The sequence below is a fragment of the Janthinobacterium sp. UMAB-60 genome (assembly GCF_900095235.1).
Classification (GTDB): Bacteria; Pseudomonadota; Gammaproteobacteria; order Burkholderiales; family Burkholderiaceae_D; genus Janthinobacterium.
In genome coordinates, this window is sequence record NZ_LT607483.1 from 197,932 (window position 1) to 255,602 (window position 57,671).

The window sequence follows — 57,671 nt, forward strand, 5'->3', positions numbered from 1 at the left end:
CAAGAAGCTGCCATTGAAATCCATCGTCGACGAAGCGCTGGCGCTGGGCGGCTGCGAGTGCGTGAAAAACGTTATCGTCTACAAACGCACGGGCAGCGACTTGCCGATGGTGGCCGGCCGCGACACCTGGCTGCACGACCTGGTCGAAGGCCAGAGCGCGCAATGCGAACCGGAATGGGTCGATGCCGAGCATCCACTGTTTATCTTGTACACCTCCGGTTCGACGGGCACGCCGAAGGGCGTGCAGCATTCGAGCGGCGGCTACCTGCTGTGGGCCGCGCTGACGATGAAGTGGAGTTTCGACATCAAGCCGGACGACGTGTTCTGGTGCACGGCCGACATCGGTTGGGTGACGGGTCACAGCTACATCGCGTATGGCCCGATGGCCGTGGGCGCTACGCAAGTGGTGTTCGAAGGCATCCCGACCTACCCGAACGCGGGCCGCTTCTGGGAAACCATCAAGAAGCACAACGTCAGCATCTTCTACACGGCGCCGACGGCCATCCGTTCGCTGATCAAGGCAGCCGACGTGGACCCGAAAGTCCATCCAAGCAACTACGACCTGACCAGCCTGCGCCTGCTGGGTACGGTTGGCGAGCCGATCAATCCGGAAGCGTGGATGTGGTACTACAAGCACATCGGCGGCGAGAAATGCCCGATTGTCGATACCTTCTGGCAAACGGAAACGGGTGGCCACATGATCACCCCGTTGCCAGGCGCCACGCCGATGGTGCCCGGTTCCTGCACCTTGCCATTACCGGGCATCATGGCCGCCATCGTCGACGAAGCGGGCCACGACGTGCCGAACGGCCAGGGCGGCATCCTGGTGGTGAAGCGTCCATGGCCATCGATGATCCGCACGATCTGGAACAATCCCGAGCGATTCAAGTCCAGCTATTTCCCGGAAGAACTGGGAGGCAAGATGTACCTGGCAGGCGACGGCGCCATCCGCAACAAGGAAACGGGCTACTTCACCATCACGGGCCGCATCGATGACGTCTTGAACGTGTCGGGCCACCGCATGGGCACGATGGAAATCGAATCGGCCCTGGTAGCCAACCCGCTGGTGGCCGAGGCGGCCGTGGTGGGCCGTCCGGACGACACGACAGGCGAATCGATCTGCGCCTTCGTGGTGCTCAAGCAAGCGCGTCCGACGGGCGAGGAAGCGAAACGACTGGCGCTGGAGCTGCGCAACTGGGTCGGCAAGGAAATCGGCCCGATCGCGAAACCGAAGGAAATTCGTTTCGGCGACAACCTGCCGAAAACCCGCTCCGGCAAAATCATGCGCCGCCTGCTGCGCGTGCTGGCCAAGGGCGAGACGATCACGCAAGACGTCTCGACCCTGGAAAACCCGGCGATTCTGGATCAGTTGAAAGAAACGTCGTAAGAAGGTCGGTCCCTGCGGGATCGGCCTGCGCCCCACTGGCGCGCAGGCCCCCTCAGGGTCCGACCCCAGTCCTTACCTGGTTACTGTATGGCGCTACTTTTACCCCAGGGTAAATAACTTTGGCAGTCCGTAGAATCTTTGCTATAATCTGCGGCTTCGCGACAAGCGATATGCAATACACAATGTGAGCAAGCAAGACGCGCGCATTGCCTTTAGGAGAGATGGCTGAGCGGCTGAAGGCGCACGCCTGGAAAGCGTGTATAGGGTAATACTCTATCGGGGGTTCGAATCCCCCTCTCTCCGCCACGGATAGTAATTAAGTAAGATCAGGACGTCTCAGGAAGTCCCTCAAAAACCGCTTAGAGCCTTGATTCTAAGCGGTTTTTTCGTTTCTGGACGTTGCACAGCGTCCCAGGATATCAACCTCAAGTAGGCGCAAGTTTGGGGGCACCTCGCACTCAGCCATTGCCGCTTGCCCCAAAAATTCAAAAAAACGACTATATTGATCTTTACAGCATGCCGCACAGGAGGTTTACCGTGCCAAAGATCATTGCTCCGCTGACAGATTTACTCATCCGCAACGCCAAGCCACGCGAGCGGCCATACAAAATGTTCGATGGTGACGGCATGTACCTCGTCGTCGCGCCTACCGGCTCCCGCATCTGGCGGTTCAAGTTCCGGCAGGCCAACGGCAAAGAGAATACGCTGACGTTCGGCCCTTACCCGGAAATCACCTTGCAGGATGCACGAGAAAAGCGCCTGGCGACACGCCGCCTGCTGCTGCAAGGAATCGACCCCGCCAAGCATCGCGACGACGCCAAACGCTTGGCAAAGGATAAGGCGTCCAACACGTTCGAAAAAATCGCGCGGGAGTGGCATGGCAACAAAGTGCCGACCTGGAGCGAACGCACAGCCAAGAACACCATCCAGCGCTTGCAAGCGGACATCTTTCCAGCCATCGGCCGCATGCCGATCGATGAGATAAAGCACCGCGATCTGATTGCCGCGCTGCGCAAGATCGAGGAGCGTGGCGCAAGCGAAGTCGCCCATCGCTTGAAAGCGGTATGTGCGTCAATTTTCAGCTACGCGATTCAGTGCGGATTCACAGAGCGCAATCTGGTCACCGATATGAAGGATGTGTTGAAGACCGTCCGCGCCGGACACTTCGCCGCCATCAACGCCGACGAGCTACCGCAGTTTCTGGCCATTCTGGACCGCAACGAAGCGCGCATGTTCGCGCCGACGCGCATTGCGCTGCGGCTGATGCTGCTGTGCTTTGTGCGTACCAGCGAGTTGATCGAAACGCCCTGGAGTGAAATCCACCTGGAGCGCGGCGAGTGGATCATTCCATGGCAGCGCATGAAGCGCGGCAAGCTGACCGTCAATCCGGATATGACCAACCATCACGTCTGCCTGTCGCGCCAGGCGCTGGAGCTGTTGCACGAACTGCACACGATTACGGGCCGCAGCAAGTACCTGTTCCCGAATCAGCGCGACCATGAAAAGCCGATCAGCAATAACACGATACTGGTGGCGCTTGGACGCATGGGATACAAGGGCAAGATGACCGGCCATGGCTTCCGGGCGCTGGCCATGAGCACCATCAAGGAGCGCCTGGGCTACCGGCATGAAGTCGTGGACCGGCAACTCGCACATGCACCAAAGGATAAGGTGGCCAGCGCCTATGACCGGGCGCAGTTCTTGGCAGAACGGCACAAGATGATGCAGGATTGGGCCGACTACATCGATGCTGTCAGCGGCAAGGGAGCGCCGCCGCAGGCGCCCAGATTAACGCTGGTCAGCGGTGAATTCAGCCGGGATGGCGGAACAGGAGGGCACCATGTCTAAGTATGTACTGCGTCTCACGGATGCGCTTATCAAGTAGCCTTCCCCCGAGGATAAATTACATAAACTAGCTATCGGAGAATCCCGGGTGCAACGCTGCCGGTTAATGCCAGTGGGACCAGCCCAGTCCGTGCCGGTCCCAACTCTACGTACTACCAAAAGCGCACTTGATGAAACGAACCGCTTGCAAACGTCGTTAACCGGCATAAAATGAAGCTCTCTTATGTGGGAATCGCTCCCACGAGGGCATGCTTCGAGCATGTCCCTATGCTTAGCGGCATAGGCGTTGCGGTCGTTACCCGCCACCATGATACATAGCAGTTTCTGCTAGATTTATCGCCGGGCCATGCAGAAGCATGCACATCTCGGCCCGATAAAGCGCTGCCTTCAGCGCCTACATATCCCACAATCCGCAAGACGGATTGCCTGGATGATTGCGCCCGGTGGGCGCTTCTTCAAACAGGAGCAAGACTCCTGCCCCGATTGGTTCGCATGCCCGCGAGGTAGCGCACCCTATGAAGCACAGCATGGCTTTGCCGCAAGCCGCACCGTCAGCAGAAATGCCAGCGATGCGATGCCATCGCGGGTGCCGCCAGCGCATGTGCTTCAGAGTCGCCAGTATCGTCACCGCGAGTGCGATGCTGGCATGTATGCCGTCACATGCCATGGCTACGTGCGCGCGTCGTTACTGGCGGCGTGCTGCCAGTGACGACGCGCCGCCGACGGCATAGGCCCAGGCGGCAAGTACAGAGCGTCCGCGTGACGGTGCTCAGTGACGAGGCCAGGTGCCTCTCCATCGCAGGCTAGCCTTGCGATTTCCTTCGCCCGCTACGGGCTGATTAGTTGAAGTTGATCCGTGCACGATGTGCACTCCATGGACCCTGGGTGATTGGTCCCCGCTGCGGCAGCTTCCTCCGAGAGCGCGCAGCGGTGCCACACGCGCATGCGGCGCGGGCAGGCAGTAACAGCAACCGCATACACGGGAGTGGTGTCCCGAGGCCCTTGATTCAACCTATTCTGCTGAGGCAGTGAGGGTGGCCAGAAACACTTACCAGACAGGATTACACCACGCAGCATCGATGTGGAAACCAAAGATCGAAGGGATGACTTTGCCATGCGCGACCTGAACTACCAGCTCAAGCAACTGTGTCACCGCAACCGGGACGGCAGCTTTGCGACGCAGGCCGACCGCGAGCGCTTATTGAACCTGTGCGCCAACGACCTGGCGGAACGAGGCTTCCAGCATATGAGCATGGACAGTCTGAAACCGAAGCATGTGGCGGCGCTGCTCGACAAGTGGAAACAGGATTCTTCGCCGACCCGCATAGCCCATGGCAGCGCGGTACAAACGAAAATACGAATGGCCTACTGCGGCAGTACTTCCCAAAGGGTACAGATTTGTCTCGGTGGAGCGCTCAAGAGATTCAAGCCGTTGCTAATGCGCTGAATTCCAGGCCCCGGAAAACGCTTGGTTGGAAGTCGCCGGCAGAAGTACTGGACGAGTATCTAAAATCTGCTCAATAATCTGGTGTTGCGAGGACCGGTTGAATCCGCCCAATACGCCAGTCGAAAATTCCGTCAGCGCTTGTGGCGCTACCGGATACGGCAGAGTATGAGCCGTCGGGGAAATTGTTGGGATAACTCACCTATGGAACGGCTGTTCCGCAGCTTCAAAACGGAATGGCTGCCGTCAACCGGTTACATGACGGCACGAGAGGCACAACGGGACATCAGCTATTACCTGATGCACCGGTACAACTGGATACGACCGCATCAGTTCAACCAGGGACTGGCGCCGGCTGTCGCCGAAGAAAAACTTAACGTAGTGTCCGGGATGGGTTGACCACTACAATATAAGGAGGTACGCGAATTGCGTACACAAGCACTCGAAAAAGTGGCTGACGTTTGGTTCGGCATCTGTGGCTGCATTGATGAGCTAATTGAAAGAATTTTGGGATTTAATCCGCTTTCTAATAAAGGAAGGGCGGTGGTTTTGATCATCAAATCTTTGTCCGTCGCCGTTGTTTTTGCGGGCGCGATAGCGCCGTCACATGCGCAAAATACGGACGCCCTTTGGGACAAGGTCGTCGTGCAACTGGATGCCGCGCACCGCTGGGTCGCCGGCGATTTTGATTTGTCCAGCGATGTCGATACCGGAAGCGAAGTGAAGCATATATCAACGACCATGCGTTTGAGCGCCTGGAAGGAGGGGCAGCCTTTGTATGAACAAGTCAAGGCACAGCCGCCTGATAGCGGCAACGGCCCGCGCAAGGACTTTAAGTTTTTGAATGCCTTGACGTCGCTTGCCGATGCGCTAAAGGACGGTGATGCGCCACATCGCATCAACGGCCAGTCGCTGACAGGCGTTCCCTGCGTACTGTTCGAAACTCACTTCGATAAGGCGCTGCAAACCGGCGCCGTCAAGCTGTGGGTAGATCCGCAGTCAGGTGCGCCGCGCCAGATGGTTGTTACCGTGCATATGCCTCTGATGCTCGACGCCACGATTACCACACGCTATGTAGCGGGCCCCGAGGGCTCTGTGATGCCGGCTAACGTCGAATACGCACTTGAGGTGCTGGTGCCGTTTAAAAAATCCAAGGTACACATGGAGCAGATCACTACTTCTTGGGTGGCCCGGCCCCTCGTTGTCTCTAAGGATTGATCACCATGCTTGCATATTGTGGCGTTTGCCGATGAGTTCGCGCCTTAGGTTGAGTTCTACCTGTAGCGACCTGCATTCAAAAACGATGAGACCTGCATTCAGGGGGTGTACGCCGGAACCCCATGAAGGGCAAAAACTCGTATACTGACACAGGGGGGGGGGGCCCTCTCGCAAGCCAGCTTGTTTCCGATGTAGTCCATGCTGTATGCCGCATCAGGGCTGCTCCAGTAGTAGTCGCTCATATATTAACCCTCAACCGATTATCGTAAGCTACATAGTCGGGTCTGAACAAATCCTAACCGTTTGATTTTGCTGGGGAAAGGCCAAAAAACAGTAGCTGGGATTTGCAAGCTTTCGCTAAAATGGTGGCAATTCCTTGCAAATTTCAGAGGCCTGAATGGGACCGAAGCCAGCTGGATCACAAAGCGCAGACATGTTCCGCCAACGGCTGGACGAACTGGTCAACCTGAAGCATCCACTGGCACAGCTGGCCACCCATATCGACTGGAGCGTCTTCGAGCGCGAATGGGCCGGTCATTTCCCTTCCTCGCGCGGCCGTCCCGCCACCGCTACCCGGCTCATCGCGGGCCTGCTGTACTTGCAGCACACGTTCGCCTTGTCCGATGAGGACGTGGTGTGGGGCTGGGTAGAGAATCCATATTGGCAGTTGTTCTGCGGCGAGACCTGGTTCCAGCACCGGCCGCCGATCGATCCCAGTTCGTTGACGCGCTGGCGCAAGCGCATCGGCGAGACGGGCCTGGAATGGATGCTGACGCAAACGATCAAGGCTGCCGAGTCGGCCCGGGTGGTCAAGCCGCAGAGCTTCCAGAAAGTGATCGTCGACAGCACCGTGCAGGAAAAAGCCATCGCCCATCCGACCGATAGCAAATTGCTGGAGCGGGCAAGGCAGCACTTGGTCAAGCTGGCCGCCGAGGCGGGGCTGGCGCTGCGCCAGAACTACAACCGCGAGGCGCCAAGACTGGCCGTGCAGGTGGGCCGCTATGCGCACGCCAAACAATACAAGCGCATGCGCGCCAGCCTGAAGAAGCTCAAGACCGTGGTCGGCCGTGTCTGGCGCGACGTGGAGCGCCAGCGCGACAAGATACCTGGCGCCTTGCGGGACAAGGCGTCCGACCTGCTGGCCAAAGCCAAGCGCCTGCTGGCGCAGAAGCAGCGCGACAAAAACAAACTCTACAGCCTGCACGCTCCCGAAGCCGAGTGCATCGCCAAGGGCAAGGCGCGGCAACCTTATGAATTCGGCGTGAAGGTTAAAGTGGATCCATCAGTCAAGACACTTTGCCGACTAATTTAAGCTGCACCCGTTTCCGCTGCTTCAGCCGATCGGCGCTGACCCGTATTGCTCTTTTCCTGTGACTTCTTATCGTCATCACCGAACCGGTCGACGATCAGCGCACCGCCGCCGATCCCGTCGCGGTAGACTTGGTCGGGCGTCTGGTAGCCCAGCGACTGGTGCGGTCGCTCAGCGTTATAGAACGCGAAATACTGCGCCAGGCCCACCATCAATTCCGCCATGTTGGCGTACCCCTTCAGGTACACATCCTCGTACTTCACGTTGCGCCACAGGCGCTCGACAAAGATGTTATCCAGTGCTCGTCCGCGCCCGTCCATGCTGATGGCGACGCCTTCGCGCTTGAGCACGTCAGTGAAGGCCGCGCTGGTGAATTGGGCGGATTCAACCGGTCCTCGCAACACCAGATTATTGAGCAGATTTTAGATACTCGTCCAGTACTTCTGCCGGCGACTTCCAACCAAGCGTTTTCCGGGGCCTGGAATTCAGCGCATTAGCAACGGCTTGAATCTCTTGAGCGCTCCACCGAGACAAATCTGTACCCTTTGGGAAGTACTGCCGCAGTAGGCCATTCGTATTTTCGTTTGTACCGCGCTGCCATGGGCTATGCGGGTCGGCGAAGAATCCACTATAGGTGTCGATCGCCACCACGCACAAGGAGGGCTTGGTGGTGACTAAGTTCGATAGCGGGGCTATGAGGATGCGATTGGCCTGCAGTGATAGACCACAGCAATCCAACTGGTCTTGAAATTGCGCTTCTGCAGGTGGCTTCAACGAGCATGTCACATGTGCATTATTGCTTGTGCATATGGTCGCATTGCAATACCGCCTGCACTGGTCGCCCATTTTTAAGAAAGCGGCTATCAACTGGAAGTATGCGAATCATCAGCAAGGCAATCACGCGGCCCTGCATATGGGGCAGGCGCTGGATGGGATCATTGAAATGGATCAGTGGTCGGGCAAGCGCCCGGGCGCCGTGACTTCGCGCACCGTGCGTTCCAAAGGCCAGTACAAGAATGGCTTGCATATCGACCCCAGCAACAATGCCGATGCTTTTTTCGTCATCGAATAGGGGAGTGTCCATGCAAGCTAAACGTTTGTTGACCGGCGCCGCCTGCTGCCTATTCCCTCTGTTCGCGCAGGCTGCGATGCCCGCCACCCATGCTTGCCCGGAAAGCGTGCCAGCAACATCAATCAAACTGGATGCCGTGCCGGCCGGCTGGACGCCGTATATCGACAGTCCGCTCTACCTGAGCGCCGCGGCGCCTATCGATGGCGCACCGCAGCGCAGGGGACAGCTCGTACCCAGCGGGGAGCGCAAGAAGAAAGGGCAAACGACGCTCAGCTACCGTCTGGAAGGCCGCTATCCAGACGGCAAGTGGCTGCAATGCGGCTACGGCGTGCATGGCGAAGTCACACTGTCGAGGAGGATGGACGACAGTGTCAGCGTTTGCGAATTTACCTACAGAAAAGGCAGCAAGGCCGGGCAGAACGAGATCGATATCGATTGCCGGTAAGTGAGTTGGTATCAGCACTATTGCTGGCGGGATCGCAGGCCGCAAAGCCCGATGCGCCTGCGGCTGTGCATGTCGGCTTACGCGTTCGCTAAGCCGACCTACGAAATTGCCACTTGCCAGCAGCGCAGACGCAAAAAAACCCGCCGAAGCGGGCTTTCTCACTCTACAGCCAAACCAAAAACTTAGAACTGGTTCATGGTGTTGTCTTTACCAGCCGCTTTCAATGCCGCTTCGCCGCTGAAGTAATCCTTGTGATCGTCGCCGATGTCCGAGCCGGACATGTTTTGATGTTTCACGCAGGCGATGCCCTGGCGGATTTCTTTGCGCTGTACGCCGGCAACGTAGCCCAGCATACCTTGGTCGCCGAAGTATTCCTTGGCCAGGTTGTCGGTCGACAAGGCTGCCGTGTGGTAAGTAGGCAGGGTGATCAGATGATGGAAGATGCCGGCTTCGCGGGCCGAGTCGGCCTGGAAGGTGCGGATTTTCTCGTCGGCCGTGATCGCCAATTCCGTCTGGTCGTATTCCACGCTCATCAGCTGGGAGCGTTCGTAGGCGGACACGTCCTTGCCGTCGGCCTTCATGATGTCATACACCTGCTGGCGGAAGTTCAGGGTCCAGTTGAACGATGGGCTGTTGTTGTACACCAGCTTGGCGTTCGGGATGACCTTGCGGATTTCGCTGACCATGCCGCCGATTTGCGCAATATGCGGTTTTTCCGTTTCGATCCACAGCAGGTCGGCGCCGTTTTGCAGCGAGGTGATGCAATCGAGCACGCAACGCTCTTCGCCGGAACCGGCGCGGAACTGGAACAGGTTGCTCGGCAGGCGTTTTGGACGCAGCAGCTTGCCTTCGCGCTTGAGGATGACGTCGCCATTGCCCAGTGCGTCGGCCGAGACTTCTTCGCAGTCGAGGAAGGCATTGTATTGGTCGCCCAGGTCGCCTGGTTCATTGGTGACGGCGATCTGCTTGGTCAGGCCGGCGCCCAGCGAATCGGTGCGGGCAACGATGATACCGTCGTCCACGCCCAGTTCCAAAAAGGCGTAGCGGATGGCGCGGATCTTGGCCAGGAAGTCTTCATGTGGCACCGTGACTTTACCGTCCTGGTGGCCGCATTGTTTCTCGTCGGATACCTGGTTTTCGATCTGGATGCAGCAGGCGCCCGCTTCGATGAACTGTTTCGCCAGCAGGTAGGTGGCTTCCGCATTGCCGAAACCGGCGTCGATGTCGGCGATGATGGGCACGACGTGGGTGATGTGGCCGTCGATCTTGGCCTGGATCGCTTGCTTCTCAGCACCTTGGGCCGCGTCCAGCTGGCGGAACAGGCCGCCCAGTTCGCGGGCATCGGCCTGGCGCAGGAAGGTGTAGAGTTCGCGGATCAGGCTGGTGACGGCGGTTTTTTCATGCATCGACTGGTCTGGCAGCGGGCCGAACTCGGAGCGCAGGGCGGCAACCATCCAGCCCGACAGGTAGAGGTAGCGGCGGTCGGTGCTGTTGAAGTGCTTCTTGATCGAGATCATCTTCTGTTGACCGATGAAACCGTGCCAGCAGCCGAGCGACTGGGTGTACTTGGATGGGTCCGCATCGTAGGCAGCCATGTCGTTGCGCATGATCTTGGCCGTGTAGCGGGCGATGTCCAGGCCGGTCTTGAATTTGTTCTGGGCGCGCATGCGGGCGGCGGACTCGGGATTGATGGCGTTCCAGGCGCTGCCTTGTTGCTCTTTCAAACCAGCAACAGCTTTGATGTCGTCTTGATATTGGGACATGTGAATCTCCTAAAAAGAAAAGCTATGTTTGAGAAAATCGCCGAGTGCGCCACAACGTCTTGTCGAAGCAAACTGCATGACTAAATAGTAGGCCGATTCGCGCCAATGTTCAAGTCTTATATAAGACATATAACTTAAATTAAGTCTTTGTTTTTCAATGGCTTAATTATGATTTTTCGGTATGTGAAATGAATTTTCAAAAAGTGAGAGCATCAATGGCTGAGTTTGCTGTTTGAAATTTCGCGATGTGAAACGCCTTTTCAGAATTTGGTGCAGCGCGACAAATCGTGGCGAAAAAAAACCGCCCGAAGGCGGCTTGGGGCGCAGGCGGCGCGTTTAGCGTCCCACGGTCTGCCGCTGGTCCTTGATGAACAGGGCCGTCAGCATGCCCACCAGGCACACGCCGATCACATAATAGGCGGGGCCCAGCACGTTGTTCTTCAGCATCAGGGTCACGACCACGGGCGTCAGGCCGCCGAAAATCGCGTACGACAAGTTGTAGGAAAACGACAGTCCCGAGAAGCGCACCTGGGCCGGGAACGCTTGCACCAGCACGTAGGGCACGGCGCCGACGACGCCGACGAACAGGCCCGTCATGGCGTACAGGGGCAGCAGCAGGTCGGGACGGCTGCCGACGGTGGTGTAGAAAATATACGTGGAAATGGCCAGCAGCACGGAACCGACGAAGATCACGCGCTTGCCGCCCAGGCGGTCGGCCAGCATGCCGGCGATGATGCAGCCGAAGGCCAGGCACAGGGTCGCCACGGTATTGGCCACCAGGGTGGTGCGCGGCGCGATGTGGTGGATCTTTTGCAGCAGGGCAGGCGTCATCAAAATCACGACGACGATGCCGGCCGACAGCATCCAGGTCAGCAGCATCGACACGGCGACGGCGCCGCGGTGGCTGCGCAGTACGGATTTCAAAGGCATTTCCGTGGACAGCGCCTTGCGTTGCTGCATTTCCGCAAAGACGGGGGTTTCATGCAGCCAGCGGCGCAGATACATGGCGCCAAAGCCGAAGAGGCCGCCCAGCAAGAACGGATAGCGCCAGGCGCCATCGGTGATTTCTGCCGGCGTGTAGACGGTGTTCAAGCCCGTCGCGACGAGCGAACCCAACAAAATACCGACAGTCAGGCCGGCCGTCAGCACGCCGCAGGCAAAGCCCGTGAAACGGCTCGGTACGTGTTCGGATACAAACACCCAGGCGCCCGGCACTTCGCCGCCCACGGCCGCGCCCTGGAAGACGCGCATCAAGAGCAGCAGCAGCGGGGCGGCCAGGCCGATGGTGGCGTAGGTCGGCAGCAAGCCGATCAGCAGGGTCGGCACGGCCATCATCAGGATGGACAGGGTGAACATGCGCTTGCGGCCGAGCAAGTCGCCAAAGTGGGCCATGACGATGCCGCCCAGCGGACGCACGACGTAGCCGGCGGCGAAGATGCCGAAGGTTTGCAGCAAACGCAGCCATTCCGGCATTTCCGGCGGGAAGAACAGTTGGCCGATGGCGTTGGCAAAGAAGACGAAGATGATGAAATCGTAGAATTCCAGCGCGCCGCCGAGGGCGGCCAGCGACAGGGTCTTGTAGTCTTGTTTGGTGAGGGGACGGCTTGCGGCGTTGATTGCGGCGGTGTTGGAAGTAGGCATGTGTCTCGTTCTTGTGTGTTATCGGAGATTGCCAGACCTAGCATACGCATTTCCGCCGCGTGAGTAAATGCGGCGCGTATGGGGAACAGCCTCAGCTGTGCTTAATACAACGCCGCTATCATCAGCGTTGACTTCATTGGAAAGGACACACAATGCACATCATGATCGTGGGCGCCAGCCGGGGCTTGGGACGCGCGCTGGTGGACGGTTTGCTCGCTGACGGCCATACCGTCATCGGCGTATCGCGCCAGCAACCCGCCGACTTGCCTGCCGGCCAGGGCACACAGCTGCAATGGATCGCGGCGGACCTGGCCGCACCCGCCGAGGCCGTCGAATGCATCGCGTGTGTCGCGCCCGCCGTGCTGGACGCGGTGATCTACAACCTGGGCGTGTGGGAAGAAAAAGCCTTCAGCGATGACTACGCTTTTCTTGGCGATGCGGACGAGGCCATCGTCGACATGGTCAATACCAACATCACGGCGACGATATTGCTGCTCAAGCGCCTGGTGCCGCGCTTGCTGGCCAGCAGCAAGCCGCAGCTGATACTCACGGGGTCCACTTCTGGCCTGCGCCAGAGCGGCCGCCCGGAAGTGACGTTCAGCGCCTCGAAATTCGCCCTGAACGGCATCGCCGACGCCTTGCGCGAAGGTTTCCGCGCGCAGGGACTGGCTGTAACGGCGCTGCAACTGGGCTACCTGAATACCTACGATTGCTTGTCCGTGCCGCTGGCGGACGCCGCCGCGCGGGGCGAGGGTGAGCTGATTCCCGTGCATGACGTCGTTGCCGTCGTGCGCATGCTGCTGAATCTGTCGAATGCCTCGTTCGTGCGCGAACTGGTGCTGCCGGCGCTGCGCGACGAGCGTTTCTGACTGTTATGCACCTTCGCCGTAGACCTCGGACCAGCCGAGACGCTCTTCCAGCCACTCGTCCACCTCCGAGCTATCCATGTGCAGCAGGGCAGCGCCCAGCCGCAGCTTGCCCTTGGCAAGGGCCAGCACGGCAAACACGGATTCCAGCATGACGGGATCGAGCTGGCCCTGCAAGTCGCGCGCGGCGATGGCGGGCAGTTGCGCCCAGGCGGCCTGGTAGCTGTCGGCCAGCCAGTCTGGCAGCGGCGGATTGTGCTTGCGGTGGCGCTCGATTTCAATCAGGGCGATGAGCGCATAGAAATCTTCCTCGCGTGATGGCGCGCCGCCCAGCATGGCGACGAGCTGGGGCACGGCCGCATACGAGGCGACGCCCACGTCGCCCTGGTGATGCAGCTCTTCCCACAGTTCATGCCAGACGTCTTCGCCCGCCTGCATGGCCTTGAGCGCTGCGGCCACGTCGTAGGGCATGCGGTAGCCGCCTTCCAGGGTGGGCCAGATGGGGTCGTCGAGTGATAACAGCATGGGTTTCCTTCTTCAAACATATAAGTCATTATGCCTGGCGAGCATACGCCAACATATTAGTGCTGGAAGCGCCGCTGGGCTTCGTCGGGTGGTGTGAGGTTGTCGCCATCCTGGATGATGTTGCCCACAATTAGTAATTCGGCTTTCCAGAGTTCAAAGGCGGTTGGCATGGCTGTGGCTGGCGAGAGTGGCGGCGACCCTGATTATGCCCCGACCATTGGTGTTTCAGCGTGCCGGTTGAACATGCTACAGTCCGCCTTTGCCGCCAGCCCGGTGCGGCTTTGCCTGGATCAATGCGCTATGCCCACCTGGACTTCCCCGCCACAACTCGTCGCCCTGGCCGCCTTTTATGCGCAGGCGCAAGCCCATCCGGAAACGCTCAGTGATGCTGTCTTCCTGGACAACGTGAAAAACGCCCACTGGCCCACCAACTGCTGGAGTTACGCGCAAGCGTCGTTCGCCATCATCGCGCCTGCCTGCCTGCTGCGTCCGCATCTGACCGCCGAGCTAATCGCATGCCCCATCGACGCCATGATCGCGGGCGGCCTGGAAGATGCGGGGCAAGTGATCGCGATCGGCCTGGACTGCGCCAGGCGCGACGCGCCGTATGTGGCGCCCAGCGAAGAGGGCAAGCGCTGGCTGACACAGGTGTGGCCGGGACTGGGGGAGGTGGTCGAGACCGTGTTTCAGGCCAGGCTGCAGGCGGCGCTGGCCGATGATGAGGACTAAGCAAGCCTGTGCTTGACCTGGAAAGCTGGTTTACGTTAGGGTATACGTAACTACTTACATATATTCATTCAACATGTCTTCCAACCTGCAAACCTACGGCTCGCTGATGCTGGCCAGCCGCCTGCGCCGTCTTTCCGATCAACTGTATGCCGGCGTCGATACCAGCTATCTGGCGGCCGGCGTCGAGCTGACGTCGCGTTGTTTCCCCTTGTTATTGCTACTGCGTGACAATGGCCCCACGGCAATCACGGCCCTGGCCGCGCAGATCGGGCAGACGCATCCGGTGGTGGTGCAGCTGGGGCGCAAGCTGCTCGATGCCGGCGTGGTGACGGAGCTGCCGGACGCCAAGGATGAGCGGCGGCGCCTGCTGGCGCTGTCCGACGCGGGGCACGCCTTGCTGCGCAGCATGGCGTCCCTGTGGGATGATGTGCGCGCGGCCGTCGATACGGTGTTCGAACACGGCACGCCGCAGCTGATGGCGAGCCTGGACCGGGCTGAAGCGCGCTTGCAGTCGCAAGGTTTCGGCGAGACGATCGCCGCCTGCCGGCGCCAGCGCGAACGGGCCGCCGTGGAGATTATCGCGTACGACGTCCAGTACGCGGCCGATTTCAAGCGCCTGAATATCGCCTGGCTGGAGCGCTACTTCTATGTCGAGGCGCTCGACGACAAGGTGCTGTCCGATCCGCAACGCTCGATACTCGACGCTGGCGGACAAATTTTTCTGGCGCGCCTGGACGGCAAGATCGTCGGCACGTGCGCGCTGATCCGTGCCGGCGAGGCCAGCATCGAGTTGTCGAAGATGGCCGTCACGCCGGAATGCCAGGGCTTGGGCATCGCGCGCCGCCTGATCGAGCGGGCCTTCGACGCCTTCGAGGCCAGCGGCGCGCAGCTGCTGTTCCTGGAGTCGAACAGCAAGCTGGCGCCCGCCATCCGCCTGTACGAAAGCAGCGGCTTTACCCACGTGGCGCGGCCCGCCGGCGACGCCCATTACCAGCGCGCCGACGTCTACATGGAGTGGCAGGGCAGGTAGCACACGCGAGGGCGCCACGCGGCGCTCCCCATCGGCCTTCTCCCGCGTTACAATACGCGCACCCCATAACGGAACTCAGGTTCCACTATTCGAGACGCCGACGCCGCATGCCTTCCTTCCCGATGCCCTTCCCGCAGATGATCGTTCCACCGGAGCCCACCCAGGCGCGCAGCAAGCAGGCGTTCGAGCGCCTGCTGCTGGTGGGCGAACAGTTGCTGGCGGAAAACCGTTTCGATGAAATCGGCGTGGCCGATCTGGCCAGACTGGCGGAAACATCTGTCGGCACCTTTTACCGTTTATTAGGCGACAAGGACACCTTGAGCCGCTTGCTGCTGCAGCGCTTTTTTTCCGACATGGTGGAAAAGGTCGAGACCCTGACGGAGCTGCGCCAGTGGGAAACACGCAGCCTGGAAGACTTCATCCGCGCCATGGTGGCCATGTTCGTGGCCGTGAATGGCGGGCGCAGCGGCGTGTTGCGGGCCCTGATCACGCGCGCGTCGCAGGATGCGCAATTTCGCGACAGGGTGCACCAGATCAATCATTTGATCTCGCAACGCACGGTGGCCGTGCTGGCCAGCAAGTCGGCCAGCATCCGTCACCCGAACCCCACGCAGGCGATGATGGTGGTGCCACCCGTGCTGCTGGGCATCCTGAACCAGCATACCCTGACGGGTTCGCTGTCCTTTTTATCGGCCGCGGCACTGGAAGATGAACTGGTGCGTGTTGCTTTAAATTATCTGACCTAAGATATTTAGCGATTTAACTTGAAATCGGAATTCGGATTCCGTATTATGTTTTCCAACAGCAGGAAAACATATTCCTGCACCTGAACACAAAGCATGTTCAACAGCAAGGAGACAGAATGCGGCGTCACACGACATCCGATGTTCCATTGCATTACCTCGACCTGGGCAAGGGGCAGGGCGATCCCGTGTTTTTGTTGCACGGCCTCGGTTCCTGCGCCGCAGACTGGCGCCCGCAGATCGACGCCCTCGGCGCAAGCTACCGTTTGATCGTGCCCGACCTGCGCGGCCATGGCGCCAGTCCCGCGCCAAACGGCGACTGGCAGATCGGCGACTTCGCCAACGACCTTTTCAACCTGATGGACCAGCTCGACGTGCCGCGCGCGCACATCGTCGGCTTTTCCCTGGGCGGCATGGTGGGCCTGGAAATGGCCAACCGCGCGCCGGGCCGGGCGGCCAGTTTGTGCCTGATCAATTCCCAACCGTTTCAGGGCAGCAAACCGGCGTCTTTGCTGTTTGCCTACTGGCTGCGGCGCACGGTGATTGCCACCCTGGGCTTGAAAGCCATGGGCAAGATCATCGGCAAGAAGCTGTTTCCCGATCCGTCCCAGCAAGCGCTGGTCGAGCGCTTCGCCACGCAAATGGCGGGCATGGACAAGCGCGCCTACCTGGCCGCGCTGGACGCCATTTTCCACTGGGATATCGACATTCATTTCCAGGCCCTGGCCATGCCCGTCTTCATCATGGCGGCCGACCAGGATTACACGCCCGTCGCCAGCAAGCGGGCCTTTGCCGCACAGTTTCAGCAGTGCGAGATCGAGATTATCGCGAACTCGCGCCACGCCACGCCCCTGGACCAGGCGCAGCGTGTGAATACCTTGTTGCAGTCCTTCCTCGCCACACATTCAAAATAAACAGGCCACTCGCCGCACGGGCAGGGGGCCGGGAAACAGTCATCGCAGGACAGGTGCACGCTTTTTGCGCGCGGGTACCGTTACGTCTTGCGATCCTGGAATCCGGCCGTCTACCCTGGTGGCAAGCAAGCCTGACATTGGAGACGCTATGAAACTTGCTTTGAAATTGATGCCCGCCGCCCTCGCCGTTGCCGGTGCCTTTGCCACCCAGGCCCAGGCGCAGGAAGCCACTCCCGCTGCTGCCAGCACGGCCCAGGAAGCCAGCGATGCGAAAGAACGCATGGAAACCGTGACGGTCTCTGCCCGCCGCCGCGAAGAGCGGCTGCAGGACGTGCCGCTGGCCGTCACGGCGTTTTCCGCCAAGGCTCTGGAACGGGCGAATATCCAGAACCTGGCCGACTTGCAGGAGCGCGTGCCGAACCTGACCGTGTACGCCTCGCGCGGCACGAACACCACACTGACGGCCTTCATTCGCGGCGTGGGCCAGGCCGACCCCGTCTGGGGCGTGGACCCGGGCGTGGGCATTTATTTTGACGATGTCTACATGGCCCGTCCGCAAGGCGCGCTGCTCGATGTGTTCGACGTGCAGCGCATCGAAGTGCTGCGCGGCCCGCAAGGCACCCTGTACGGCAAGAACACCATCGGCGGCGCCATCAAGTACATTTCACGCCCTCTGGCGAAGGAAAACGGCGCCTCGGCGGAAGTGGGCCTCGGCAATTACAACCAGCGCAACTTCAAGGCCGCCTTCAATGTGGCCAACGAGAACGGCACCTGGCGCGCGCGCCTGGCCGCCGCCAAGCTGGACCGCGACGGTTTCGGCCGCAACACGTTCAATGGCGAACAGGTAAGCGACCAGGACAGCACGGCCGCGCGCCTGTCCGTCGGTTACTTTCCGCAGGACATACCGCTCACTGTCGTGCTGAGCCTGGACGCCACGGACGATAAATCGGGCGTGCGCGGCTTTCAGCGCATGGGCGTGAGTGCCTTCGATCCGCTCAAGCGTCCCGCCAGCACCAGCGCCTACGATATCCAGAGCGGCATGCCGGGCAACAACTTTACGCATAACCGGGGCGGCTCGCTGGTGGCCAATTACACCTTGTCGAACGAGTGGTCCGTGAAAGTGATCGGCGCCAAGCGGCGCAGCACGTCCGAGCAAACCATCGACTTCGACGGCTTGCCGCAGCCGATTGCCGACGTCTTCGGCGATTCGCGCGACGAACAGAAAAGCCTGGAATTGCAGGCCTCGTACAGCGGCGACTATGGCGCCGGGGTGATCGGCCTGTACCGCTTCGAAGGCACGGCCGGCGGCGGCATCTACAACAACTTCCTGGGACGCCAGTTCACGGCCGCCGTCAGCACGGTAGAGACGGACAGCACGGCGCTGTACACGGACTGGACCTGGCCGCTGGGCAAGGTGTGGAGCATCAACGCGGGCTTGCGCCACACGCGCGAGGAAAAGCGCGCCATCGTGCTCAACCGTGCTTTTGCCGATGTGGGCTTCACGCGGCCCATCCAGACGGCGGCCGACTTCGACAAGTCCTTATCGGTCAGCAATACCTCGCCGAAAATTTCCGTGCGCTATGAAGCGTCGAAGACGACGAATTTCTACAGCAATCTGTCGCGCGGCTTCAAGTCGGGCGGCTACAACGTGCGCGCCAACAACCTGGTGGTGCCCGATTCCGCGCGTCCCTACAAGGATGAAAAACTCGACGCGCTGGAAGTGGGCATGAAGTACGCGGCGCCCGACGACACGTTTGACGTCAACGTGGCCCTGTTCTACAACCGCTACAAGGATATTCAATTGTCCGTCTTCACCAGCTATGTGCAGCCGGGCGGCGTGCCGGGCTTCTATGGCGACTTCACGAATGCGGGCAAGGCGACGGTGAAAGGCGCGGAATTTGAATTCTCGTGGCGGCCGAACCGCCAGTGGGAAGTCAACGGTTTCCTCGCCTTGCTCGATGCCAACTATGACGAGTTCATGAGTGGCGGCAAGAACATTGCGGATACGCAAAAGTTCAGCAATACGCCAGCCCGGCAAGTGGGCTTGAACGTGACGCGCACGGACCGCGACGTCTTCGGCGGCGCCCTGCGCAGCATGGTCGGCTACGGCTATCGCAGCAAGGTCTACCCGACCACGGACTTGAGCGCAACCCTGGCGCAGGGCGGCTACAGCATCTGGACGGCCGGCGTCGTGTGGGAAGCGCCAAAGAACTGGACCTTCAGCTTGCACGGCAGCAACCTGGGCAATAAACGCTACCGCACGGATGGCTACAACATTCCCGCCGTCTTCATCCTCGACGGTTTCTATGGCCCGCCGCGCCAGATCATCGCCAAGGCTGGCTACAAATTTTAAGGGGTGGTAGAAGTGCCGGCTTGACGGGTGTCAAGCCGGGTCGTTGTCGCTGTTTTCGTCGTGAATAACAATCAGGAGACTGGCATGGCACATCTGCATCAGCAACTGCGTCATTTATTTTCTGCATTCATCGCCGCCTGCGGCTTGCTGGCTGCGCTGCCGGCGGCCGCTGGCCAGTGGGACTTCGGCCTGTACGCGAGCCTGTGGGGCACGCGCGAATACCAGGTCTGGCTACCGAGCAATTACAACGCCAACACGCCGCTGCCCGTCGTGCTGATGCTGCACGGCTGCGGTTCCGAACCGAACAGCATTGCCGCCGTCAGCCGCTACAACCAGCTGGCCGACAGCGAAAATTTCATCGTCGTCTATCCGCGCCAGAACGCCACGGCCAACCCCATGCGCTGCTGGAATTTCATGTTGCCGCTGAACCAGGAACGGGGCACGGGCGAACCAGCCGTGCTGATGGGCATCTTGAACAAGGTCAAGAGCAAGTATGCGGTGCAGGACAGCCGCGTGTATGTGACGGGCATCTCGGCGGGCGGCGCCATGGCTTCCATCATGGCCGCCTGTTATTCGGACGTGTTCGCCGCCGTGATGGTGCATTCGGGCGGCATGTACAAGGGCGCCATCGGCATGCTCACGGCTGCCGATTCGCTGTTCAACGGCAGCTCGTTCGACCCGAAAGTGCGCGGCAAGGATGCCTGGCGCTGTTCCGGTTCGCCGCGCCGGCTGATGCCGACGATGGTGTTCCACGGCACTTCCGACATCGTCGTCAACCCCGTCAACGGCGAGCAAACCATCGAGCAATTCCTGCAGACCAGCGATGTCGGCGACGATGGCCTCGACAATGACAGCGTGCGCTACCGTGCCGACAGCATCGTGCGCCAGACCGTGCCATACGGCCGCAGCTATTCCATCGATACGTATCTGCACAACGGCGCCGTCATCGCGCAAAAGTACACGGTCGAGGGCATGAACCACGCGTGGAGCGGGGGGCCTCCCGGCTGGCCCTTCAGCGATGAGCTGGGACCGGACGCCACCGTGATCAGCTGGAATTTCTTCAAGCATTACCAGCGTTGATGGGGGAGGAACTTGCAGCCTGGATAGTGGGGCGCAGCGATGGCGCTCCATTGTGCCGCTCAAGGCCCGCCCTGCTGGCCAAGAGGAAAAGGTTGATGCAAGTATTGGGAACCTTGGCGGATTCTTACTAAATATCAAGTATTTCCTTGCCATCCCATGGCATTGTCGGTTCTCCAGCTTGATTAGATGCAAGTGTGAATGAGGAGAGCGCCATGGACGGTGATGCATCGATGTTGGGTGGCGAACGTCCCTTGCGCCTGCGCCTGGGCGTATCCCCAAAGGTGCCCGCTGGTGCGCTGATACCGCAGCGCATCGTCGGCAACGAGGCCATCTGTGGCGGGATTGAATACCGTGTGCTGTGCGTCTCGACGCATGCGGATTTGCCGCTGAGCAGTTTCATCGCCTTGCCGGCTGCAATCGACATCGTCACCGACCAGGGGCAGCTGCGCAGCATCTGCGGCCTAGTCACGCAAGCGAGCGCCGGCGACAGTGATGGCGCGCTGGCCAGTTACCAACTGGTGCTGACGGACGCCTTCGCCATCATGGAAAAACGCTGCAATACGCGCGTCTTCCGCCGCCTCACGGATATTGAGATCGTCAAGACCCTGCTCGATGAATGGATACGCAGCAATACGGTGATGGCGCATGCCTTCCAGTATGTGTTTGCCGATTTCTTCGAAGCGCAGACGTATCCGCAGCGCGAATTTGTCATGCAGCACAATGAGTCCGATGCGGCCTTCGTTCGGCGCCTGCTCAAGCGCAGCGGCGTCGCCTGGTTTTTTCGTGCCGAGGGCAATACGAATGCACATGCCGAGCCGGCGCATATCCGAAAGTACCGTACGTGGTGGGCGAGGAAGTGGCGCTCCTGCATTGCGAACGCACCGTCTGCAAGAAGGTGAAAGTACGCCGCAACCTGCCGGGCAATATCATCGTCATCCATGGCGTCAACGATGTGGGTGTCAGCTACAAGGCGGTGGAGCACGGTTTGTGCGAGGGCCTGACGCAAAGGCTGGGGCGCGGCTTTACGCCCGCGTCGTATCGCATGCCCGTGGCGGCGGACAAGGACAAGCTGGAAGACGACCCAGATGCCGTCTTTTTCAAGCGCACCATCACCAAGGATACCAACAGTCCGGTGATTCCATTTTACTGGGGCTACCGCGAAGTGGGAGAGAAATGCCGCACCATCAACGGCCAATTCGTCGACCGCTACGGCAACCGTCTCGACAAGGACCTGTCGAAGGAAGGCGGTCCCTTCGGCAACGCCACCAGCAGCCTGCCCGACATGTGGCGTCCAGGCATGTATGCGCCTGCGGATCCCATGGGCGATGCCTTGCGTCCGCTGAAAACGGCGCCTGGCCGCATGTACATGGTGCTGGCGGCCCAGCGCCTGGCAGCACTGATTTCCATGATCCGCGATTACGACGCGAATGATACGGTCAGCATCGTTGCGCACAGTCAGGGCTGCCTGCTGTCGCTGCTGGCGCAAGCCATGCTGATGGAGAAGGGGTTGGTGCCGGCCGATAATTTGATACTCACGCATCCGCCGTACAGCCTGGTGGACAGCCTGCCTCTGTTGATGCGAGGTGCTGCCTGGTTCGATGGCGGCGAGGATGCGGCGATGAAGCCCTATTACCATTTGCTCAGTGGTGCGCAGACCATGGGAGCGCGCCTGCAGACATTGGTGAATATCGTGGCTGGGGTGACGAAGGGTAATGGCCAGGCCTGCCAGCCGCCGTTTGCCGAACTGAAAAAGGATGAGCATCGCGGCATGGTCGGCAGCCGCTGGCAGAGTGCCGACGACCGCGACAACCGCCGCAAGGTTTATCTGTATTTCTGCCCTGAAGACATGACGGTGGCACTCGATAACATCCAGGGCATAGGGTGGGATGGCGTGCCCGATCATGCATCGGGAAGTGAATTGGTGGAAGAGGAAGAGACATCCAGTCTGGATGGGTACAGTGTCTCATCCGGGCACACCAAGATAGTGGAACATAAAAAGGTGCGGAGCGCGCTGGCGGAACTGGGTGGCAGATTTTATCAGCGGGTATTCAGCAACAAGACCCGGCTGGATCCGGCCACGGGAAAGACCACGGTGTCGTTGGTAGGCAAGCCGCCACCGTTTGACTTTCCGTTGCGCCTGTTGACGGAAACGGAGCAATCGCACGTGGAGGTTTCTCTGCGAAAACACCGCGCACAACATCAAGCGGTGGCCTGGCCTGTCAATACCCGGTTGAGCAAGATAGAGCAGCGCAATGGCATACGCACCATCACGGGCGAAGCATTGAAACAGCCGGTTGCCGCCGACTTGCGTGGCACGTCGCAAATCGATCCGGCGAATATCCCGGCAACGTCCATGATGAGAAATCGTCCTGTTGCCGATCAGGGACCTGCGGAAGATGTCGATCCTTGCGATGCATCAGTGGCACTTACCAGCGGAAGCGGCCTGCATGCAACCGCCGAGGATCGCCCGGATCCGGCCGGCTATCGCCGCTTTCCAGAGCGCGATGAAGCCATACGCGGGGCCGAATTGGCCTTGATGACGACTGCCTATAACAAGGAAAAGAAACTCGATGGCAAAGGGCCGCTCGATCAACGCAAGGTCATTGCCGCCACCCGCTACACGGAAGGGAATGTCTTGGCAACCATCCAGGAAAGTCCGAATGAGGCCCGCTTGCGCTGGCAACGCGAAGTCAGTGCCAAGTCCTTCCACAGTTCGATTATCGGAAGCGCCAAAAATCACAGCCAGGTAACTGCATATGACGTGGCGATTGGCAGCGGCAAGGCTAGTTCGGACCCGCAGTTTTATGCGTATTTATGTGCGGTGGCGGATTGGCGGGTGAAGATATCGTACGAAAGCGGAAAACGACGGCCAGGAATCCTTTTGTGGTCGGAGTTCCTTGATAATTTTCGTATGTATTTTGATGCGGAAAATAGTTGGAGAAAAAATGTAATCAAAGGGAACATATCTTATTACAACTCAGGTGTTTTACCCGCTGATCTACCGTTGCTGACAGGATCTTTGTGGAAAATCGTCATATCAGAGACCAAAAGCGGAAAAAGGACTTCTGACGTCAAGAAGTCGAAGACTTGAATGACTGTAGATTGCTATAGTTTTCTGCTCGCTCTGTGATTAACCGGGGAGCGATACCTTTCAATAGTTAGAGCAGGAGCTCATCATGACCATCGTTCGTTGGATTGGTATTCCATTGCTAGTACTGTTTCTTGTCCTATTTGTTCGGTGGATCAGTGTATCTGTACAAGCAAGTGAAAGAGAGTCGGCATCGAAAAAGAGATCTGCGCAGATGCAGAAAAAGAGTGTAGATGACACGACAGCACGGGATGAATATGTCTTGGAAGTAATAGGCATTGGTGTGACCTTTGATAGGTATCGGCAAGCCAAGCTTTGGGATGCCTTACAAAAAGGAAGTGCTTTTACTTCTATCCGAGAACAGGACAAGAGCAAGTACGCATGGAGCGCCTTGGATAAAAATGGGGTGAGTGGAGGGCGTGCATACGATGCGATGGAGAACGGAATCAACTTTACGCCTCTGTACTGGGGAGTGCCGTCATTTTATGCTGGCCCACCCATTCGTGATTCCAAGCAGCAACCTGAAGCTGGAGTACCGATGGCTGGATTGATTGCAGGCGCGGGAACCTCCGGCATGGCATGGCATTTGTTTTCAATCGCTCCCTGGAGCCTGGCTGAACATCCTGATAAATTGTTACTCAACGTTTTTGATTTTTTTGATACCCATCCTGACGTGCCGTACGTGGTTCTGATGGCCGATGATAGTGCGGGGACGAGAGATGGTATTCGCGCGAAAGGGGATACAAAGATGTTGCGAGATGGATACTACATCCCCGATATGCCAGATACCACCGTGGCATTTGTTCTGGCACGGCGTGAACGTATTGAATTCTTGCGATCATCAGTATGGGAAGATCCTGGAAATAAGTTCGTCCAAGAGCAATTCAGAGCGATGTATTATCAGTTGATGGAATCTCTGGCGAAACCAGATAAGGAACTAGGAGCGGATTTTCCTCCCATACCTCGTCAACCCACTGTCGCCGAATGGCTCTCCGCTGCCGCCGCTTTCGCCCAGCGGCCCGATATCCGTGGTGTCGGCTTGCATACGTTCGACAAGCTCAATCTCTGGGAAAATCGTCCCCCGCGTGACTGGAAGCCGACGCCGTGGTTTCCCATTCCGTGGAACCGGGAGCAGATGGAAACCTTTGACCGCCTGCCCTCGTTCGGTTTCGTGCATCGGCCCGTGTTCGTCAAGTTCACGGATGAGGACGGCAAGCCCGTCACGCGGCGCGATGCACGCCAGCATATTTTCAACGCGGGCTGGCGGCAGGCGCTGCAGACCTTGCCGGAAGCCGAGCGCGGCAAGGGGCCGGCGCGCATCGTGGCCGGCACGGGAAATCAGCCGGAACAGTTGCTGATGTTGGAAAGCCTGTTGCATGACTACGCGGCACAAGGCGGACCGGAAATCGACAGCGGCAAGAGCGCGCAGTTCATCAATACTGATTTTCGCCTGGGCAACACGGGCGCAGCCACGTGGTTCATGCAGATGGCCATCGGCGTGATGGGCAGCTATCGCGATGGTGGCGCCAGTGCCGCGATTAATTTACGCGACAGCAACGAGGCCAGCATCATTTTTATTACGCCACCATCGGATGCGAAACGCCGGCAGCAGGATGCCAATGGTGATATCTTCCGCAGCCGCATCACGCCAGCCGTCGATCCGGCCAACTACGCGGTGCCATCGGTGGAAGCCATCCTGGAAAGCTCGGCGGACAAGTAGAACGGGAGGCAGCATGCGCAAAGTCATCCGCTTGGGCGACGCCACGTCGCATGGCGGCAAGGTGCTCAGTTGTGCCGCCACGCACTTCACGGTCAATGGTATTGCTGTCGCCTGCGTCGGGGACTTGTGCAGCTGCCCCATCAAGGGACATCAGGGTTGCAAGATTGCCAGCGGCTCGTCCCGGCATAACATCAACGGCATTGCCATCGCCTTTGAAGGCGATACCACCACCTGCGGTGCCACGCTGCTCGCTGGTGGTGTCAACTTCCGCACGTCCTGACGTCCGCTCCTCCCTGTATTTCCTGGTAACTATATAATCTGCGCTTGGGCGATACCCGCCCCTGAACGTCGATTGAAGGAATGCCATGCCAGGATATTTCATGCGCTGTGTAGCGCTCTTTACCGTATCGGCCGTGTGCATCTCAGCCAGCGCCGCCGAGGTGGTGGCAGTGGATGCGCAGCAGCGCGCGTCCTTGCTGGAATTTTATGCGCAGCAATATCCGGACGAGCCGGCTGCGCGCACCGTGTTCGAGAGCGTGCCCGTGGTAGGCGGCCGTGGCAGCGAAGTGGTGGGCAGCGTGGAAACGTCGCCGTATCGTGGCCATGGTGCGCTGTGCCGCACGCAGCGCACCAAGTTCGTGCTGCACGGCGAGGGCAAGCAGGCGCGCTGGCAGGAGGCGGGCATGGAGTATTACGCCTGGCTCGACCGTGGCACCTGCCGCGCGGTGGCCGAACCCGTGCGCATGCTGCAACGGATACCGGATGTGGAACTGGAAGGCGTGTTGCTGTACCAGAAGCCGCTGCTGGAGCGGGCGCGATTATTGATGGCGGGTAACACGGCCTGCGCGCCGCTGCGGGCGCTGAAGTTTACGCTGGCGGCCGTCGACGTGGGCGCCGCCGCACCGCGCGCCGAAGAGCGTTATGCGCTCGTGTTCAAGAGCGACCGCGACAGCTACGCCCGCGTCTGGCTGCGCAAGAGCGGCGCCCAGTATGACGCCTGGAATGTGACTTGCCCGCCCGTACTGTAAGCTGCGCCTCCTCGATTTATTTTTTTGACTGTTGCAACCATGAACGAAAATTCCACTTCCGCCCGCAGCTGGGGCACTATCGTCACGCATAGCGACGAGATTGCCATCATCTACCGCTATGTCGACACCTTCCATGACGACTGGGACCTGTCGTCGCAGCCGGACCGCATCATCATCGCCTGGCGTTATGAAGATGAAACAGGCATGCCCGCGCCGAACGAGCGCGAGCACATGGAAGAGCTGGAAGCGGCGCTGGCGCCCGTGGTGGAAGAAGGCGGCTTCGCCACGCTGGCGCTGGTGTCGACCGGTGAAAACCTGCGCGAATGGATTTATTACACGCAGTCGGGCGAAGAGTTTTTCAATCGCCTGAACACGGCGCTGGCGCCGCGTCCAAAGTTCCCGATTGAAATCCGCAGCGCGGCCGATCCCGCCTGGTCGACGTATGCCGGCTTCATGGCCGCGTTACCGAAGTAATTACGCCAATGCGGCCGTCACGATGCGCGTGGCGGCCGTGATGATGTCCTGGTTGGTGTCGGCGTTTTTCTGTTCGCGCGTGTAGTACACGGCGATCACCAGCGGCGCGCCGCTTGCCGGGTAGGCCACGCCGATATCGTTGACGCTGCCATACGCGCCCGAGCCCGTTTTATCTGCCACCTGCCAGCCGGCCGGCACGCCGGCGCGGATGCGCTTGTCGCCCGTCGTGTTGCCGCGCATCCAGGCGTCCAGTTGCTGGCGCTGCGGCGCTGGCAAGCTATTGCCCAACAATAATTGCTGCAAGCTGTGCGCCATCGACGCAGGGCTGGCCGTGTCGCGCGCTTCGCCGGGAATGGCGCTATTGAGTTCTGTTTCCCAGCGTTCCAGCTGGAATACCGTATTGCCGATGCTGCGCGCAAACGCCGTCACGGCTTGCGGCCCGCCTAATATTGTCATTAGGAAATTGGCTGCGCTATTGTCGCTGTATTGCAAGGTGGCGGCGCACAGGTCGGCCACGCTCATGCCATCGGCCAGATGCTTTTCCGTCAGCGGCGAATAGGTGACCAGTTCCTTTTTCTCGTAGCGCACGTGCTGGTCCAGCAAGCCCGGCTGGCTGACGCTGCGGGCCAGTACGGCGCCAGCCAGCATGGCCTTGAAGGTGCTGGCCAGGGGGAAGCGTTCGTCGGCGCGGTAGGCCACGCGCAGCTCGCTGCCCTGGCGCCAGGCGGCAACGCCAAGGCGTCCGCCGGCGGCTTGTTCCAGCGCGGCCAGCTGCGTGTGGGCGGTGGCGAGGCTGGTGGCGGGTGCGGCAAACAGCAGCGGTGCCGGGCACAGCATGGCGGCGCCGCCGGCCAGCAGGAGGTGGCGGCGGACGTGGTTCAGGGATTCAGTCATGGTTTGTCGGTGTTGTTGGTGTGGAAAGAGTGGCCAGCAGTTCGCCGATGACGAGCAGGTTGGCCGGTTTGGTCAGATGGTGGTCGAAGCCGGCCGCGCTCGATTGGCTGCGGTCGTTTTCGGCGCCCCAGCCCGTCAATGCGACAAGCACGACGTTGGCGCCGGCCGGTATCCGGCGCAGCGCGCGCGCCACCTCGTAGCCGTTTATACCAGGCAAGCCGATGTCGAGGAAGATAACGTCTGGCAAGAATTGCGGCGCCACGGCCAGCGCCTGCGCGCCATCGTGGGCCACTTGCGTGGCATGGCCCATCATGTCGAGCACGGCGGCCAGGGTATCGGCCGCATCGACGTTGTCGTCGACCACCAGCACGCGGAAGCGGGGGCCGCTGGTGGCGCTGGCCGGCACGGTCGGGACGGCGGGAGCGGCTGGCTGCGCTGCCAGCAGGGGCAGGCGCACGCTGAAGGTGCTGCCCAGGCCGGCGCCAGGACTGGCCGCCGTGGCGCTGCCGCCATGCAGCTCGGCCAGGCGCCGCACCAGCGACAGGCCGATACCCAGCCCACCCTGCGCCCTGCCCATGTTTTGCCCCACCTGGGTAAACATGTCGAAGACGGTGGCGATCGATTCGGCGGGGATGCCCACGCCGCTGTCCCTGACCTCGATCAAGGCCTCGTTGCCATCGCGCAGGGCGCGCAAGCTGATATGGCCGCCCGCAGGCGTGTACTTGGCGGCATTGTTGAGCAAATTGCCCAGCACTTGCGCCAGCCGCGTGGGGTCGGCCTCGAGCGGCAGCGGGTCTTCAGCGAGTTGCATCTGGAACTGGTGGCGGCCCGCTTCGATCAGCGGCATGCTCGTTTCCACGGCGCTGGCGATGATGGTTTTCAAGTCCGCGCGTTCCAGCTTGAGTTCGATCTGCCCCCGCGTGATGCGGGCCACGTCCAGCAAATCATTGACCAGGTGCACCATCTGATTGACTTGCCGCTCCATCACGTCGCGCACTCTTGCCACGGTGGCGGGCTTGTCGGCGGCCAGGTGCATGATCTGCAAGCCGTTGCGGATGGGCGCGAGCGGGTTGCGCAATTCGTGCGCCAGGGTGGCCAGGAATTCCGTCTTGCGCCGGTCCATCTCGGACAGGTTGTCGGCCAGCTGGCGCAATTGCTGCTCCGAGCGCTTGCGCTCGCTGATGTCGCTGAACAGTATCGTCAGCAGGCGGCTGCCGGGGCCCCCCAGGCGCGCGGCGAAAACTTCGAACCAGCGCTCCATGGCGACGGCTTCGTTTTCATAGCGCACGGGCGCGCCCGTTTTGATGACCTGGTCGTACAGGTCGAACCAGTGCTGGTCGTGGTCGGGCACGAAGCTGCGGATGGTTTTGCCGATGGCATTGTCCAGACCCGACTGCTTGACGAAGGCGGCGTTGCCTTCCAGGTAGCGGAAGTCCACGGGGCGGCCTTGCTCGTCGTACAGCATTTCAATGACGCAAAAGCCCTGGTCCATCAGCTCGATCAGGGTGCGGTAGCGTTCCTCGCTGCGCCGTAGCGCATCTTCCACCTGTTTCTGGCGCGTGACGTCGAGCAGGACGCCGGGAAATTGCAAGGGCGTGCCATCGGGCGCGTATTCCGCGCGGCCCCGCGCGATGACCGAGCGGTACTGGCCATCGCCGGAACCGATGCGGTAGCTGGCCTCGAACGGCGTGTGCGCCTGCAGCGCCTGAGTAATCTGCGCGCTGACTTGCTCGCGCTCATCGGGATGGATGATGTCCAGGTAGCGCGCCAGCGGCGCCGCCGTGGGCGCACCGGCATTGACGGGGAACAGGCGCGCCATGTTGCTGTCGGCCGTGACCCGGTCGGCAACGATGTCCCAGTTCCAGGTGGCCACTTCACCGGCCTCCAGGGTCAGGCGCAGGGTTTCTTCGTTCTGCTTGCTGGCCGTCAAGTCGAGCGAGATGCCGGACAAGGCGATCACGTTGCCGGCGCCGTCGCTGGTGCAGGTGCCGCGCATGTGTGCCCAGTGCAGCGCGCCATCGGGCCAGCGCACGCGGATGTCGATCTCGAAATCGCTGGCGCTGGCGAGGGCTGCGTGCACCACCGTTTGCCAGTGCTGCAGCTCGCCGTCGAGCATGGCGCCCGTCAGCTGCGCGTAGTCGATGTGGCTGGCAGGCGGCAGGCCCAGATTGGCCTTGAACGCGTCGGAGCAGGTCATGCTGCCGCTGCCCAGGTCGATCTCCCACGTGCCCATGCGGCCGCCCTGCATGGCCAGGCGCAGCCGCTGTTCCGTCTGCCGTTGCTGTGTCACGTCGCAATGCGAACCCAGCCATTCAACGATGCTGCCATCGGGCGCCAGCACAGGCAGCATGCGCACGAGCATATTGCGGTAGGTGCCGCTGACGTGGCGCAGCCGGTATTCCGCTTCGAACACGCTCGTCAGATGTGACGGCATGACGTAAGGCAAGTTGCGGTCGTCCGGATGCAGCGCATTGAGCCAGCCGCGGCCCAGCAGTTCGGCTTCGGTCTGGCCCGTGAAGGCACGCCAGGAGGGCTGGTCGGCATCGAACTGGCCGAAGGTTTTCGTGCTCCAGACGATGTCGCAATGGACGCGCAGCAGTGAATGGGCGGCCTGGGCGGCAGCGATGGAGGACGGGACGGCGTTGCTGGGCTGGCTCGGTTCTGGCATGGAGGCGATCAACGATGGTGCAAGGGGGAGGCAGGGGGCCGCCGCCGCACTGGAGTGGGGCGGCCTTGCCACTCAATTCTGGCGATATTACAACTATTTTTATCCTCTGGGCTGTCTTGCAGGACGTCAATTCTGCTTTCTGCATGCCACGAGAAAAAGTCGCGCCATCCAGCCAGTCATTGTGGGAAATGGCAAGGCGAGGGCGCTGTTGTGGCTGAATAACCACTAGTCAGCCCTTTATGTTGATGAATGAATATTTTACATAACAATATTCTTGCAGCGCATAAGGCGCTTGAATTAAATTGGCGCCTTACTCAAAAGTTGGTGTTCATCAGACATCCCAGAGATGCGGCCGCCCCCGCTGTCCGCTTGGACGACAGCCAGGGCAGAGCCAGTGACGCCAGGAGTGGAGAAACATCCGCTCGCGCTGCTGCACCATGACGGTGCAGAGAACGCCAGCGCCGTACATAAGCCGGAGACAGGTTGGAAGACAGATTTCGCAATTCTTTTTTAAACTTCTGGGAAACAACATGATCAAGATGTCCAAGATGCACCAGCGTTTGTGCGCCAAAAGCGCCGCCATGCTGGCACTGTCCGCTGCCTTGCCTATCGGCTCGGCTTATGCTGATGAAGTCGCTGCTGATACGACCCCTGCCGCCAGCCAGCTGGAAACCGTGACCGTGACGGCGCAGCGCCGCAAGGAAAATATCCGCGACGTGCCCGTTTCCGTGTCGCTGCTGCGCGACGAGAAGCTCGACGTGCTGGTGTCCGGCGGACAAGACATTCGCGTGCTGGCCGGCAAAGTGCCTAGCCTGAACGTGGAATCGTCGAATGGCCGCACCTTCCCCCGCTTTTACATCCGCGGCTATGGCAATACCGACTTCAACATCTTTGCATCGCAGCCTGTTTCCCTGATTTACGACGATGTCGTGCAAGAAAATCCGATCCTCAAGGGCTATCCGATTTTCGACGTGGCTGGCGTGGAAGTGCTGCGCGGCCCGCAAGGCACCTTGTTCGGCCGCAACACCCCTGCCGGCGTGGTCAAGTTCGAATCCGTCAAGCCGAACCTGGACAAGGTTGAAGGCTATTACAACGTCTCCGCCGCCACGCACAACACGACCAATTTCGATGGCGCCGTCAACGTGCCACTGAGCAAAGAATGGGCCATGCGTGTCTCGACCCTGCGCCAGCATCGCGACGACTACGTCGACAACACGTTTACGGGCAAGAAAAATGCCCTGGACGGCTACAACGAACACGCGGAACGCGTGCAATTGATGTATGCGCCGAACGGTACGTTCAACGCTCTGTTCAATGTGCATCAGCGTAGCACCACGGGCAGCGCGCGCGTGTTCTTCGCCAACGCCATCAAGCTTGGCACGAATGACCTGGTCGACGGTTTCGATCCGACCAAATCCTACACCGATGCCCTGAACTTCCAGGAGCTGCGCACCAATGGCGCCAGCGCTCGCCTGAGCTGGGAACTCGACGGCGTCAAGCTGTACTCGATCACCGGTTTCGAACGCGTGGGCAAGTATGTGTCGCATGGCGACATCGACGGTGGCGCACCAGGCATGGTGCCAGCGATTCCATTCCCGGTGGAAACCGCTGGCGGCATCAGCAGCGTGAAACAGTACTCGCAAGAATTCCGCGCCGAATCGAAAAATGCCGGTCCGCTCAATTGGCAGGCTGGCGTGTACTACTTCAACGAAGATGCCAACGGCTATACGGATAACTTCGGCGGTAGCGACCATGCGCTCGTTTCGCACCTGGCCAGCCGCCAGAAAAACACGGCCTGGGCCACCTTCGGTTCCGTCAACTATGCCGTCAACGATGACTTCATGCTGCGTGCCGGCTTGCGCTACACCAAGGACAAGAAGGATTTCAACACGGTAGTAGCGAACAACGTCCCGCAAATCAACCCAACCAGCGCCGATGTCAGCAAAGCCAAGGTCAACTGGGATCTGAGCGGTACCTACAAGTACAACAAGGACGTGAACTTCTACGGCCGTATCGCCACCGGTTTCCGCGCGCCAAGTATCGCGCCAGCCAGCAAGGATGTGTCTGTGACCGTGGCCGACGCGGAAACGATCACCTCGTTCGAAGCGGGCATCAAGGCCGACCTGTTCGAGCGCCGCGCCCGGGTTGCTTTCAGCCTGTACAACTACCAGGTGAAAAACCAGCAATTGACGGTCGTTGGTGGCACCTCGAACGTGACGCGTTTGATCAATGCAGCCAAGACGAATGGCCGCGGTGCGGAACTGGAACTGGAAGGTTTTGTCACGCCTAGCCTGAAGATGTCCCTGGGCGGCAGCTACAACTTCACGGAAATCAAGGATCCATCCCTGTCGGTGGCCACATGCCGCAGCTGCACCGTGACCGATCCGAAAAACGCCGCCGGCTTCGCCATCATCAATGGCAATCCATTGCCGCAAGCGCCGAAGTGGACGGTCACGGCCACGGGCCGTTATTCGATCCCGATGGAAAACGGTGAATTCTTCGTCTTCACGGACTGGGCTTACCGCAGCAAGATCAACTTCTTCCTGTACGAGTCCACTGAGTTCACCGGCAAGCCGATGGTCGAAGGTGGCTTGCGCGTGGGCTACACCTGGGATGCTGGCAAGTATGAAGTGGCCGCGTTTGGCCGCAACATCACCGATACCCAGCGTATCACGGGCGCCATCGACTTCAACAACCGCACGGGCTTCATCAATGAGCCGCGTCAGTTTGGGGTGCAGTTCAAGGGCAACTTCTAATTGCCTGATACCAGGCGCCGGCCCTTGCGGCCAGCGCCTGCTTCAACCCGCCCGGTTTGCGCCGCGGCGGGTTTTTTTATGTGCGCTCGGGAAGGCGCGCCAGCCGCTGCGCCCAGGCGGGAATGGCTTGCCGCCAGAAGTCTTCCACGTCGTCGGCGCGCACGTCGAGACTGAGGAAGCGGGCGGCCGGCAGCAGCGCCGACGCCAGCAGTTCGCCGGCATGCGTGCCCGTATCGAAGGCCAGGGCACCCGTCTGCTTCGACAGTTTCTCGCCGCTGGCATTGTTGACGACAGGCACGTGCAGAAAGCCCGGATGCGGCAAGCCCAGCACATCCTGCAGATACAGCTGGCGCGGCGTCGAATCGAGCAAATCCGCGCCGCGCACCACCTGCGTGATGCCCTGCACGCCATCGTCAACCACCACGGCCAGTTGGTACGCCCAAAAGCCGTCGCCGCGCAGCACGATGAAGTCGCCCACTTCGCCAGCCAGGTCCTGCCGCTGCGAACCATGCCAGCGGTCGGCAAAGTCATATACGGCTTGCGGCCCCTCTGGCACGCGCAACCGCAAGGCCCGCGCCGCCTTGCCCGGCGCCAGGCCGTGGCGGCAAGTGCCTGGATACACGGCGGCGGTGCCCTTGGGTGCACTCGCCTGCAGCACCGAATCCTGAATCTCCTTGCGCGAACAGCCGCACGCATACACGAGCCCATCGTCCTGCAAGCGCGTCAGCGCCGCCTGGTACAGCGGCAGCCTGCGGCTCTGCCACGTCGCCTCGCCATCCCACGTCATGCCGCAGCGCTGCAGGGTAGCCAGGATCGCCATATCGGCGCCCTCGACATTGCGGTCATAGTCCAGGTCCTCGATGCGCAACAGCCACGTGCCGCGATGCACCTTCGCATCGAGATAGCTGGCCATGGCGGCTACGAGCGAGCCCGTGTGCAGGGGACCGGAGGGAGAGGGGGCGAAGCGGCCGATGTAGGGGGAGGGCATACGGAGAACTGTTGATTCTGTATAGTTGTGGCGCGATTTATGGATGACTTGTTATTGGCTGCAATGCAGGCAGTGGCAAGTATCGTTCAGAGTATATGTCAAGTCAAATGCATTGCTAATTTTTACTATCTAAATGAGTTATTTATTAATATTTATGGGGGCGGATAATACTTTGTATTGATCGCGGTTTTTTTTTGATGGGCATCGTGGAGTTATTTTTTTGAAATGGCGGTTTCCATGACGGAAATTACATGTTTTATCCCGTTGGTTATGGCTGAGTTGTTGTTGATGTATTTATCCTTTATTTTCTTTAGTATTTCAATATTCGCAATTTTTTCTATGTCCATGTCAATTGCATTCGCTACATTGTGATCAATGTTCGTTTCATCTAGAATTTTTATTATTATTTCTATCATCTTTTCAATTTGTTTTTTGTGTAAATAAAATTCGGCAACTAATAGTCGAATTTCGCCTGATTTATTTTCAAGTAATTCATTTTCAATGCTTTTGATGTCATTATTTTCTGATTTAAATAGTGCGTAACATATCGCGTAATTTAAACTATGCGAAACGGTTGAATATTCTTCGAAGTTTTTTATGGACTGTATTTCTTTCTTGGCTAATTTCAGTAATTCGCTATTTTTATCTCCTTTTAATGCGATTAGCCAGAGTATTTCTTTTTTTCTTGCGCTTGTGTTTTTCTGATTGATTTGTTTAAATATTTCATTTAAGTGTTCATCTTTTAATGTTTTCTCGTTGGATGATCTTGATAGATCCTCCAATTCAATTATCCCACCTTTTTTTATGATGTCTAATATTTCTGAATTTATTGATTTTTTCATTTTCCCAATATTCCATTTTTAATTTCAATGTGCATAGCTTTGTAGTCACCGGCTGCGGCTGGTTTTCCAGTGTCATCACATAACTTTGCTCCAGAGATTTTTGGCGGGGCATAATTTCCGTTGGTTACGCTAGATGTTGGAACAATTTCCTTGTGGGCATGTGGTACTTCATCTGCATTTCCTAGTGGTATAGCGCGTTTTTCAGCTGGGTCAATGCGCACTGCTGCTGTATTTCCATCTGGTAGGTTCTTTGTCCAGACTTGCCCTCGTTTATTGGATCCTGAAGGGTTAGTTCTGGAACCCACCATGGTGTAACCTCTTCTCCGTAAAATTTTTCTTATATCACTTGGAAGCATATTATTCAATGCTGGTAAGTTTTTTATTTCGTCTACGGCGCTGGAAATGATGACTCTGCATTTTGCCAGTCCTAATGGGTCGCTCCACTGAATAGGATTTGTTGCATATGCGTAGCCATTCAGTCCGCCTAGAATGCCGATAGGATCTTGACTAAGATAGCGTCCGCAATCAGGCTCATAGTACCGATACCGGTTATAAAACAGCCCAGTCTCTTGATCCTCATACTGCCCCTGAAAGCGCAGCGGCTGTTCGATTTCTCCCTCTGCGTGCAGCAAACGCCCCCAAGCCTTGTAGCGCCCGCTCCAGACCACGTTCCCTTGCGCATCCGTCAACTCGCGCGGCGTGCCCAGGTGGTCGCAATGGTAGTGGGTGATGCGGTCGCGTTCTGCCGCGTCATCGGCTGCTGTCTGGATACCTTGCCATGCCGAGACATGCAGCGCTTCGGTGTCCGCTTGTTCTTGCTCAATCGCGGCCTGCAGTTCGGCGTCGTGCCGGGTTGCAGGCAAATCCCATTGCGCGACGCGCGGCAGGTGGACCGCGCTGGTCTGGCGGCAGGCCGGCGAAGCGATACTGGCCAGCGGCACGAAGCTGTCCGGCTCGTACAGGTATGTGACCGTTTCTTCCTGCCCAAGTTCCTGTGCCAGCGTGTCGCCATCCCAGACGAAGAAGGTGGTGGCGGCGCTCGTGCATGCTGGCTGGTCAGTGGCGATGGCCTGCCAATTGCTCCAGCGTGCTTCTTCTACCCGCTTGGCGATGCGGCGGCTGAAGGCGTCATAAAAGTAGTGGGCGCGGTGGCGTGATTGGCGTTCCGTCCTGGTGGCGTGGCTGAGGCGGTTTTCGGCGTCATATTGCAGTTCCAGGTCGCTCCAGGTCGACTCCCTGCCCGGCGGATGGAAGCGCTTGCTAGTGGCGTTGCCTTGTTCGTCGTAATCGTATTCGGTATCGCCGTAGTTGTTCAGGATGTTGCCGGGCGCGGGAGCCTTGTCGAGCAGATTGCCTGCCGGATCGAAGGCGAAGTGTTCGGCCAGACCCGGTTGCACGGCGGCCAGCAACTGGCCGACGGGGTCGTAGGTATAGCTGAGTTTGCCAAGCGGGCCGGCAGTGGTGGCGCCTGTTTGAAAAATGGTGCTCAGGTTGCCCTGCGCATCGTAGTCGAAGCGGCGTTCGCGCACGGGGGCGGGCGCATCGGCGCCGCGCGCCAGGGTCATTTGCGTGAGCCGCGATTGCGGATCGTACTGGCGCGTGGCCAGTAAACCGCTGCTGCCGAGCTGCCGCTGCTTTTCCCGGTGCAGCTTGTCGCGCTCGACATCGACCACGGTCTGGCCTTGCCACAGCACGCCATGCCAGTGGCCGGAACCGTAACGCAAGGTGTCGATGCGGCGTCCGTTCGGCAAGACCGTCTGGATGCGGTTGCCCAGCTCGTCATAAGAGTGCGTCATGACAAAGCTGGCGTCTGGCGCGCGCGGGGCATTCGGCAACCTGGCCATCTCGGGCAGCGTTTGCAAAAAGCAGGCGCTGCGCTCTTCGATCAGCTGGCCCAGCGCATCGTGGACAAAGCGCTGTTCTGCCTGCGGCGCGGAAACGGCTGTCAACCGCCCCAGCGCATCGTAGGCGTAGCGCACCACGCCGTCCGCCGTGGTCTTGACGGATAACAAACCGAGCGTGTCGCGCAACAGCTGCGTGCGCTGGCTGCCGCAATCGGTGGCGGTGAGGTTGCCGGACTGGTCGTAGCTGTATTGCGTGCGCTTGCCGTCGAAGCCCGTTTCCGACGTCAGCCAGCCTTCCGCGTGATACGCGAGCTGGTAGCTTTCGCCCTTGGCGTTGATCAATTCCGTCAGTTGCAGTGCGGTATCGTAGCGGTACTGCACCGTCTGGCCGACGGCGTCCGTGCGCTCCACCGGCAAGCCCTGGCCGTTGTAGCGGTAGCGCGTCTGCTGGCCGGCGCCATCCACGTGCAAGACCAGATTGCCGTCTGCATCGTAGGCGTAGTGTTCCCGTGTTTTGTCTGGTGCGATGAGCCCGGTCAGGCGGCCGAGGCCATCGTACTCATAGCTGCTGACGTGGCCCATGGCATCGCGTGCAGCCGTCAATCTTCCCTGCTTGTCGTAGCTGTATTCGCTGCTGTGGCCGGAACAGTCCGTGTAGCTGATAGGCAAGCCCTGGCGGTTGTACTGGAAATGCTTGCTGCCGCCCCTGGCGTCGATCAGTTCCACCAGCTGGCCGCGCTGGTCGTAGCGGTAGCGCGTGACGTGGCCCAGCGCATCCGTGATGCTGACGGGACGGCCTGCCGCATCGTATTCGCGGCGTGCGGTGTTGCCCAGCGCATCGGTGAAGGCGACGGGCTGGTTCTGGCCATCGTATGCGACGCTGCTGCTGTGCCCCTTGGCATCGGTGCTGCGGGTCAGGTTGCCGGCTGCATCGTAGGCATAGCGCGTGGCGGCGCCGTTGGCGTCGATATCGGCCAGCAGCATGCCATCGCGGTCCCATTCGCGCCGGCCCAGCGAGGCGGTTTTGCCATCGATGACGCGGCGCACTTCGGTGACCAGCCAGTTGGCGTCGAATGTGAATTCGAGGACGCCGCCGTTATCCGCGACGCGGCTGGTGTCGTTGTCCACGTAATCGATGCGCGTGTGCTCGCTGCCATCTTGGGCGCGCGTGATGATGGCGCGCGCCTGGTAACTGTTGGCCAAGCTGATGGGATGGCGCTGCGCCAGCTCCGGTTCGCTCAAGGGGGAGCCGCTCCAGCGGGCGCGCAGCGCGTCCAGGCTGATCCATTCCAACTCGTAACTAAAACCCGTGTAGCTGCTGCACGATGTGAGCAGGTGGTGACGATAGCTGTAGCGGCGCGTGTCGCCCAGCGCATTCGACTGGCTGACCAGGTTGTGGCGGGGCGCGAAGAGCGGTTGTGCATCCTCCGTTTCGCTGGCATAGGCGTAGCGGACATGGCAGAGTCGGCTGCCGTCGGGTAATACCTCGTCGATTCTCCCGATGTGGATGGCCTTTTCCGTCTCCCCGCGCATGGCTTCGAGCACGCTGCCATCATCGCTGCGCAGGCGCAGCAGCACTTCGCCCGGTTTGGCATCGATGGAGCGGTCGATGCTGATGCCGCGTCCATCGCGCCCCTCGCTGCGCGCGAGTGCAAAGCGTCGCGTGGCGACGGGCGCGGACGGGGCCAGCATGGCGTTGACGCCGTCGTAGCCGTGCGGCAGCCAGCCGTCTTCAGCGCGCGCGTAGCGGTCGACGCTGCCGTCGCGCCACAGCACGGTAAAAGTGTCGGCGCCGTCGCGCGTCAGCGTAAAACCTTCCTTGCGGCTGTCGTGTTGCTGGCCTTGTTCCAGGCCAGGCAGGCGCAGGGCGCGGCCGCTATCGTCGTGCAACACGATGCCCGCATCGCACAGCGACAGGCTGGTGGTGTAGGGCGTGGACCAGCGCGCGCCCAGCAAGCCCCAGTCTTCGCATTCGGCGCCGGAGCGGTAGCAGCGCGTCCAGGCGATGGGAATGCTGCGCTCGAGCGCGAAATCCGTCTGGTACAGGATTTCCTGGCCCGTGCCGAAATGCACGGGCTTGCGGCCCTTGATGGGTTTCTTGGCCGGGCCGCTATCTTTCGGGCAGCAGTCGGACGGCGGCTCCGATTTCGGTTCCTTCTTGCCGCGGCTCTTGCCGTCGTCACCGCCGTTTTTCGGAGGAGGTTTGTCGAGTTTGGGCGGTTCCTTGATATTCTTTTTTGCCGGCAGCTTGTCTGTCAGTTTTTTTATGTATGGCGCCAGTTTTTTCCCCAGTATTGAATTCAGTACTTTGCCAAAGGGAATTTTATTGAGTGCCAGTGCATCAACCAAGGGATACGCGACGTCGCGAATGACGCTACTTCCGAGTTCTCCCAAGCTTGGGAGATGGCCAGTGATCACATAGTCTGCAGTGTGATCCATGGCTGTTGCAGTGATATTGACTACACTGCCAACTGCCATGGCAAGGTTTCCACTGCCTACGGCGACGGGGGCTGCACGAATTGTGACAGGGGCAATTTGAGGCGCCACGACCGTTGCAGCAACCATTGCTCCGCCGCTCATCACAAGGTTGCCGCCAGTATTTACCAGGGCATCACTCTCTTGATGTAATTGCTCTGATATTTGATCCTGATAAATCTTTGCCGCAGGTTTGAGTTCCTCTCGCGCCCGCTCAACTGCCAAGGAAATCGAGTTGAGTGTCGGCTTCGCCGCCTCCGCGCCCCGTTCATAAATCTTGCCCACGGTATTGCGCGAATTCATCCATACTTCGCGCCCCATCTGCACCAGGCTGGCGCCGTTGGCGCGGTGGATGGGGCTGGCGACCTTGGTGTCGACCTGCTTGCCGACGGTGCCGCTCTTGACGCCGCCCGCCTTGCCGGCCGCGTCGCCCTTGACGGTGGGAATGGTGCTGCGCTGGTGCAGGATGACGGGCTCGCTGTGCGACTTGACGTTGGGCGAGGCGTTCTGTGCTTCCGAGAATTCACCGATGATGCTGTAGGGAATAGGCGGCGTGCTGGAGCCGACGGGCGTCTTGCAAATGTCGGGGCTGAGGCTGACGCAATAGAAGCGCGAGGCTTTGGTGACGGTTTCATTCGTCATTGTTTTGACCTTGCCCGGCCGCCTTGCCCAGTGCTTCCTGGGCCTGTTCCAGCAGTGCTATGCGTGCGATCTGCGCCGGCTCCATTACGTGCAGCAAGCGCGACGCGACCTGGCCCGCGTCGGCCGGCACGATGGCGCGCCACACCAGTTCCACGCTGGCCGCTTCGGGGTCGATCAGCACCGTATCGATGGCCAGTCGCCAGACGAGCAACTGGTCGTTCTTGTCCGCCAGCAGCAGGCACAGCACCTGTTGCGGCAGGGCGAAACGCAGCACCGTGTTGCCGAGCGGGTCGATGCGGGCCGAGCGATGGTCGTGGCGGCACAGGTTGGTCAGCGTAAATTGCTCCCGTCCCGCCAGGTGCGGACATTGCTGGTCCGGGGGCGTGCTGTTCCAGTAGGCGAAATCGAAATCTTCCGGCAGGGCGGGGACTTCATCGGCATCCCATTTGTCCTTGACGACGATGTGGCCGGCCAGCGCGCGGCGCGGCAGCCAGCCACGGCCGATAACGGCCAGCCCCGCCGGCGCGGGCAATGCCTTGCCGCCCGCGCCTTGCCAGAACTGGGCGGCCGTGCATGGCAGAGATGCATCCGTGATACGCGGTGCGGGCACCTCATTGATCTGTTTCGCATCGAGGTACCAGTGCCGCGCAAAACCCCGTCCCAGCGGATTGGCCTGGCAAGAATCGTGCTTCGCCGCGTTGCAGTCGTCGGCCTCTATGCGGCACTGCCCGCCATACGCGTAGGCATAGTGCAGCGGCAATTGCAAGAGCGCTTCTGGCGCCGACAAGTGCCACGGGTTCGGCCGCAGCAAGCCCGCCGTGGCAATGCGGGCGCAGCCTTGCGCCAGGCGCGTGAGGATGGCTTTCTTGCGGAAGGCGCGCTCGCCACACACTTGCAAGGTCTTGTCGATCAGGGTCTTCTTTTCTGACCGCACCTTCAGGTTGACGAGAAATTGTGGCATCGCCTGCCCGCGCGGCGCGTGCGCCACGCCATTGACGATCACGTCGCAGCGCGGTTTATAGGGCGCGAAGTCGCTTTCCTGCACCGTGCCCGCCTGCGTGTCGTCGTGCAGGTGCCGGTCTTCCGTGGCCAGCGGCGACTGGCGCGCCATGGGCAGCAGGCTGGCCACGCCGTCCGTGCCGCAGGGGCCGAAGGTGTAGCCCATGCGCGCTACCACCACATGAAAGGCCTCGCCAAACTGGTCGACCATGTCGAACTGGCTGGCCGCGTGCGGCGTGCGGTTGTCGAAGAGCAGGTTGGGGATATTGAAATGGGCTGTGCCGGCGTCGTTCATCGTCAGCCCGGGTTGTTGTCGATGTCGTCGCCGTGGATCTGCACCTTCGATCTGCCGCGAATGATGATTTCATCGGCAACCAGTTCAATGCGCCCCGGCGTGATGGTGATGCTGGACGTGCCCACCGTCATCGTGTGCGAATCGGTGGCCGTGAGCGTGCTGTCGGCGCCGACGATGACGCTTTTCGTCAGGCCGACTTGCTCGGCCTGCGCCAGCACCACGGTGGTGTTCATGGCACCGATGACGGTGGTCTGGTAGGCGGCGCCGATGGTCAGCACCTTGGCCAGGCCGATCGTTTCGTCCTTGGCCAGGGTCACCCGTTCCGAACGGTGGCCGTCGATCTGCACCTGCTCGTTGCCGCCCACGTGTTCGCGGCGGTTGTCGCCGATGTCGATGTGTTCGTCGTGATCGACGCGCTCACGGCGGTTGTTGTGCACGGTGATGTCTTCATCGTGGTCCACCGTTTCCGTGCGGTCGCGCCTGACGTGCACGGTTTCATCGCGGTCGATGGTTTTGCGCCGGTCGTTGCCGACCCAGTGCGACTCGTCATGCTCGACTTCGATGCGCTGGTCCTTTTCCGCATGCAGCCACAGCTCCTCGGCATCCTTGCGGTCCTCGAAACGCAAGGCGTTGGCGTGCGCAGCGGAACCTTTTTTTGAGGAACGGCTCAGCATGCCGCTTTGCGTCTTGTTGGCCGGTAGCTCCCATGGCGGCATATTGCGCGCGTTGTAGACGCAGCCGATGATGAGGGGCATGGCGACGTTACCGTCGAGAAATTGCACGGCCACTTCCATGCCCACCCGGGGCAGGCTGATGTGGCCGAAATTCGGGCCGGCCCAGTTCGATATCACGCGTATCCACGGCGAACTCTTGTCGTCGAAGGTACCGAGTCGGTCCCAGTGGAATTGCACTTTGACTCTTCCGTAACCGTCCGTATGGATTTCCTCGCCGGGCGGCCCGACCACGGTGGCCGTCTGCACGCCGTAGATCTTCGGTTCGCGGCTATGAAAATTGCGGCCGGGGCGCCAGGGGATGTCACGGGCGATGCAGGTAAATGTGTTGCTGTAGTGCGAGGTGGCGCCGTGCCCTTGCTGATAGTTGTTGCTGGCGTAGTGGTGCACGGACAGGATCAGGTATTCGCTGGCTGCGCTGTCGAAATGTCCGTCCAGCGTGAACCAGCGTCCCGGCTGCGCCGTGCGGTCATTGCCCTGCGCCTCGAACAGCTGGCCCTGGGCATCAACCTCTTCCATGCGGCGCTGGGCCAGGGATTCGCCATCGTCGATGTTTTTAAAACCGTAGCTGCCCGTGTTTTCATATACTTCCAGCGACGGCACGGCGCCTTGCCGGTTCAGCGAGTCGCGGCTGGCGCGGGCGCTGCGCGGATTCTTGAAGTTGAAGCTGGCGACCGTCATCTGGGCCGGGGCCATGCGCCGCCCCGTGCTCCATTGATGCACGCCATCGTCTTCCAGGGAACCGGCCTGGTGCTGGAAGGGCATGGCGTTCGATTCTCCATCGATGGGCTTGCCGGTGGTGCTGTCGTCGTCCAGCCACAAGGTGTGGCCATCAATGCGGTGTTCGTAGCGGTAGTGCCAGCCCAGTTGCTCCCAGTGGCGGTGCAACAGGTTGTGGTCGCTCTCGTTGTGCTGGCACGTGTAGGTGATGGCGGGATCCAGGCCGCTGGCGGCCAGCTTGTAGTCGCGCATCAGGTAGGCATCGAAGACCTTGTCCGTCAGCGCCGCCACCGTCAAGCCGTGGAAGGCGACATTGTTTTGCCGCAAGTGCAGATGCGCCAGCCATGGCTCCAGCACCATTTGATAAAAGGCGAAGCCGCCGTCTGTGCGCAGGAAGCGGAACTCGAATACATAGCCGTTGAAGTAGCGCAAGGTACCGTCTTCGCGCACCAGTTCGATGGTCACCATCTTGCCCATCACCTTGTCGAGCGCGATGGAGGCGTCGTCGGACAGCACTTCCACCACATGGGAAAAGTCGCGCGACAGGCTTTCGCTGGCGGCCAGGCTGTTGGCCAGGAACTGGACGTTGACAGGGCCGTCGCCATGCGGAAAGTGCAGGCGTAGCAGGCGCTGGCCCTGCATGTCGCCCGTTAATGCCATCCATGCCGCCGTCGTATCGGGGAACAGGCTCATCGCGCATCGCTTCACGGTAGGAATCGTTGACCGACTGTAGCAATAGCGAACACAGGCGTTTTGCGCGGCCGCAAGCTTCAATCTTTGAGTGATGGCATCAATTGCATTTCGTAATGCATGTCGTCGCGGTGGCACGGTGATGCCGCGTCGCCGAGGAAACTGTTGCAGCCGAGGCCAGCTTGCCCGGTGGCCGTCAATGCCAATCCCCGTACCTCGCTGGCGCGCAGCACCAGCACGATCTGGTAGCGCACGAGCGGCTGGCCGAACAGCATCAGCATGTGCCGCAGCTGCTCGCTGGCCGGGGCGCGCGGCAAAAAGCTGGCGTGCTGCTCTGCTGTGAGGGGGCCGAGGCGCAGGCGTACGGCCAGGTCGGGGCGGCGGCAGCGCTCGCCGACGGTGGCGCGCTGGCCCAGCACGGCATTGGCCATGCCCAGCGCCGTTTGTTCGCGCGGCGCCAGCGCGTCCATGGCGCCCGTCGCCTCGTCGATGTGGCAGGGCACGCCGAAGTGGTCGCCGAGGATGCGCGCCATGACGATGGACGAGATGTTGCGCTGCTGCAGCAAGCCGCTGTACAGGCCGATCGCCGCCTGGTACTGGTCCAGACCCTGGCCCTGGCCCGGCTGGCACGCGGCCAGGTCCAGCAGGCGCGACAGGAAGGCGCCGCTGTGGCCGGCCTGCTCGATGCGGTATTTTTGCCAGGCCTGGTAAAACTGGGTCACGGCGCGGCTGGAAAACAGGTCGAGAAAAGCGCGCGCGCTGGTGTCGCGCTCGCTATGCTGGTGCGCGGCGATGCGCTCCGAATAGTGGCTGGGCAAGCTGCCTTGGCAGCCCAGCAGGCCCATGAAGGCGGGCGTGAGGTGGATATGTGGTAAATGACCCGACAGCAGCGCTTGCAGCAGGGCATCGGCATCGGCGATGCCGCCTGTCGTGAGCGCCTCGACCTGGCTGGCGGGAAAGCGCAGCGAGACGCTGTTGTCGAAGCGCATGATCTTTGCCAGCGCCGTGTGCTCATCGATGCCGTGTTCGGCCAGCCACGCCAGCAGCAGGCGCAGCGCCTGAAAGCACTCGAAGCGCTGTGGCGCGTCGAGCAATTGCTGGATCACGCTGGCGTGGCGTCGGCGCTGCGTTCCGGGCATCGCAGGATTTCCTCGCCGCTGCGCTGGGACCGCAGCGTCAGTTGGCTAAAGCAGTTGAGCTGGCTGTTCAGGGCGAAATAGCGCTGCAGCACCTGGGCAAAAATATACATGCTGCTGCCGACGAAGGCTTGCTCGTCGATGCCCAGGCGGATGGCGATGCCGGGCATCAGGGTAGGGAACGGCACGGTCGGCATCCATGCGCGCGTGCTGCCGTGTTCGAGCGTGACGATGCCCTGGATCAGGCGCTGCGTGGTGGGCGAGCGGGGCAGGTCGTACAGGCTGAGCATTTTCTGGAATTCGCCCAGGTCCGCCTGCGTCAGGCCCGAGTAATTGAGCGACAGGTGGGCAATCAGGCGCCAGTGCGTGTCCGCCAGGAAGCGCATGCTGGGCGTGGGCTTGCGCAGGAAGCGCGCGGGGATGCCGTCGGGCACGTCTTCGGCCAGCAGGTCGCCGCCGGGCAAGCCGTAATGCAATTGCGTGGGCAAGTCGCGGTTGCTGCACAGCAGCTGCGTCGAGACGGTGGCGCAGGCCGCGTTGTCTGGTGAAAACTGCGGGTCGATCAGGCTCAGGCGCATTTCATGGCCGGGACTGATGGCCGCCACGGTTTCGTCGCGGCGCGCCAGCCAATACTGTCCCTGCTCTGCCTGGGCACCTTGCAGCGAGGCATACAGCGGCAAAAAGGTGCTCAGGCGCTCGCCGGCCTGCTCCTTGCGCACCACGGTGACGGCCTCGATGCTGTGGATGTCGTAGGCAAACGCATGCGTGGCATCGGCCAGCAGGGCGTAGTCGGGCTCGGTATGCGTGAGGCGGATCGGCACGCCGGACTTGGCAAACAGGTTGACGACGGGCGTGCAGCCGAGCAAAAGATTATCGGGGCTGACGCCGGACAAGAGTCGCGCCTCGTGGCTGTCGCTGCGCACGCCCTTGAGCGGCAGGTGCAAGGTGAACTGGCGGCATTGCTTCGGCAGCAAGGCCGACAGCAGGGACCAGGCGATATCGATGAAATGGAATTTTTCCGGAAAGGCGAAATACTCGGTCAGCAGGCGCAGGGCCGGGTGCGAACGGGCGGAAATGGGGATCAGCGCATCGTCTTGGGCATAGCCGGCCGGCGCCAGCGGAATGCCGTCGACGGCCAGCCACGGGCTGTGTTCGTCCAGCGCCACGTACGCGCCCGCGCCGCGCAGGAACAGGGCGTCGAGCAGGGCCGCGCGCACGGATGGTTCGCCATCGGCAAACAGGCGCAGGCTGGCAAAACCCGGCTGATCGAGATGATAGTTGTCGCTGCTGCTGGTGAATTGAATGCTGAGCAAGGCGCTGGCGCCGTCGGGCAGGCGCAGGCCGGGCGGCGCGTCGATGATCGCTGAAAAGTGCAGGCGCGAAATGGCCAGCGGCGCCAGGGTCACGTCATACGCGCTGGTGAACTTGCAGGCCACGCCTTGCACCGGTTGCGAGCGCAGCACGGTGCCGCGCGGAACATGCGCAAGCTGGGCCAGTTGGCCGCCACCGTGCGCTTCGTCGGCGGCGATGCGCACGATGGAGCACGAAGGAAACGGCCGCAGATAGTGCGGGTACAGGGTGTCGAGCAGGGACTGGGTGAATTGCGGATAGGCGTCGTCAAGGCGCTTGGCGACCCTGGCCGTGAGCAGGGCGACGGACTGGATCAGGCGTTCGACATGCGGATCTTCGCAGGTGTCGCCGGCGATCAGCAGGCGCCCGGCCGCTTTCGGATAGCGGCTGGAAAACTCGCGCGTGTACTGGCGGAACAGGCCCAGCTCGCGCTCGTAATATGGCAATAGTTGTTCCACGGTCGCGCTCTCCGCCAGCAGGAAAGCTTCATGCTGGCATCAGGCGCGACCGTGTGTGTTGATGCGTGACAATGATTCTTAGAAATGGTACTCCGCGCGTATCATCGGCGTCTTCGCCGTCTGGCCCACATTGCCCGTGGTGGCGGGCGAGTTGCCGAACTTGTTTTTCCAGTACTGGTACTCGATGCCCACGCGGAAGGTGTTCTTCGCGCTGCCCAGGGCCGCGCCCACGTCGTACATCACTTGCATGTCGATATTCGTTTCCACGGCCGTCTTGCGCCCCACTTCATCGTTGCCTTTCGAGTCGATGAGGTTAAAGAAACCTTCGAACGAGAACAGCGGCGACAGCGGAATGCCCCAGGCGCCCGTCAGCATGGCGTGCGTTTTATACGTGTAGCGGCCCGTCACTTGCGAGATGGGCGGGAAGGCGCCGCTGGGGGCGTTGCTTTCACGTAGCAACAGCAGGCTGGTGTTGAAGAAGCCGGGCACGTCCCACATCAGCGTGGGGCCGGCCACCAGCATGCGCTTGCGCGAGTTGTAGCCGACATCATTTTTCGTGTTGACGTCAAAGCCCAGGGTGACGCCGACGCCGCGCACGGGGCCGAACTTGATGTCGCTGCCGCGCACCTTGCCGATGTCGATGGTGTTGCGGTACACCAGATACGCCTCTTGCGCGCCGGACGTCTTGCCCAGCGCACCGGGGTCCTTGCTGTCGGAGATCAGGAAGTCCAGGTTGACGAAGTTGCTGCCGTATTTGTAGCCGCTGGCATGCGTGATGGCAAAGATGTTTTTCTTGATGTCATCGGGATTGAACGGCTCGCGGTAGTCATTGCCGGCGCGCCAGCTGAGCGAGGTATCGCTCCATTCGGCAGCCTGGGCGGTCGCTCCCAGGCCCAGGGTCGTGGCAAGGCACAGGCAAGGCAACAGACACGGTAAGATTTTTGGCACTTTCGGCTCCTGATGGCGGTGTTGGAAAACGGATACAAGGGATGGCGGGGCGCGTAGCGCGCATGATGCGCTGCGTTGCCGCAGAATGCGCGCCGTTCAATCCATGATGCGAGAGGCGCGGCATCAGACAATATGCAGTATTTACATACTTACTATCATTTCTTGCATATAATCATCGCATTTTCCAGCCCCTGTGGGGCAAGGCGGGGGCTGCAAAGCAGCTAATTTTTTTCAAAATTGTATACAGGTGTTGTTTTTTTGCAGAAATAGAAATGGACTGCCAAATGCCAGCCCCCAAGCATCCGCGGATGCCGATACGATAGCTATCGCGATGGCTTGATGCCGCCCCGATCGATAGACGGACAACTTGTAACGAGGCACGAAAAAAACAATGACGGCACGTCTGGAATTACACGACATCAGCAAGCGCTATCCGTCCGTGGTGGCGAATGACGGCATCCACCTCACCGTGGCGCCCGGACAAATTCACGCCGTGCTCGGCGAAAACGGTGCCGGCAAATCGACCTTAATGAAAATCATCTACGGCGCCGTGCAGCCCGATGGCGGCCGGATCCTGTGGAATGGCCGCGAGGTCGAGATCGCCAACCCGTCGGCCGCGCGCGCGCTGGGCATCGCCATGGTGTTCCAGCACTTTTCCCTGTTCGACACGCTCACCGTGACGGAAAACATCGCCCTCGGTTTGCCCGCCGGCACCAACATGACGGAACTGGCGCAGCGCATCGAGGCGACGGCGCGCCAGTACGGCCTGGACCTGGAGCCGCAGCGTCACGTGCACACCTTGTCGGTAGGCGAATGCCAGCGCGTGGAAATCGTGCGCGCCCTGCTGGCCAAGCCGCAACTGTTGATCCTCGATGAACCGACGTCCGTGCTGACGCCGGGCGCCGTGGAGAAACTGTTTATGACCTTGCGCCAGCTGGCGGCCGAAGGCTGCAGCATCCTGTACATCAGCCACAAGCTCGACGAAATCCGCGCCCTGTGCCACACGTGCACGGTGGTGCGCGCCGGCAAGAACGCGGGCGTGTGCGACCCCACCGAGGAATCGGCGGCCAGCCTGTCGCGCATGATGATCGGCGCCGAGCCGCCCGCCGTCACGCGCGTGGCGCGCACGCCCGGTGCCGTCATGCTGAGCGTGCGGCAGCTGGACTTGCCGAAGAGCCACCCGTTTGCCACGCAATTGATCGATATCAATTTCGACGTGCGGGCGGGCGAGATCGTCGGCATCGCGGGCGTGTCCGGCAATGGCCAGCAGGAATTGCTGGCCGCGCTGTCGGGCGAGGACATGCGCGCGGCCCCCGCCAGCATCGTGCTGAACGGCACGCCGGCGGGACGCTTGCCGCCGGGACGCCGGCGCGCGCTGGGCTTCGGCTTCGTGCCGGAGGAGCGGCTGGGACGCGGCGCCGTGCCCGACATGGGGCTGGCCGACAACGTGCTGTTGAGCTTGCAGACCCCCGCCACCATCCGCCACGGCTTCGTGCGTCATCACGTCATCGCGCAGCGGGCGGCCGCCATCATCGCCCGCTTCCAGGTGAAGGCGGGCGGGCCGCAGGCGCTGGCGCGCAGCTTGTCTGGAGGCAATTTGCAGAAATACATAGTCGGACGCGAAGTCATGCGCGAGCCCACCGTGCTGGTGGTGGCGCAGCCGACCTGGGGCGTGGACGTGGGCGCGGCCGCGCAAATCCGCGCCGAATTGCTGGCGCTGCGCGACGCCGGTTGCGCGCTGCTGATCGTCTCGGAAGAACTCGATGAATTGTTCGAAATCAGCGACCGTTTGCTGGTGATGGCGAAAGGAAAAATTTCACCATCGCTCGAGGTGGGCGAGGCCAGCGTGGCCCAGGTGGGGCAATGGATGAGCGGGCTGTGGCCGCAGGAGGTCGCCCATGGCTAAGTTTGCCTTGCGCCTGGAAGCCCGGCCAACCCCGTCGCGGCTGATGTCGTGGCTGTCGCCCGTGCTGGCAGTCTTGCTCACCGTGCTGTGCGGCGCGCTGCTATTTGTTGCGCTGGGACACGATCCGCTGGCCGGACTGGCCGTCTTCTTCGTCGAACCCTTGCGCGACGCGCACGGCTGGTCCGAGCTGGGCATCAAGGTGGCGCCCCTGCTGTTGATCGCCGTCGGCCTGGCCATCTGCTTTCGCGCCAACATCTATAACATCGGCGCGGAAGGCCAGCTGACCCTGGGCGCCATCTGCGGCGGCGCGGCGGCCCTGTACCTCGATGACGGCGTGGGCGGCGCGACCGTCATCGGCGTGTCCCTGCTGGCCGGCATGGCGGGCGGCATGGCGTGGGCGGGCCTGGTGGCGTGGCTGCGCGACCGCTACAACGCCAGCGAAATCCTCGTCTCGCTGATGCTGGTCTACATCGCGCAATTGCTGCTCAGCTATCTCGTGTATGGCGTGCTGCGCGACCCGGAAGGCTTCAACTTCCCTCAGTCGAAACTGCTGTCCGACGGTTTGCTGTTGCCGATGGTGATCAGCGACACGCGCTTGCATGTGGGCATTATCTTCGCCCTGCTGGCCGCGCTGGGCGGCTGGCTGTATTTATCCAGGAGCATCGCCGGCTTCCGCCTGCGCGTGGGCGGCATGGCGCCGGCCGCCGCGCGGTACGCGGGCTTTTCTTCGCGCAAGACTTTATGGTCGTCGCTGCTGATCTGCGGCGCCCTGTCCGGCCTGGCGGGTGCCTGCGAAGTGCTGGGGCCGATGGGGCAGCTCACGCCCACGGTCTCGCCCGGCTACGGCTTTGCCGCCATCATCGTCGCCTTCGTGGGGCGGCTGCATCCCGTGGGCGTGATTTTTTCCAGCTTCGTCATGGCCCTGTTCTATATCGGCGGCGAACTGGCGCAATCGCGCCTCGGCTTGCCCAGCGCCATCACGGGGGTGTTCCAGGGCATCTTGCTGTTCGCCTTGCTCGCTTGCGACGTGCTGATCCAATACAAATTGCGCTGGAGAAAACATGGATAACCTGGCCCTGACGATAGCGCCCTTGATCGCCGCCAGCATCAACGCGGGCACGCCGCTGATGCTGGCCGCCCTCGGTTTATTGGTGAATGAAAAGGCGGGCGTGGTGAACCTGGGCGCGGAAGGCATGATGCTGGTGTCGGCCATCACGGGCTTTGCCGTGGCCGTCAACACGGGCAGCCCCACGCTGGGCTTCCTGGCGGGGGCGGGCGCCAGCATGCTGCTGTCCGGCTTCTTTGCCTGGCTGACCGTGTGGCTGGGCACGAACCAGTATGCGACGGGCCTGGCCTTGTCGCTGTTCGGCGCGGGCGCGTCCACGTACATCGGCCTGAAGTATGTGGGCAACAGTTTGCACAACGGCAGGTTCGGCATTCCCTTCCTGGAAGACATTCCCGTGCTGGGGCCGGCCCTGTTCCGCCAGCATCCGATGGTGTATCTGTCGCTCTTGCTGTGCCTGGCCATCGCCTGGTTCCTGTACCGCACGCGGGCGGGACTCGTGCTGCGCGCCGTGGGCGAGTCGCCAGCGTCCGCGCATGCGCTCGGCTACCCCGTGCGCCGCATCCGCCTGGCGGCCGTGTTGTTCGGCGGCGCCTGCTGCGGCCTGGCCGGCGCCTTTTTGTCGCTCGTGTACACGCCACTGTGGGTCGAGGGCATGGTGGCGGGGCGCGGATGGATCGCGCTGGCGCTGACCACGTTTGCCACCTGGCGCCCCGCGCGCGTGGTGGGCGGCGCCTACCTGTTTGGCGGCATCACCATTCTGACCTTCCATGCGCAGGCGCTGGGCGTGCCCATCGCCTCGCAGCTGTTGTCGATGCTGCCGTATGTGGCGGCCATCGTCGTGCTCGTGCTCATTTCCAGCAATGCCAATTACATCAAGCTCAACATGCCCGCTTCGCTGGGGAAAAATTTCAATCCCGGAAATTAATCACTCACCACAAGGAAAACCATGTCCAAGAAATTACTGTGCGCCGCCGTTTGCAGTGCCATTCTGATGCCTGCCATGGCCGCCGCGCCCGCGACAGCGCCGCTGAACGTCGGCTTCGTGTACATCAGCCCCATCGGCGACGCGGGCTGGACCACCCAGCATGACCAGGCGCGCAAGGAAATGGAAAAGGCGCTGGGCAACAAGATCACCACCAAGTTTGTGGAAAACGTGCCGGAGAGCGCCGATGCGGAACGCGTGATCCGCGACCTGGCGCAAACGGGCAGCAAGCTGGTCATCACGACTTCGTTCGGTTACATGAATCCCACCTTGAAAGTGGCGAAGCAATTTCCTAATGTGAAGTTCATCCACCTGACTGGCTACAAGACGGCGCCGAACGTGGCCAACACCAACGCCCGTTTCTACGAAGGCCGCTACCTGGCTGGCGTGTTGGCAGGCAAGATGAGCAAGACGCATGTGGCCGGTTATGTGGCGGCGTTTCCCATTCCGGAAGTGTTGCAGGGCGTCAACGCCTTCACGCGCGGCATGCGCAGCGTCGACCCGAAGGCGGAAGTGAAAGTGGTGTGGGTAAATAGCTGGTTCGATCCGGGCAAGGAACGCGACGCGGCCATCACCCTGATCGGCCAGGGCGCGGACGTGGTCACCCACCACACGGACTCGACCGCCGTGGTGCAGGCGGCGGAAGAAAAGGGCAAGTATGCGATCGCTTATCACTCGGACATGAAAAAGTACGGGCCGAAGGCGCAGCTGGCCGCCGTCACCCACCATTGGGGCGAGTACTATACGAGGCAGGCGCAGGCCGTGCTGGACGGTACGTGGAAATCCAGCAGCACCTGGGGCGGCATCAAGGATGGCATGGTCAAGCTGGAAGGCATCAATGCCGCCGTGCCCGCCGATGTGAAACAGTTTGTATTGGCGCGCGAGAAAGACTTGGTTGCTGGCAAGCTCAATCCTTTCAGTGCGCCGATCAAGGATAACGATGGCAAGGTGCGCCTGGAGAAAGGCGTGCTGGACGATGCGGCGCTGACGAAGATGGATTATTTTGTCGAAGGCGTGGCAGGGAAAGTTTCCGGAAAGTAATAGGTTTGAGTTTGAACTTGCTGTAATATTGCCGGGAACGGGAACAAGGCCGGGGATACATGCGCATTCCCGGCCCATCCACATAGCAGAGCCTGCATAGGCCCGTACCGGAGATCGACCCATGGACAGATTGGAAGTATTCAAGATTATCGCGCTGCAAGCGAGCAAGGGCGAGCTGACGTTCCCCGCCAACGTCAAGGCCACCTTGAAGCTGCAGGAAGCGCTGGACGACCCCGATTGCCATATCGAGGCGGCCGCCCGCATGGTCATGGCCGAGCCGCTGCTGTCGGCGCGGGTCGTGGCCTTGGCCAACTCGGCCGCCTACAACCGTTCCGGCAATGAAATCGCCAATGTGCGCGCAGCCGTCTCGCGCCTGGGCTTTGCCACCTTGAAATCGATGGTGGCGTCCGTTATCGTGCGCCAGCTGGGCAGCCAGATCACGGACCCGCAATTGCGCGCCAAGGGGGGCAAGCTGTGGGAGCACACGGCCCACGTGGCGGCATTGAGCCAGGTCATCGCGCGGAAAGTCACGCATGTGGACGTGGAGACGGCCATGTTCGCGGCCATCGTGCACGAAGTGGGCGGCTTTTATCTGCTGTCGCGCGCCGAGGAATATCCGGGCTTGCTCGACGACAACACGGAAGACTGGATCGAATACGGCGAAAAACTGATCGGCCGCGGCGTGTTGCGCCAGCTGCAAGTGCCCGACATGGTCTTGCAGGCCGTGGAAGGCATGTGGCATGGCGGCAGCCCGTTCCCGCCCCGCACCTTGGGCGCGACCCTGGTGCTGGCCAACGATCTGTCGCCCGTCGGCTCACCCCTGCACCCGCCGGAAAGCGCCGAGCGGCGCCTGGCGGCCGCGAAGATCGACTTCGGGATTGGCGGCAGCACCCTGCACACGATACTCGAGGAATCGGCCGAAGAGATCGAATCCTTGGCGGCCGCCTTGCTGGTGTAAATTACGCCTCAATGAAATCCCCGCCCTTGCTGCGGGGATTTTTTTCGTCCGCATTTTGCTGCGCCTGCCCCATGGCATACAATCGCCGGTCCGGCTATCCGCCGGACTGAATGTTTCCTCTTACCCAAAGGATCTTATGCAGAAGCTGTTTTCTTCCCTCGCCTTGACTGCGCTGGCGTTTTCCGCCCAAGCCGCTACCGTTTTGCCCGTGGTACAGGAAGCGCCGCTGCGCGCCCACCTGGCCTTCCTGTCCAGCGATTTGCTGGAAGGCCGGGGCACGGGCCAACGCGGCGCCGACCTGACGGTGGCGTACCTGGAAACGCAGGCGCAGATGGCCGGACTGCAACCCGTGCGCGGCAACAGCTACCGCCAGAGCGTGCAGATCGCCGGCGTGAAGTCGCTGCCGGCCGAGAGCAGCCTGCAGGCGGTGGCGGGCGGCAAGGCCGTGCCGCTGGCGTTCGGCCCGGACTGGGTCTGGGCCACGGGCGACTCCGTTGCCGCGCACACATTCGATGCGCCGCTGGTGTTCGTCGGCTACGGCATCACGGCGCCGGAAGAGGGCTGGAACGATTTCAAGGGTGCCGATGTCAAAAACAAGATCGTCGTCATGCTGGTCAACGACCCGCAGCCGACCGCGCTTGATCCGAACCGTTTCGCCGGCAAGGCGCTGACCTATTACGGCCGCTGGACCTACAAATTCGAGGAAGCCAAACGCCAGGGCGCGGCGGGCGTCTTGCTGATCCACACGAAACCGTCGGCCTCGTACGACTGGAGCGTCGTGCAGAACAGCTGGAGCGGCAGCGAGCGCTTCCAGTTGGCCGACCGCACTGCCGGCACGCCCCTGCAGGGCTGGATCGCGGAAGACGCGGCGCGCCGCCTGTTTGCGGCCGGTGGTCAGGACCTGGACGCCTTGCGCGCCAAGGCGGAAAGCAAGGATTTTCAGGCTGTCGCGCTGGACGCCAAGTTGTCGGGCGACATGAAGTCCATCGTGCGCAAGGTGGAGCAATTCAATATCGCCGGCATGGTGCCGGGCACCGACCCGGCATTGAAAGATGAAGCCGTCATCTACAGCGGCCACTGGGACCACCTGGGCCAGCAGGGTAATTCGGGCGACACGATTTACAACGGCGCCGTCGACAATGCCTCCGGCATTGCAGGCTTGCTGGCCATGGCGCAGGAAGCCGTCAAGCAACCTGCGAAGCGCACGCAGATCTTCCTGTGGGTGGCGGCCGAAGAGCAGGGGCTATTGGGCAGCGCCGCCTACGCGGCCGATCCGCTGTGGCCTTTGAACAAGACGGCGGCCGCGCTGAACCTGGACAGCCTGAACTTCGTCGGTGCCACGCATGACATCGGCGCGCAAGGCAGCGAGCGCACGGAGCTGGGGGCGATGGCGGCGGCAACGGCCAAAGCCATGGGCATGCACATTGCTGCCGCGCGTCCCGACCTGGCCGGCGGTTATTTTCGCAGCGACCATTTCAGTTTTGCCAAGGCCGGCGTGCCCGCGTTTTCCATCAATGGCGGACGCGAGTACATCAAGGACGTGGCCGCATCGAAAGCCAAGGCGGCCGCTTACGGTCCCCGCTACCATCAGGTCAGCGATGAGTACGATGCCGGCTGGGATTTGTCGGGCATGACGCAGCAGGCGCAATTCACGCTGAACCTGGGGCAGGCCGTGGCGAATGCGGCGAAAATGCCGGCCTGGAAGGCGGGCGATGCGTTCGGCAAGGCGCGTGAGCAAGCCGCGAAATAAGGCATGGTCTGTGCAAACAATGTTGGCGCCGCAGCGCCGGATCAAGCCGCCCGTTCCAGCCTGCGTTGCGTGTGGCGGTACTTGCTCCACACGATCAGCAGCAACAGCGGCATGGCGCCACCCACGGCGCACAGGGCGGGCCAGCCGCCGGCGGCGAAGCTGGCGCTGGCCAGCGCCGAGCCGGCCGACGCGCCGATGAAGCCGCCCGCGATGAACACGGTGGTGACTCTTGCCCGCGCATGCGGCGCCAGCTTATAAATGATGGACTGGTGCGTCACTTGCAGGCCCATCACGCCCATGTCCAGCAGGACGATGCCAATCAGCAATAGCACCAGCGAGTGCGCGCCGAAGCCGATCAGGGCCCAGCCCGCGATCGAGGCGACGGCCAGCAGCCAGGTGGCCTGGCGCGCATAGCCGCGGTCGGCCATGCGGCCGGCCGTGTTGGCGGCAAAGGCGCCCGTGGCACCCGCCAGGCCGAACAGGCCGATCTGCATTTCCGAATAGTGATACGGCGCGCCGCTGAGCAAAAAGGTCAGGCCCGTCCAGAACACGCTGAAGGTGCCCAGTCCCAGGCCCGAGAACAGCGCGCGCTGGCGCAGCAACGGTTCCTGGCGGATGATGTCGGCCAGCGAGGCCAGCAATTTTCCGTACTGCAACTTGCCGCGCGGCGCCTCGTTCGGCAGGATGCGGCGCAGCATGACGAGCAGGGCGGCCACGACGATGGCGGCCAGCACGTAGACGCTGCGCCAGCCGCCGCTGATCTGCGACACCGTGCCGGACACGGTACGCGCCAGCAGAATTCCCAACAACAAGCCCGTCATGACGGTGCCCACCATGCGGCCCCGGCTATGATCGGGCGCATACGAGGCCACCATGGCCGTGACCACCATCAAGGCGCTGGCCGTGATGCCCATCAAGACGCTGGCGATGGCAAAGACGATGATGTTCTGGCTGGTGGCGGCCAGCAGCAGGGCGCCTATCTTGGCGATCAGCATCCACGTCAGCAACTGGCGGCGGTTCAGCACGTCGCTGAGGGGCACCAGAAACACGATGCCCAGCACATAGCCGATCTGCGTGGCCGTGACCAGGTAACCCGCTTGCGGCACGCTCACGCCAAACGAGGCGGCTAGCATCGAGGTGAGCGGCTGCACGTAGTACAGGCTGGCGACGAGCACGCCGGCGGACAGGGCGAACAACAGGATGCGGGTGGAACTCAGCAGGGTGCTGGCGTCGATATGCGAGGGTGCGGATTTCATGCGATACAACTTTCTTGGAATGACGCTTTTGGATCAGCATGATAGCGGGGCTGCGCATTTCCTGCCGGGCAGGGCCGATTTTGACCTTGCCCGGCATGCGGATCTGCAATCATTCAAAGGCCATACCGCCGCCATTCAGCTGTCGCGCAGCACCGTGCGAAAGCCGATATGCGCGGCGCCCAGGTCCGCTTCCTGCGCTTCGCGGGCCGAGGCGCGGTAGCGCACGCAAAAGTCGGGCGAACACAGGAAGGAGCCCCCCTTGATGACCATGGGCTGGTTGGGCTGTTGCGGCAGCGCGCGCCGCGCCGCGGCGGCCACGGCGGCCGTGTCGCCATTCGCGTGCGCCTGGTGCGCGCCGCTGTAGGCGTCGCGCGTCCATTCCCAGGCATTGCCGATCATGTCATACAAGGCAAAGGCGTTGGCCTGATAGCAGCCGACGGGCGCCAGGCCCGCGTGATGGTCTTGCTGCGTATTGAGCAGCGGAAACGCGCCTTGCCAGTAATTGGCCGTCGGCTGGCGCTGGCGGTCGACGGGCGCCTTGTCCAGCTCGGCGTCGCTGCGGCCCGCCTTGGCCGCGTATTCCCATTCCGCCTCCGTGGGCAGGTCGCGCCCGAGCCAGCGCGCATAGGCCAGCGCATCGGCTTGCGTCACCATGGTGACGGGCGTGTTGCCGGCAGGCGCGCCAGATGCGGGACCGGTGGGATGGCGCCAGTCGGCGCCCTTCACATACGACCACCAGGCGTAGGGCCGCCGGGCCAGCTCTTCCTGCGTGGGTTGCTGGAAGACGACGGCGCCGCCTTCCTGTTCCGCCTGCGTCACGTAGCCGGTGGCCTGCACGAAAGCGGCGAACTGGGCGTTGCTCACTTCCGTCTGGTCCATCCAGAAACCGGCCACTGCCTGCGACGCCTTGGCCGGGCGCTCATCGGCATAGCCTTGCTGGCTGCCGAGGGTAAAGTTGCCCGATGGTATCCAGGCCATGCCCGCCTGTTTCTGCCGGCCCCAGCCTGCGGGCAAGCCCGTGCCCGCCGCGCACAGCACTTCGCTGCCCAGCGCCGCCGGCACGGGCCGGGCGGCGGCCTGGGCGGCAGCCAGCCGGTCGCAGCCGCTCAGCTGCAGGCTGGCCAGCAGCATGGCGGCCAGGGAGGCGATGCGCAGCCTCATGGGCGGCCCGCCGCGGCTTTTTTATCATCGTTGGGCTCGGCGGGGAACTTGGTGCCGTAGAAGCCGCCCGGACGCAGCGGTTCGACGCCGCCCACTTGCTGCATATAGGTCTTCCATTGCGCCACCAGCTGCGCCGTCAGTGCCGCATGCTGGCCCGCCACGTCATGGTTTTCACCGCGGTCCGTGTGCAGGTCGAACAGTTGCCAGGCGCCGGAAACGGGGCCTTGCGGCGGTTCCGCCCAGACGGCTTTCCAGCGACCATCGGCGCTGAACAGGTAGGCGCGGCCATACGATTCGTCGCCGAACGGCGCCGTGTGTACGGGACCGGCATGGCGCTCCTGCAGCAGCGGCAGCAGCGATTTGCCCGTGATGGGGTAGACATGGCGCGCGCCATGCACGACCTTGCCCAGGTTGCGGTCGCGTCCCGTCTTCGCGTCGATG

At 61.3% G+C, this 57,671-nt stretch carries 41 protein-coding genes, 1 tRNA gene and 6 pseudogenes (2 of these 48 only partly in view); 30 read left to right on the forward strand and 18 right to left on the reverse strand.

From position 1 onward, the window contains the following. The 8 genes and pseudogenes from acs to K0F86_RS04190 all read left to right on the forward strand — a co-directional run. Positions 1-1,387: the 3' portion of an acetate--CoA ligase gene (gene acs / locus K0F86_RS04155; RefSeq protein WP_219133089.1), read on the forward strand. The gene continues 620 nt to the left of window position 1, outside the view; the window shows 1,387 of its 2,007 coding nt (coding positions 621-2,007); its start codon lies off the left edge, out of view; the stop codon is at positions 1,385-1,387. A 215-nt stretch (positions 1,388-1,602) separates the two neighbouring features. Continuing rightward, positions 1,603-1,693: transfer RNA gene (locus K0F86_RS04160), tRNA-Ser, on the forward strand. A 231-nt stretch (positions 1,694-1,924) separates the two neighbouring features. Continuing rightward, positions 1,925-3,235, forward strand: a complete 1,311-nt coding sequence (locus K0F86_RS04165) for an integrase arm-type DNA-binding domain-containing protein (protein ID WP_219133091.1) — start codon at positions 1,925-1,927, stop codon at positions 3,233-3,235. Positions 3,236-4,346: 1,111 nt separating this feature from the next. Further along, a pseudogene (locus K0F86_RS04170) lies at positions 4,347-4,541 on the forward strand (phage integrase N-terminal domain-containing protein); the annotation flags it as partial. Then, a pseudogene (locus K0F86_RS04175) lies at positions 4,526-4,756 on the forward strand (IS30 family transposase); the annotation flags it as partial. The pseudogenes K0F86_RS04170 and K0F86_RS04175, both read left to right, overlap by 16 nt. Positions 4,757-4,778: 22 nt before the next feature. Then, positions 4,779-5,075 (forward strand): annotated as a pseudogene (locus tag K0F86_RS04180) (integrase core domain-containing protein); the annotation flags it as partial. 27 nt (positions 5,076-5,102) lie between these two features. Beyond that, positions 5,103-5,894, forward strand: a complete 792-nt coding sequence (locus tag K0F86_RS04185; protein ID WP_219133092.1) for a hypothetical protein — start codon at positions 5,103-5,105, stop codon at positions 5,892-5,894. A gap of 397 nt (positions 5,895-6,291) precedes the next feature. Then, positions 6,292-7,185: pseudogene (locus tag K0F86_RS04190) on the forward strand (IS5 family transposase); the annotation flags it as partial. A 17-nt stretch (positions 7,186-7,202) separates the two neighbouring features. Here the strand turns inward: K0F86_RS04190 and K0F86_RS04195 are convergent. Continuing rightward, a pseudogene (locus K0F86_RS04195) lies at positions 7,203-7,589 on the reverse strand (transposase); the annotation flags it as partial. Between the two features lie 22 nt (positions 7,590-7,611). After that, positions 7,612-7,827, reverse strand: a pseudogene (locus tag K0F86_RS04200) (IS30 family transposase); the annotation flags it as partial. 184 nt (positions 7,828-8,011) lie between these two features. Here K0F86_RS04200 and K0F86_RS04205 point away from each other — a divergent pair. Further along, positions 8,012-8,275 (forward strand): BPSL0067 family protein, encoded by a 264-nt coding sequence (locus tag K0F86_RS04205; protein WP_219133093.1) that lies wholly within the window; start codon positions 8,012-8,014, stop codon positions 8,273-8,275. Between the two features lie 10 nt (positions 8,276-8,285). Continuing rightward, positions 8,286-8,720 (forward strand): STY0301 family protein, encoded by a 435-nt coding sequence (locus tag K0F86_RS04210; protein ID WP_219133094.1) that lies wholly within the window; start codon positions 8,286-8,288, stop codon positions 8,718-8,720. A gap of 182 nt (positions 8,721-8,902) precedes the next feature. Here K0F86_RS04210 and K0F86_RS04215 read toward each other — a convergent pair whose 3' ends face one another. Both K0F86_RS04215 and K0F86_RS04220 read right to left on the reverse strand, forming a co-directional pair. Further along, on the reverse strand, positions 8,903-10,483 hold the full coding sequence (locus K0F86_RS04215; RefSeq protein WP_219133096.1) for an isocitrate lyase: 1,581 nt from the start codon (positions 10,481-10,483) through the stop codon (positions 8,903-8,905). A 336-nt stretch (positions 10,484-10,819) separates the two neighbouring features. Continuing rightward, the gene (locus K0F86_RS04220) at positions 10,820-12,124 is read right to left on the reverse strand and encodes an MFS transporter (RefSeq protein ID WP_219133098.1); all 1,305 of its coding nucleotides are present in this window, start codon (positions 12,122-12,124) and stop codon (positions 10,820-10,822) included. Between the two features lie 152 nt (positions 12,125-12,276). Between K0F86_RS04220 and K0F86_RS04225 the strand changes: the two genes are divergently transcribed. After that, positions 12,277-12,993: an SDR family oxidoreductase gene (locus K0F86_RS04225; RefSeq protein ID WP_219133099.1), complete on the forward strand. Its 717-nt coding sequence runs from the start codon at positions 12,277-12,279 to the stop codon at positions 12,991-12,993. A 3-nt stretch (positions 12,994-12,996) separates the two neighbouring features. Here the strand turns inward: K0F86_RS04225 and K0F86_RS04230 are convergent, their stop codons facing one another. Continuing rightward, complete coding sequence (locus K0F86_RS04230) at positions 12,997-13,515, reverse strand: hypothetical protein (RefSeq protein WP_219133100.1); 519 nt, start codon at positions 13,513-13,515, stop codon at positions 12,997-12,999. Between the two features lie 300 nt (positions 13,516-13,815). Between K0F86_RS04230 and K0F86_RS04235 the strand changes: the two genes are divergently transcribed. The 12 genes from K0F86_RS04235 (at position 13,816) to K0F86_RS04290 (ending at position 26,674) form a co-directional block, all read left to right on the forward strand. After that, positions 13,816-14,244 (forward strand): hypothetical protein, encoded by a 429-nt coding sequence (locus K0F86_RS04235; RefSeq protein ID WP_219133101.1) that lies wholly within the window; start codon positions 13,816-13,818, stop codon positions 14,242-14,244. A 73-nt stretch (positions 14,245-14,317) separates the two neighbouring features. Further along, complete coding sequence (locus tag K0F86_RS04240) at positions 14,318-15,274, forward strand: bifunctional helix-turn-helix transcriptional regulator/GNAT family N-acetyltransferase (protein ID WP_219133102.1); 957 nt, start codon at positions 14,318-14,320, stop codon at positions 15,272-15,274. A gap of 107 nt (positions 15,275-15,381) precedes the next feature. Beyond that, positions 15,382-16,020, forward strand: a complete 639-nt coding sequence (locus tag K0F86_RS04245; RefSeq protein ID WP_219133103.1) for a TetR/AcrR family transcriptional regulator — start codon at positions 15,382-15,384, stop codon at positions 16,018-16,020. 116 nt (positions 16,021-16,136) lie between these two features. Continuing rightward, positions 16,137-16,931, forward strand: coding sequence for an alpha/beta fold hydrolase (locus K0F86_RS04250; protein ID WP_219133104.1), 795 nt, complete (start codon positions 16,137-16,139; stop codon positions 16,929-16,931). Positions 16,932-17,079: 148 nt separating this feature from the next. Further along, a complete protein-coding gene (locus tag K0F86_RS04255) occupies positions 17,080-19,284 on the forward strand; it encodes a TonB-dependent receptor (protein WP_219133105.1) in 2,205 nt (734 codons plus the stop codon). Between the two features lie 84 nt (positions 19,285-19,368). Beyond that, on the forward strand, positions 19,369-20,364 hold the full coding sequence (locus tag K0F86_RS04260) for a PHB depolymerase family esterase (protein ID WP_219133106.1): 996 nt from the start codon (positions 19,369-19,371) through the stop codon (positions 20,362-20,364). Positions 20,365-20,576: 212 nt separating this feature from the next. After that, on the forward strand, positions 20,577-21,263 hold the full coding sequence (locus K0F86_RS04265) for a type VI secretion system Vgr family protein (protein ID WP_219133107.1): 687 nt from the start codon (positions 20,577-20,579) through the stop codon (positions 21,261-21,263). Beyond that, positions 21,221-23,455 (forward strand): DUF3274 domain-containing protein, encoded by a 2,235-nt coding sequence (locus tag K0F86_RS04270; RefSeq protein ID WP_219133108.1) that lies wholly within the window; start codon positions 21,221-21,223, stop codon positions 23,453-23,455. The genes K0F86_RS04265 and K0F86_RS04270 overlap by 43 nt, the downstream gene beginning before the upstream one ends. A gap of 85 nt (positions 23,456-23,540) precedes the next feature. After that, positions 23,541-25,172 (forward strand): DUF2875 family protein, encoded by a 1,632-nt coding sequence (locus K0F86_RS04275; protein ID WP_219133110.1) that lies wholly within the window; start codon positions 23,541-23,543, stop codon positions 25,170-25,172. 13 nt (positions 25,173-25,185) lie between these two features. Beyond that, positions 25,186-25,452, forward strand: coding sequence for a PAAR domain-containing protein (locus K0F86_RS04280; protein WP_219133111.1), 267 nt, complete (start codon positions 25,186-25,188; stop codon positions 25,450-25,452). A gap of 85 nt (positions 25,453-25,537) precedes the next feature. Beyond that, positions 25,538-26,200 carry a hypothetical protein gene (locus K0F86_RS04285; protein WP_219133113.1) on the forward strand — a complete coding sequence of 221 codons (663 nt, stop codon included), beginning with the start codon at positions 25,538-25,540 and terminating at the stop codon, positions 26,198-26,200. 39 nt (positions 26,201-26,239) lie between these two features. Further along, positions 26,240-26,674 (forward strand): DUF695 domain-containing protein, encoded by a 435-nt coding sequence (locus tag K0F86_RS04290; protein WP_219133114.1) that lies wholly within the window; start codon positions 26,240-26,242, stop codon positions 26,672-26,674. On the opposite strand, the gene bla is transcribed toward K0F86_RS04290, so the two are convergent. Together bla and K0F86_RS04300 are read right to left on the reverse strand one after the other, a co-directional pair. Then, a complete protein-coding gene (gene bla / locus K0F86_RS04295) occupies positions 26,675-27,568 on the reverse strand; it encodes a class A beta-lactamase (protein ID WP_374197264.1) in 894 nt (297 codons plus the stop codon). Then, positions 27,561-30,236 carry a PAS domain-containing hybrid sensor histidine kinase/response regulator gene (locus K0F86_RS04300; RefSeq protein WP_219133116.1) on the reverse strand — a complete coding sequence of 892 codons (2,676 nt, stop codon included), beginning with the start codon at positions 30,234-30,236 and terminating at the stop codon, positions 27,561-27,563. The genes bla and K0F86_RS04300 overlap by 8 nt, the downstream gene beginning before the upstream one ends. Before the next feature lie 530 nt (positions 30,237-30,766). On the opposite strand from K0F86_RS04300, the gene K0F86_RS04305 reads away from it, so the two are divergent. Continuing rightward, the gene (locus K0F86_RS04305; RefSeq protein ID WP_219133117.1) at positions 30,767-32,992 is read left to right on the forward strand and encodes a TonB-dependent receptor; all 2,226 of its coding nucleotides are present in this window, start codon (positions 30,767-30,769) and stop codon (positions 32,990-32,992) included. 76 nt (positions 32,993-33,068) lie between these two features. On the opposite strand, the gene gluQRS is transcribed toward K0F86_RS04305, so the two are convergent. The 8 genes from gluQRS to K0F86_RS04345 form a co-directional block, all read right to left on the reverse strand. Further along, complete coding sequence (gene gluQRS / locus K0F86_RS04310) at positions 33,069-33,980, reverse strand: tRNA glutamyl-Q(34) synthetase GluQRS (protein ID WP_219133118.1); 912 nt, start codon at positions 33,978-33,980, stop codon at positions 33,069-33,071. Positions 33,981-34,192: 212 nt separating this feature from the next. Next, a complete protein-coding gene (locus K0F86_RS04315; protein WP_219133120.1) occupies positions 34,193-34,822 on the reverse strand; it encodes a hypothetical protein in 630 nt (209 codons plus the stop codon). Continuing rightward, positions 34,819-39,783, reverse strand: coding sequence for an RHS repeat-associated core domain-containing protein (locus K0F86_RS04320; RefSeq protein ID WP_219133122.1), 4,965 nt, complete (start codon positions 39,781-39,783; stop codon positions 34,819-34,821). The genes K0F86_RS04315 and K0F86_RS04320 overlap by 4 nt, the downstream gene beginning before the upstream one ends. Further along, the gene (locus tag K0F86_RS04325) at positions 39,773-41,077 is read right to left on the reverse strand and encodes a DUF2169 domain-containing protein (RefSeq protein ID WP_219133123.1); all 1,305 of its coding nucleotides are present in this window, start codon (positions 41,075-41,077) and stop codon (positions 39,773-39,775) included. The genes K0F86_RS04320 and K0F86_RS04325 overlap by 11 nt, the downstream gene beginning before the upstream one ends. A gap of 2 nt (positions 41,078-41,079) precedes the next feature. Then, the gene (locus K0F86_RS04330) at positions 41,080-43,221 is read right to left on the reverse strand and encodes a type VI secretion system Vgr family protein (protein WP_219133124.1); all 2,142 of its coding nucleotides are present in this window, start codon (positions 43,219-43,221) and stop codon (positions 41,080-41,082) included. 77 nt (positions 43,222-43,298) lie between these two features. Further along, complete coding sequence (gene tssG, locus K0F86_RS04335) at positions 43,299-44,357, reverse strand: type VI secretion system baseplate subunit TssG (RefSeq protein ID WP_219133126.1); 1,059 nt, start codon at positions 44,355-44,357, stop codon at positions 43,299-43,301. Beyond that, the gene (gene tssF, locus K0F86_RS04340; protein ID WP_219133128.1) at positions 44,321-46,162 is read right to left on the reverse strand and encodes a type VI secretion system baseplate subunit TssF; all 1,842 of its coding nucleotides are present in this window, start codon (positions 46,160-46,162) and stop codon (positions 44,321-44,323) included. The genes tssG and tssF overlap by 37 nt, the downstream gene beginning before the upstream one ends. Before the next feature lie 78 nt (positions 46,163-46,240). Then, complete coding sequence (locus tag K0F86_RS04345) at positions 46,241-47,053, reverse strand: outer envelope protein (RefSeq protein ID WP_219133472.1); 813 nt, start codon at positions 47,051-47,053, stop codon at positions 46,241-46,243. Between the two features lie 448 nt (positions 47,054-47,501). Here K0F86_RS04345 and K0F86_RS04350 point away from each other — a divergent pair, with 448 nt between their 5' ends. The 6 genes from K0F86_RS04350 to K0F86_RS04375 all read left to right on the forward strand — a co-directional run bounded on the left by K0F86_RS04350 (position 47,502) and on the right by K0F86_RS04375 (position 54,813). Continuing rightward, positions 47,502-49,016 carry an ABC transporter ATP-binding protein gene (locus K0F86_RS04350; protein WP_219133129.1) on the forward strand — a complete coding sequence of 505 codons (1,515 nt, stop codon included), beginning with the start codon at positions 47,502-47,504 and terminating at the stop codon, positions 49,014-49,016. After that, positions 49,009-50,085, forward strand: a complete 1,077-nt coding sequence (locus K0F86_RS04355) for an ABC transporter permease (RefSeq protein ID WP_219133131.1) — start codon at positions 49,009-49,011, stop codon at positions 50,083-50,085. The genes K0F86_RS04350 and K0F86_RS04355 overlap by 8 nt, the downstream gene beginning before the upstream one ends. Continuing rightward, the gene (locus tag K0F86_RS04360; RefSeq protein ID WP_219133133.1) at positions 50,078-51,007 is read left to right on the forward strand and encodes an ABC transporter permease; all 930 of its coding nucleotides are present in this window, start codon (positions 50,078-50,080) and stop codon (positions 51,005-51,007) included. The genes K0F86_RS04355 and K0F86_RS04360 overlap by 8 nt, the downstream gene beginning before the upstream one ends. A gap of 21 nt (positions 51,008-51,028) precedes the next feature. Beyond that, positions 51,029-52,105: a BMP family ABC transporter substrate-binding protein gene (locus K0F86_RS04365; RefSeq protein ID WP_219133135.1), complete on the forward strand. Its 1,077-nt coding sequence runs from the start codon at positions 51,029-51,031 to the stop codon at positions 52,103-52,105. Positions 52,106-52,226: 121 nt separating this feature from the next. Beyond that, positions 52,227-53,063: an HDOD domain-containing protein gene (locus tag K0F86_RS04370; protein ID WP_219133136.1), complete on the forward strand. Its 837-nt coding sequence runs from the start codon at positions 52,227-52,229 to the stop codon at positions 53,061-53,063. Positions 53,064-53,199: 136 nt separating this feature from the next. Further along, positions 53,200-54,813, forward strand: coding sequence for a M28 family peptidase (locus tag K0F86_RS04375; protein WP_219133138.1), 1,614 nt, complete (start codon positions 53,200-53,202; stop codon positions 54,811-54,813). 41 nt (positions 54,814-54,854) lie between these two features. On the opposite strand, the gene K0F86_RS04380 is transcribed toward K0F86_RS04375, so the two are convergent. From K0F86_RS04380 to K0F86_RS04390, 3 genes are all read right to left on the reverse strand, one after another. Then, on the reverse strand, positions 54,855-56,069 hold the full coding sequence (locus tag K0F86_RS04380; RefSeq protein WP_219133139.1) for an MFS transporter: 1,215 nt from the start codon (positions 56,067-56,069) through the stop codon (positions 54,855-54,857). 135 nt (positions 56,070-56,204) lie between these two features. Next, positions 56,205-57,230: a formylglycine-generating enzyme family protein gene (locus K0F86_RS04385; RefSeq protein WP_219133141.1), complete on the reverse strand. Its 1,026-nt coding sequence runs from the start codon at positions 57,228-57,230 to the stop codon at positions 56,205-56,207. Beyond that, a protein-coding gene (locus tag K0F86_RS04390; protein WP_219133143.1) for an arylsulfatase crosses the window boundary here: on the reverse strand, positions 57,227-57,671 show its end. The gene runs 1,574 nt beyond the window's last position; 445 of the gene's 2,019 nt are visible here — the last part of the coding sequence; its start codon lies beyond the right edge, outside the window; the stop codon is at positions 57,227-57,229. The genes K0F86_RS04385 and K0F86_RS04390 overlap by 4 nt, the downstream gene beginning before the upstream one ends.

Bases quoted from the DNA above. Each gene is read 5' to 3' on its own strand.
- K0F86_RS04205 (WP_219133093.1), top strand. From the start codon at position 8,012: ATGGTCGCATTGCAATACCGCCTGCACTGGTCGCCCATTTTTAAGAAA.
- K0F86_RS04210 (WP_219133094.1), top strand. From the start codon at position 8,286: ATGCAAGCTAAACGTTTGTTGACCGGCGCCGCCTGCTGCCTATTCCCT.
- K0F86_RS04215 (WP_219133096.1), bottom strand. From the start codon at position 10,483: ATGTCCCAATATCAAGACGACATCAAAGCTGTTGCTGGTTTGAAAGAG.
- K0F86_RS04220 (WP_219133098.1), bottom strand. From the start codon at position 12,124: ATGCCTACTTCCAACACCGCCGCAATCAACGCCGCAAGCCGTCCCCTC.
- K0F86_RS04225 (WP_219133099.1), top strand. From the start codon at position 12,277: ATGCACATCATGATCGTGGGCGCCAGCCGGGGCTTGGGACGCGCGCTG.
- K0F86_RS04230 (WP_219133100.1), bottom strand. From the start codon at position 13,515: ATGCTGTTATCACTCGACGACCCCATCTGGCCCACCCTGGAAGGCGGC.
- K0F86_RS04235 (WP_219133101.1), top strand. From the start codon at position 13,816: ATGCCCACCTGGACTTCCCCGCCACAACTCGTCGCCCTGGCCGCCTTT.
- K0F86_RS04240 (WP_219133102.1), top strand. From the start codon at position 14,318: ATGTCTTCCAACCTGCAAACCTACGGCTCGCTGATGCTGGCCAGCCGC.
- K0F86_RS04245 (WP_219133103.1), top strand. From the start codon at position 15,382: ATGCCTTCCTTCCCGATGCCCTTCCCGCAGATGATCGTTCCACCGGAG.
- K0F86_RS04250 (WP_219133104.1), top strand. From the start codon at position 16,137: ATGCGGCGTCACACGACATCCGATGTTCCATTGCATTACCTCGACCTG.
- K0F86_RS04255 (WP_219133105.1), top strand. From the start codon at position 17,080: ATGAAACTTGCTTTGAAATTGATGCCCGCCGCCCTCGCCGTTGCCGGT.
- K0F86_RS04260 (WP_219133106.1), top strand. From the start codon at position 19,369: ATGGCACATCTGCATCAGCAACTGCGTCATTTATTTTCTGCATTCATC.
- K0F86_RS04265 (WP_219133107.1), top strand. From the start codon at position 20,577: ATGGACGGTGATGCATCGATGTTGGGTGGCGAACGTCCCTTGCGCCTG.
- K0F86_RS04275 (WP_219133110.1), top strand. From the start codon at position 23,541: ATGACCATCGTTCGTTGGATTGGTATTCCATTGCTAGTACTGTTTCTT.
- K0F86_RS04280 (WP_219133111.1), top strand. From the start codon at position 25,186: ATGCGCAAAGTCATCCGCTTGGGCGACGCCACGTCGCATGGCGGCAAG.
- K0F86_RS04285 (WP_219133113.1), top strand. From the start codon at position 25,538: ATGCCAGGATATTTCATGCGCTGTGTAGCGCTCTTTACCGTATCGGCC.
- K0F86_RS04290 (WP_219133114.1), top strand. From the start codon at position 26,240: ATGAACGAAAATTCCACTTCCGCCCGCAGCTGGGGCACTATCGTCACG.
- bla (WP_374197264.1), bottom strand. From the start codon at position 27,568: ATGACTGAATCCCTGAACCACGTCCGCCGCCACCTCCTGCTGGCCGGC.
- K0F86_RS04300 (WP_219133116.1), bottom strand. From the start codon at position 30,236: ATGCCAGAACCGAGCCAGCCCAGCAACGCCGTCCCGTCCTCCATCGCT.
- K0F86_RS04305 (WP_219133117.1), top strand. From the start codon at position 30,767: ATGATCAAGATGTCCAAGATGCACCAGCGTTTGTGCGCCAAAAGCGCC.
- gluQRS (WP_219133118.1), bottom strand. From the start codon at position 33,980: ATGCCCTCCCCCTACATCGGCCGCTTCGCCCCCTCTCCCTCCGGTCCC.
- K0F86_RS04315 (WP_219133120.1), bottom strand. From the start codon at position 34,822: ATGAAAAAATCAATAAATTCAGAAATATTAGACATCATAAAAAAAGGT.
- K0F86_RS04320 (WP_219133122.1), bottom strand. From the start codon at position 39,783: ATGACGAATGAAACCGTCACCAAAGCCTCGCGCTTCTATTGCGTCAGC.
- K0F86_RS04325 (WP_219133123.1), bottom strand. From the start codon at position 41,077: ATGAACGACGCCGGCACAGCCCATTTCAATATCCCCAACCTGCTCTTC.
- K0F86_RS04330 (WP_219133124.1), bottom strand. From the start codon at position 43,221: ATGAGCCTGTTCCCCGATACGACGGCGGCATGGATGGCATTAACGGGC.
- tssG (WP_219133126.1), bottom strand. From the start codon at position 44,357: ATGCCCGGAACGCAGCGCCGACGCCACGCCAGCGTGATCCAGCAATTG.
- K0F86_RS04350 (WP_219133129.1), top strand. From the start codon at position 47,502: ATGACGGCACGTCTGGAATTACACGACATCAGCAAGCGCTATCCGTCC.
- K0F86_RS04355 (WP_219133131.1), top strand. From the start codon at position 49,009: ATGGCTAAGTTTGCCTTGCGCCTGGAAGCCCGGCCAACCCCGTCGCGG.
- K0F86_RS04360 (WP_219133133.1), top strand. From the start codon at position 50,078: ATGGATAACCTGGCCCTGACGATAGCGCCCTTGATCGCCGCCAGCATC.
- K0F86_RS04365 (WP_219133135.1), top strand. From the start codon at position 51,029: ATGTCCAAGAAATTACTGTGCGCCGCCGTTTGCAGTGCCATTCTGATG.
- K0F86_RS04370 (WP_219133136.1), top strand. From the start codon at position 52,227: ATGGACAGATTGGAAGTATTCAAGATTATCGCGCTGCAAGCGAGCAAG.
- K0F86_RS04375 (WP_219133138.1), top strand. From the start codon at position 53,200: ATGCAGAAGCTGTTTTCTTCCCTCGCCTTGACTGCGCTGGCGTTTTCC.
- K0F86_RS04380 (WP_219133139.1), bottom strand. From the start codon at position 56,069: ATGAAATCCGCACCCTCGCATATCGACGCCAGCACCCTGCTGAGTTCC.
- K0F86_RS04385 (WP_219133141.1), bottom strand. From the start codon at position 57,230: ATGAGGCTGCGCATCGCCTCCCTGGCCGCCATGCTGCTGGCCAGCCTG.